The sequence below is a fragment of the Exiguobacterium sp. s168 genome (assembly GCF_018619035.1).
GTDB classification, from domain to species: Bacteria; Bacillota; Bacilli; order Exiguobacteriales; family Exiguobacteriaceae; genus Exiguobacterium_A; species Exiguobacterium_A acetylicum.
The window spans coordinates 1-57,671 of the sequence record NZ_JACSNE010000003.1 but is presented as its reverse complement, the minus strand read 5'-3'; the positions used below and the strand labels follow the sequence as shown (position 1 = coordinate 57,671).

Sequence of the window (57,671 nt, the reverse complement as noted above, 5' to 3'; positions counted from 1 at the left end):
TCAATCGTCTCATCGAGCTGAATCAGTCGGCGTTCGAGCTCATCGCGGCGCTTTCGGCAATTCATCTCATCTCGTTGATTGATGAACGATTCGAGTTGCAACGCGTTTGCTGTCTCGTAGGCCGACCGGACATCCTGTTCCGAGTAGCTGTCGAAGTTCTTACTGACGACGACGAGTCGCGCCTTTGCATCCTTGATATGGCGTTCGAGTCGTTCTGCTTCTTTTATATAGTCGTGCACCCGAATTTTCAGGTCGCGCAGTTCTTGCTGGATTTCGGCATATTGTTCGCGAGAACTTTCCGTGATCCGGACGATTTCTTCCCGACTCTCTTCTACGACGCCGATGATGTTCTGTACGATATCATTCAAGGATAGCCGCTCCCTCATCTCATTCGTCATGGTATTCCCTCCATTCCTTGCCAGTCGTCTACGGTTGTCTCTCTCTTGGAACGTCGTTATGCTAGAAAGAACTAGTTAACGAGGAGGACATTTTTGATTATGACATTATCTAATTATTATACAGTAAAAGAAAACGGTTTCCACGAAATCATTATCCAAAAGTCTCGATTCATCACTTATTTAGCTCGCGCAACGACGGAAGAACAAGCCCAGGCGTTCATTTCCGATCTGAAAAAAAAACATCACGATGCGAACCATAACTGCTCCGCCTACGTCATCGGTGAGCGTAATGAGATCCAAAAAGCGAATGATGACGGTGAACCGAGCGGAACGGCCGGTGTTCCGATGCTTGAAGTATTGAAGAAGCGTGACTTACGCGATACGGTCGTCGTCGTGACACGGTATTTCGGCGGCATCAAGTTAGGCGGTGGTGGACTGATTCGAGCATATGGTTCGAGTGTCTCTGAAGCATTGAACGCAGTCGGTGTCGTCGAACGAATCGAGCATACCGTCGTTTCTGTCAACGTCGACTACACATGGCTTGGAAAGCTCGAGAACGAATTACGGGCGAGTGTTCATCCGATTGATCAGATTCATTACCTCGATCAAGTCCAGATCGACGTCCTCGTCAAGACAGCCGATGTCCCTGATTTTCTCGATTGGATGACGAATATGACGAACGGTCAAGCTGATTTGTCAAGCGGCTCTACCCGCTACCTCGAACGTGACATTATTTCCTGACCTGCTATACTGATTGTAAAGAAATTTAAAGTTTTTTTAAAATTCAGTTAATGTTAGGAGTTAATAAAAGTGGAAGAGCGAACCCGAAGTAATAAAAAAAAGATAAAGAAAAAACGTTCGTGGTTTAAAGTGTTCGTGATCAGTTTTCTTGTCGTGCTTGTGGGTGGAGGTGCAACCTTCGCTTACGTTGCATATAAAACGTTCCAGACCGCAAACGACTCAAACGTTGATTTAGCGCGCGGTGACAAGTCCGAGAAACGAGAAGCAGCCATTGATTTGACGAAAGATCACTTTTCCGTTCTGCTCGTCGGAACGGATGAACGACCTGGTGACACCTCATCGCGTGCTGATACGATGATCGTCGCGACATTCAACAAGGACGATCAAACTGTGGATATGGTCAGCATTCCCCGCGATTCACTCGTCGAGATTCCTTCTGTCGGTTACGAGGATAAAATCAATCACTCTTATGCCTTTGGTGGCATCGATTCAACGATTGAAACGGTCGAGACATTGCTCGATATCCCAATCGATTATTATGCATCGATCAACTTCAATGGTGTCGTCGCGATCGTCGACGCATTAGGCGGCATCGATGTCGACGTCAAGTTACCGATCGATACACTCGACTCGTCCGATAAGCGCAATGGCGTTAAATTGGAACCGGGACAACAAACGTTGAACGGCGAAGAAGCACTCGCTTATGCTCGAATGCGTTATCAAGATCCTGAAGGAGATATCGGACGGACAAAACGTCAACAACAGATTGTCGAAGCCATCGTTGATCAGTCGACATCGTTCGGTTCAATCACCAAACTAAATACGCTGATGGATGCGACCGGGGACAACTTCCGGACGAACATGTCGTTGACGGAAGCGTTCCAACTGCAACCGTTCATCAAAAAAATCGGTTCCATCAACCGGATTGATTTAAAAGGTACCGATGCGAAAATCAATGGCGCTTATTATTACCAGCTCGATCCAACATCACTGGCTGACGCGAAGACGACATTGAAGGAACAACTTAATTTGCCAATCGATGAGACGACAGACAGCATCACGTCGGAGGCTGTAGATGATTCGTTCACTCCAAGCAACTGATCATGTGTCACTACTGGAAGTACAACGTCGCGCTTATCAGATAGAAGCCGCATTACTCAATGCGACTGATTTCCCGCCATTACGCGAAACGATCGATGAGATCGACGTTGAAGAGCCAATCGGTTTCGTTTACGTCATTGATGACGACATTGTTGGTGCTGTCACGATTGCTGATGGAACGATCACGCGACTCGTCGTGGATCCGTCATACTTCCGTCAAGGAATCGCACAATCTTTGCTACGACACGTGTTCGAACACAGTCTCGCCAAACACGTCATGACCGGTGCACGTAATCTGCCAGCGCTTTCGCTTTACAATCGTTTCGGCTTTTCAGAAGTCCGGCGCGAGTGGCGTAGTGGAATCGAACTTGTCTTTTTGATGCGAACCTGACGTTTAGGAACAACAAAGAAGCAGTAGACACCGGGTCTACTGCTTCTTTGTGTCGTTTAGAAGAAAAGGAATCCGAGAGCGGCTCCGATTAACACGATTCGTAACGGCGACTGTTTATAAAAACGAAGTAAACAGAACAAACCGAATGCAATCAAGAAATCAAGACCACTCTTGATGCTTGATGTAAAGATCGGATCGTAGAGAGCAGCAAGTAGGATACCGACGACAGCGGCATTGACACCAATCAATATTCGTCCGACCGATTGATTCTTTCGAATACGATCCCAGTACGGTAAAACACCGATGACGAGTAGGAATCCTGGTAGGAAGATGGCAAGCGTCGCAAGAATCCCTCCAGAAATACCAGAGACGACCGTACCGAGATACGTCGCAAACGTGAAGAGTGGACCCGGTACCGCTTGTGCTGCGGCATAACCGGCAAGGAACGTATCCGTGTTCATCAATCCAGGTACAAGTGTTTGCTCAAGGAATGGCAAGACGACATGTCCACCACCAAAGACGAGGGCACCTGCACTGTACATGATACTCGTCAGCTGGACGGTTCCCGTCGCAGATTGCGCGAGAAATGGTGTGACGGCGAGTAAGACGAAGAATAAGACGAGTGCCGTGATACTAAGTAGGCGTGGTACGCGAATTGACAGGGATCCACCCGTCTCCGTCTCTTCTTTGAACCAGAAGAACGCAAAAAGACCTGCGAACAACAAGACACCGACTTGCGCCAGTGGATGTGCGATCAACAGTACCCCTGCTAGCGCTAGTAGCATCAACGTCATCCGTTTGACGCCTGTCGCAAGTTTCATTCCCATGCCAAGGACGGCGTCAGCAACGATCGCGACAGCGACAAGTTTCAAGCCATGAATGAATCCGGCTTCCGCGACATCAAATTGTGTCGCAAGAATCGCGAATAGAATCAAAGCGATACTCGACGGTAACGTGAAGCCGACGAAGGAAATAATTGCCCCTGCTACTCCTCCACGGATCAAACCAATTCCCATTCCGACCTGACTCGAAGCGGGACCCGGGAGGAATTGACAGAGCGCAACTAAGTCAGCATACGCTTTCTCATCAATCCATTTTTTCCGTTTGACATATTCTTCATAAAAATACCCAAGATGGGCGACCGGACCTCCGAACGACGTTAGTCCGAGCTTGAACGATACAAGAAAGATTTCGATTAGACGATTCATGCTTCACCTCCATCCTTCATTCTAAACAAAAAATGTTAAGTTCCTGTGAACTTCAACGGTTTTTCTTACCATAAGTCCCTTTTCGCCACAATTTCTCCATGGGACCTTGTGGATGAGACTGGAGATATCTGTTTGATGTAACCCCTTGTGAGATCAAAAGCAGGAAAACGAGTAACAGTCCTTGCCATAACGGTATCGTTCCATGTTGTCCACTGAAGAAGACAAATACGGTAAAGACGAGTGTATGCATCAAATAATTCGTCAATGCCATCCGCCCCAGTCCAGCAAACCATTGCATACGTCCAGCACGAACGAGTAACGCTACGGCACAAGCATAGGTGATCGCAAGCGTGCGCCCTGAGAGCCAAACGTAAAATAGATTGATTGATCCGTCCGGTACGTCAGCATGCGCTTGTATGATTCCAGCGAATGATGGAAGTGTCAGTAATAAGCTAATGCCAAGCGTCCACCACAGGAAACGATTCGTCGGGGGCGTTGCACTGAAGCGTTCCATCAAATAGGCTCCGATCAAGAACAGTGATAGAATTTCTGGCCAAATGACACCGGAATTCATGAGGGCTTCCGGCAATTGAACTGTCGCATGATGCGCTAAAAATCCGAGGAGATCGCGCGATGCGACGAACGACTGAAGTGTCTTATCCAGCTCGACGACGGGAGCGTCGCCGAGTTGACGAGCCCCAAAGAAAATAAGTAGATAGAGCAAAATGGCATAGATTTGAAATGCTATCGCAAACAAGAGCTTCGTGATTGGCTTTGTTTTAGCGAACAATAACAAAATGAAGCCCGTCAACGCATACGTATGTAAGATATCGCCCTGCCAGACAAGCAGGTGCAAAAGACCAATGATGAGCAGAATTCCGAGCCGCCTTGCGAAGATCGTCATCGGTAGACCACGTTGTCGTAACCGGTTGATGAACAGGTAAAAACCGGCTCCAAATAGAACACTAAACAGGGTATAGAATTTCGTCTGGATGAAGAGATCGAAAATGAGACGAATCGATTGATCCATCTCCCCCATCATCGCATTCGGTCGATCACCGAGAAAACTCGGCATGTTGACGAATAAAATCCCGCATAGTGCAAAACCACGTAACACATCCAAATAGACGATGCGTTGATTCAATGATTGATTCATTCCAACACTCCCTTTCTGAAAAAAGACCGCTCACACGGATGAGCGGTCTTTTTTGATATACGTTATTTCGGTGTAAAACGTTCCAACAAATTCAACAATGGTCGATAGCGTTCACCAAGCAAACCGAGTGACTCGACAAGAATGTCAAGAACGAGCAACAGCATGACGAGTGAGACGAGAGCACCAATCGAATTCGTCTGCGAGAACAGAATCGCCGTCATCCCGAAGATGGCACAGAGTCCGTAGATGACGAGCACGGCTTGGCGCATCGTAAAGCCGAGATCAAGCAACCGGTGATGCAGATGGGCCTTATCCGGCGCAAATGGTGGTTTTCCTTGCAATACCCGTCGAACAATCGCAAACAACGTGTCGGAAATCGGGATCCCAAGCAAAATAACTGGAACGGCAAGCGAGAACAGTGTCACGTTCTTGAATCCAAGAAGTGATAACACACCAAGCATATAGCCGAGGAACAAGGCACCGGTATCACCCATGAAGATTTTCGCTGGGTAGAAGTTATGAAACAGAAAACCGAACGTACTCATCAATAAGAGAATCGCGACGATCGTCACGTAGACGTTTCCTTGAATGACGGCAAGACTGATCAATGTCAACAAGACGATGCTCGAGACACCCGCTGCTAACCCGTCTAATCCATCAATCAAATTGACGGCATTCGTGATTCCGATGACCCAAAGGAACGTCAGCGGAACACTCCACCATCCAAGATATAACTGCTGATCGAACGGTAGATTGATGAACTCGATCCGAATCCCACCGTTTAGGACGATGACGGCAGCAACGATTTGCCCCATCAGCTTCAAACGGGCATTGAGTTGGAATCGATCATCCAGTGCACCGGTCAAAATAATAACGAACCCACCGACTAAAATATGCGTCGCGTACGGACTCGAAGGTTGTAAGATAAAATAACCGATCATAAAAGCGATATAGATCGCTAATCCGCCAAGTCGCGGCATGATTCGGACGTGTACTTTTCGCGCGTCCGGACTGTCAACGGCACCGACTGCAATCGCAAAGCGTTTCACGACGGGTGTGATCAGTAAGGCGGCGATAAAACAGACGATGGACGCAGTCCATAACATAGTAACATCACGCTCCTGCGCGAATTATATCATAAAAAAAAAGAGCCGACGAGCGGCTCTTACATGAAGATCGGTACTTCAGCAGCTGGATCATATGTATAGATACCGCGCCCGACTTTTTTAATGGCAGGGTTTGCCTGTTCGACTTTCGCCATCAATTGGTAGATGTTACTAATTTGGTGACGGTAACGCAATTCAAGCTCCATTTGGATGTCACGTGCTGTCATCGATTCACGCTCGCGCATCAAATCGCTGATTTGGTGCACGTAGACTTCTAGTGGATACCGCTGGTTGACACGACGTTGTTTTAACGGACGTTCATGCGTGACGGCGACTTCTTGCGAATGTTCCCCCGTTCCACGGCTTAATTCCGAGATTAAATACTCGGCACGTCGCTGTAAGCGACGGTATTCCTCTTCGATTTCCATTAGTTCGCGGTAGATGTGTTCACTGTTACCCATTCCTTGCCCCTCTTTCCTTTTTTATACATTAATGTTTCAATTGTGTTTCAGTTGTATGTATTTTGAAATATTTTAAACTATAATTTGCCTTGATAATATATAATTTCTTTAATTATTTAATTATCCTGTAATATTTTCATATCCTTACCGATAAATTGGCTACACCTCATATTAACAGAAAGGAGTGAAAACGGAACATATAATTTCTACATTTAACTATTTTAATAATACTTAAGTTCTACTAATCCAATATATATCTTTATTATTTTACCGAAAAGGAGACTGGAAATTTAATGGGCAAATTACCTAAAACACTTCGGACCGCTCTAGTACTTTCGTTGGTATCTGGTTGCTTCGCTTCTACTTCTACTGTATCGGCTGCTTCTGGAACAACCTTTACGAAAACCTCGTATCAGACGACGGATGCCTTGAATCTACGCAGTTCGAACTCGACGTCTTCTAAAAAATTGCTGACGATCCCGAAAACGACGAAAGTCACGTCGAGCTATCGAAAAGGCTCTTGGTATAAGTTGTCATATAAAGGAAAGACGGGATATGTGACCGGATCTTATCTGAAAAAAATCGAGAGCGGTACTTCTTTCACGAAGACGTCCTATCAGACGACGGATGCCCTGTCCTTACGCAGTGCGGCAACAACATCTTCTACTCGATTACTGACGATTCCTAAAGGGGCAAGCGTCCAATCAAGTTTCAAAAGCGGGAATTGGTACAAAGTGACCTATGCCAATAAGACGGGTTATGTTTCTGGTTCTTATTTAAAGAAAATGACCACACCAGCCAAAACGACTGTCTATACGACGACGGATCGCTTGAATTTCCGTTCGTCTCCTTCGACATCCGGAAAAGTCCTGACGACGATTCCAAGCGGGACGGCTGTCGATTCCCTCGCCGTTAAAGCAAACTGGCACACAGTGCAATACCAAGGGAAAACGGGTTATGTCATGGGTACGTACCTGAAGAAAGGATCTTCTGTCCCTGCCTCGACGACTGGAAACGTTGATTATAGTGGTTCGAAGATGTATGTGTTGATCCCCTCAGGCAATAGTGTCGCGCTTCGTGCGAGTGCGTCGACGCTCAGTGGTCAAATCGCTCGTCTTGGACGCGGTACTCCTGTCATGGTCACGAATCCACGTCATCAAACGAAAGGATTCGTCGCCGTCCGGACGGCAAGTGGTCAAAGCGGTTATGTCGATGCGACGTATCTGACGTTGTTCCAACCAGCATCATCGAATCGTCCACTTCTCGTTCTTGACCCGGGTCACGGTGGACACGACGCAGGTGCAGTTCGGTACGGCGTTGCTGAACGTGACATCGTCCTTGCAGTCACAAAACAAGTCGCCGAGCGTCTTGCTGGAAAAGTCGATGTGACGATGTCGCGCTACACGAACGACTATAAACCGTCACTCGGAGAACGGAGTGCCCTTGCGAACAGTCATGCAACGACTGCTTTCGTCAGTGTCCATATCAATGCTTCTACGAGTACGCAAGCATATGGTGCAGAGACCTTCTACTATAAAGGAGCCTCTTCAATCAACCTCGCTCGTAACGTCCAGCAACGTCTCGTCTCCTACGCTGGCATGCGCGACCGAAGCGTTCACTACGCGAACTACGCTGTCATTCGCGGTACACAAGCGCCATCGATTCTAGCGGAACTCGGGTTCCTCTCGAATAGCGCTGATCGTGCGAAACTGACGAACGCAACATATCAATCACGCTACGCGCAAGCAATCGCGGACGGTATCCTCGCTTCACTTTAAGTCAACGCCATATCAAAAAGGATCGCTCAGGGAAGCGATCCTTTTTGCATACACATAACTTTCAAGGAATGTCCTTCACCATCAGGGAATGGTTCAGACAAGGGAGCGACTAGCGAGGATTTGCTCAAGGGATAGCAAATCTGTCGAATCGACACGATAGTCTGCCTCATGGAGCGCCGACTCCGGTCCAACTCCGACGGCATACATGCCGGCAGCGTGGATGGCAGTGATGCCAGCTGTCGCATCTTCTACACCGATGCAACGGCTCGGTTCGACGTCGAGTGCTTCTGCAGCACGGAGAAACACTTCAGGGTGTGGTTTCGATTGTGCAACGGTCGCAGCGTCTACGATGTCATCGAAATAGTGTCGGACCTTTAGTGCCTCGACGACCATCAGCGCATTTTTAGAGGCGGACGCCATTCCGATCTTCAGCCCAGCGTTTCGGATTTCATCGAGGAATGCAGTGATTCCAGGAAGAAGATCCTGTTCAGAAATATGTTGGATCAATGTGACGTAGTGTTCGTTTTTCTTCGCAGCGAGTGCTAGCTTCTCCTCTGCAGAAAAAGCGTTCTGTTTTCCACCAAGCGCAAGGATACGCTCGAGTGAATCCATCCGGCTGACACCTTTTAATGTCTCATTGAATTCCCGGTCGAACGGGATATCCAAATCCTCTCCTAATTGTTTCCACGCTAAGTAATGATACTCTGCTGTATCGGTAATTACGCCGTCTAAATCAAAAATGACCGCTTCGATCGTTGGTGCCATCCGACATCCATCCTTTCTTCCATCGTCCATGAAAGGCAAGAAATCGAATGACTTTGCGCAAACGATTGCACTTGCCTTATGAATAATTTTACTGGTTCTTCCGAATCTTTGCAAGCGTTATCAAATATTTCTGATTTTCTATTTTTAAGCACGAAACACGTTAATTTTGATAACGCTTTCAATTTTAAGGGAATGTTTTACTTATTTCGTTCTTTACTATTCGTTTTACATTTTTTAACTGCTATAATGAATCTCATAGCATATGAGGGAGTGACGAAGATGTTTCAACGTGTCAAACAGTTGTTGAATGATCAAAGTCGAAGAATTCATCGTTATGAAAAAATCGTAACGACGATCAATAGCCTAGAACGAGAAATGGAACAAACATCCGATCAAGCGTTACGTGAATTGACCGCCTCATTACGTGAGCGGCTACAAACTGGGGAACGAATCGATGCGATCACACCAATGGCATTCGCCCTTGTCCGAGAAGCGAGTAAACGAACGCTCGGCTTACGGCATTACGATGTGCAGCTCATGGGCGGTCTGGCGTTACTTGAAGGACAAATCGCCGAGATGGCGACCGGTGAAGGAAAGACGCTCGTTGCTTCACTCGCGAGCTTCACTCAGGCGCTTCACGGAAAAGGTGTCCACGTCATTACCGTCAATGAGTATCTGGCACAACGCGATGCGGAGCAAATCGGTCAGATTCACCGATTTTTAGGGTTGCAGGTCGGAATCAATTCCGCTGAAGCTACGTTTGAGGAAAAACGGATCGCCTACGCAGCAGACATTACATACGGTGTCGGGACTGAATTTGGATTCGATTACCTGCGCGATCATCTGATCATGGAGCCGACGGAACGCCTGCAACGTCCGCTTCATTTCGCCTTGATCGACGAAGTCGATAGCATTTTAATCGATGAAGCGAAAACGCCACTCATCATGGCGGAACGAGACAGTGTCCATGAAGGATTACAGCAACTCGTCCGTCATGTCGTCCAGACGTTCGAAGACGAGCGGGATTATACGTTCGACGAAGAGATTAAAGCGGTCGCCTTGACCGACCATGGAATTGAGACGATCGAGGAGGCGTTTGCGATTGATCATCTGTTTGCAGCTGAGCACTCCGTCCTCTTCCATTACGTCATTCAAGCTTTACGTGCTCATGTCGTCCTCAAACGAGATGTCGACTATATCGTTAAGGATCAAAAAATCGCACTCGTCGATCTCTTTACTGGTCGTCTGATGGAAGGACGCAGTCTATCTGACGGATTACATCAGGCACTTGAGGCAAAAGAAGGTGTCCCGGTCACGGAAGAGAACCGGACGACAGCACAAATCACGATTCAGCACTACTTCCGCCTCTATCATCAGGTAGCAGGAATGACGGGTACAGCGGCAACGTCACGGGAGGAGTTTCAAAAGACGTACGGCATGGATGTCGTGACGATTCCATCGAACCGTCCGAAAATCCGAATCGATGCGGAAGACGTCATCTTTGCGACACGTGACGAAAAATTAGAAGCGATCGCGCTTGCGACAAAGTCGGCACACGTTACGGGACGCCCCGTTCTGATCGGTACTTCGTCGATTGAACAGTCCTTGCGCGTCGCGAAGACACTCGATGCACACGAACTCACTTACGAGATCCTGAACGCAAAAACCGTCGATCAGGAAGTCCGGATCATCGCGTCCGCTGGACAAGCCGGTCGGATCACGATTGCAACGAACATGGCCGGACGCGGAACGGATATCTTACTCGACGAAACGGCGCAACAACAAGGCGGTTTGTTCGTCATCGGAACCGAACGTCATGAATCGATTCGGATCGATAATCAACTTCGTGGTCGGGCAGGTCGTCAAGGCGATCCCGGATTAACGCAATTTTATCTCTCACTCGAAGATGAACTGCCACGTCGTTTCGCACGTGACCGTCTCGCACGCATGCAACAAAAAGTACGGGATGCTTCCGGTCCACTTGCTTCACGTGACGTTAGGGATCTATTGCAGTTTGCTCAGTCGACGTGTGAATCCGTTAATCGGAGTGTTCGGGATGAACTCGTCCAGCTCGAAGAAGTCATCAGTGAACAACGGCAAGCAATCTATCATCTCCGCAACAAAATCGTTGATGCGATGTCACTTGAAGACATCGTCCAACCGTTTGCCGGACGTGTTCTGCCGTCGATCATCGACCAAACACTTTCTGACGATCTCGTCCCGGAAGAATGGCCACTGGCTCTCGTCACGACGGAACTCGAGCAACTGTTGCATCAACCGGTCACGTTAGAACGACTGGAAACAATCGACGAGATGAAACGCCAACTTGAACCGCTGATTGCTGACACCGAAGCCTTGCTCGTTGCCCATGTCGAAGCTGAAAAAGAGACCGTCAAACGCTTCATCCTCCTTGCACTCGATGAGCAATGGACGCGCCACTTAACAGCCATGAACACCTTAAAAGAAGGAATCCACCTCCGAGGTTACGGTCAAGAACAACCCGTTCGCATCTTCGAACGAGAAGGCATGGATTACTTCGAATATGCCATTGCGAGTTTTGAAAAGCAGGTCCTTTCTGGCATCTGCCGCGCCGAACAGACACAGGATAGTGAAGGAGAACTGCACCATGCACACGTCGAATGAAGCGTTCCGTCCCCCACTCTATTTCACGGAGGACATGCCGATCGTCAAGGAAGATGAATACGTCTTTCGTCACGTCGCAAAACAACTACCTGAGTTACAAGTCAATCAGATGGCAATCCATCTGTTTCAAGTCTTATCGCGTCGCCCGCTTCACGTCATTGCCTTATTCCAAAACACGTTGAACCGATCGTTTCATCTGAATGATCTTGTCGTCCTTGCGCTCTCCGGTGACGAACTCGTTGCTCGCAAAGTCCTCAGTATTGAAGAAGTCCCGGTCATCCTTCCGATGGCGACGCTCCCGCTTTGGTTGACGTTCGAAGAAGACGACTGTTTCGTTGATCTCAAACAGTTGACGGAGCCGTTGCAACTCGTCTTCTCAAACGAGACGCTGACGGAGCTTTTCCTCGAAGATGACTTCACGGAACCGGAACGACGCATCATCCGTCAAGTCGCTTATTCGCATCCGACACCTCCAGCAGATGGCTGGTCGTTATTACCGGTCTCGATCATGCGCGAGCCGGGTACTGTGACGGCGACTGTCCTCGTCCGTAATGCGAGCGATCAGACACTGACGCTCGAGGCACTCACGTTTGAATTGATGGATGACGAGACGCCACTCGCAGACGTCACCCATCCTGGACTGTCTTTACCTGCTCATAGCCAACATGCGATTCGTCTCCGTTTCGCCTGCTCCGCAACAGATGTCCCGGCATTCGGTCTCCGTTATCTTCCTCCCTCTTCCTAAAAAAACGTCTCGGCACACAAGATGCCGAGACGTTTTGCTTATCCTTTTAAGAGTCCGATGACGCGGACGTTGATGGCTTTTGGTTGGAACGCGAGCATGTTTTCCATGTCTTGTGCGATCCGTTCTTGGACCTTCCCAGCTGTCTTGATGATTGACATGCCGTATTTGATATGGACGGACAGACTGACCGTAATGTCGCCGCCGACATCTTCGACTTTTACGAGTTTGACCATCTGTTTTTCCTGCAGTTTCGAATCATCTGCTGTAAAGGCGATGCCTTCCGTTTCTTGAACGGCTACCCCTGCGATGACCTCGATGACTTGTTGCGAGACGTTCACGACACCGTCCGCATTATTTAAATTATATGACATACCTTCCACGCCCTTCGTCTAGTAATCCATCTATCTTAAAGTGTAATGCATTCCGCCTTATTTTGAAAGGTCTTCCCGTTTCTCGACAATCGGACGAATGTCGATCTCAATCAAAGGACGGAGGACACGGACGACGAGCGGGTGTATGATGATACCAACGATCAACAAGGCGACGCCAATCATGATCAGTAAGGCGAGCCACGGTTGCGGTACGAATGCATCCGTCACGTACTGACGCCACGCCATGACGAAAAAGACATGGAGTAGATAAACGTAGAGACTGAGTTCTCCAGCGCGTGTGATGAGCGGGAGGCGACGCATCGGAACCAACATCATGAAACCGAGCGAGGCCGCGATCGACAAGAAATAGATGACGCTATGCTTGAGTACACCAATCCATGTATCGCTGTCATACTGTTCAGCGTACGGGAAACGGTGCTTGAAGGCATTCGCGAAATCGACGATTTCTTGCGGTGTGTCACGCCATGCCTCGAACAATAAGAAGCCCATGACGGCAGCAAACGTCACACCACCGATCAGGCGGACGTTCATCCGGCGCTTGAAGTTCTTCGGCATCTCGAAGATGCGGATGAATTCGTGTTCCGATAGATAGTTCCCGAGTAAGAAATAGGGATAGAACATGATCAGCTTCCGAAGTGCCAAGAATCCCGTATTTTCGAGTTCGAATCCATACAGCAAGGCGAACGCAAGACCGAACCAGACATAGCCGCGTAAATGGACAACGTAAGGTGTCACGATGTACCAGACGACCATGACGAACAGATACCAAAGCGCCCAGTAGGGACGTAGTAGATGCGTACCGATGTTTTCACCAGAAAAGAGTGGCAATCCTTCCCCAATCGTCGCCCACGATCCAATTAAGATTTGCCAGACGCAGTAGACGGCAAATAGTTGGATGACACGTAAATACTTGTTTTCGCGGAAGAAATAACCGCTTAAAATAATGAATAATGGCATATGAAACGAGTAAATCAACAGATAAACCGTCTCAAGCAACTTTCCGTCATAATCAAACCGTAAATCCGTCAGCATGTGACCGATGACGACAAAAATGACAAGAAAACCTTTGATATTATCAAACCACGGATTCCGATTCATGTTACACTACCCCTTATACTCCCTCGAAAGGAACGAATGTTTATGAAAAAGACACTCTTGATTCTATCTGTCGTCTTGAACGTCGTTCTCCTTGCATTGTTACTGGGACGTAAACCGCTCGAACTATTCGAAAGCGTCTTACCTGCAACGAGTACGACTCCAGTCACGACCTTCCAATACGATAAGAATCCAAACTATGTCCGTCTGAATAGTCTATTCCATACTTATCGATACCCAAAATCTGCGAATGCTGTCATGTTAGGCGACTCGATGACGAATTTTGCCGATTGGCGTATCTTGATGAAGGATCCGACGATCGTGAATTTCGGGATTCCTGGTGATACGACAGAAGGCTTTTTGACTCGCCTCGACTTGATCATTGAGATGAAACCAAAACGCGTTTTTTTGATGGGCGGTATCAATGATATTCGTCACTATACACCGATTCCGCAAATCACTGAGAACATGACGACAATCGTGACGACACTTCGAAAAAATAACATCGACGTCGTCATTCAGTCAACCGTTCCTGTCGCACCGAAATATTCGGACTCCGTCCGAATCAACCGGGACGTCGAAGCATTGAATCGGAATTTACAAAACCTCGCTCAATCCGTGGAAGTACCATTCGTTGATCTGCGACCTGTCTTGACGAATAAACAGGGGTACCTACAAAATCGGATGACGTACGACGGACTCCACCTCGTCGGTGGCGGTTACCTGCGCTGGAGTGATGCGCTGAAACCCTATGCACTCAAAACCGATTTGACAGCAAATAACTAAATCAAAAAACGGCTCATCCCGATTTCCGAGATGAGCCGTTTTTTGATTATTAATCTTCTTGGTTTTTGACACCCATGTAGGCTGCGACGCTTGATGCTGAGAAAACAGCAACGGCAACGATTCCGACAGCAATCCAAATCACTTGATCCATCATTTCTTTATATCCCCCTTTATGTAAACGCTCGCTTCTTCATTTAGCGTACACGAATTTCGTCAAGAAAGAAACACATTTTCCATGTCTAATGACTAGACGATTCGGGAAAAAGTAACTATAGTAGAAGGACAACTACAAATTGTCAGAAAATTCGATTATTTAACAAGGAGGTGTTTCTGATGGCCACTTCATTGCTTACGCCGAAAGTGACGTTACGACATCGAAGTACTCTCAACTTTGGATATTGGCTTGTCATCGGATGCATAGGATGGGTGATGCTTGCCCTCGTCACGAATGTTGGTACCGTTCTTGGTCGTCTTCCTTTATATGAAAGCATTCCCCTCGCCATCCTTGTACTTGGTCTCACGGGTGTCGTACTAAAAATGGCGCGTGACGAGTGGTGGATTCGTTATCTCGAACATCAGACGCAGTATTATATCGGACACGAGACCGTGACCGGTTGGTGTACGACGATTGATAGCATGTGGCTGATCCGTAAGACGATGCGCCGTGAACTTCGCTTGCTCTACCGACATCTTGCGCAGACGAAAGCATCGGAAGAAGTGAAACAGATTCTTGCACTCCAGCTCGTCGAGCGTGGTGTTCTGATCGTCTACTCCCGACCAAAAAGTGATCATCCCGCTTGAAACGAAAAGAGGACTGCCCCATCATCTTCTATGAAAGAAGCAGATGGGACAGCCCTTTTTTAGTGTTTTAACCAATCCGTTGCCGCTTCAATCGTTGGCATGACGAGTTGGTGACCGTAATTCGACCACGTGACGTCGACTGATGCACCGGCTTGCTTCAAGAGTGCTGATAACTCTTCCGTTTCCTGAGCCGGACAAATCGGGTCATTGCTTCCGGCGCCGATGAAGACGCGCACGTCCGATAAGTCAGGTAGCGTCACACCACGACGTGGTACCATCGGATGCAACAGAATCGCTTGTTTGAACAAAGCTTCTTCGAACAACATATTCGCCGCGATGTTCGCACCGTTCGAGTACCCGACAGGAATCAGACGATCGAGATCAAAACCGCGCTCCGCTGCCTGGTCACGTAAAAACTGAATTAAACGTGCTGTCCGTAAAGCGAGGTCTTCTTCATCAAAGACACCTTCTGCGAGTCGTTTGAAGAAGCGTGGCATCCCGTTTTCCGAGACTTCCCCACGGACGGACAAGTAGCCTGCTTCCGAATCGAGCAACGAGACGAGTCCAACGAGATCTTGTTCCGTTCCGCCTGTGCCATGTAAGAATAAAAAGATCGGTGCGTCTGCTGTTTTTGGTGCTTGGTATAAATGAATCATACGAGTCTCCCCTTCGGTACAGTAATAGGTGTTACATGATTTGTGATCGCCGTACGATGTGCTTCGAATTGTTCCGGTAACTTCAAGTCTTCTCCGAGCATCTCGAACTCTTCATCGATTGCGAATCCTGGATTGTCGGTCGCAATTTCATGGAGGATCCGACCGCGGTCATGGAAATAGATCGATGTGAAGTAATTGCGGTCCTTCACTTCAGTGGTCAGCAAACCGAACGCGTTGATGGCGTTCATCCAGTCGAGTTGTTCCTTTTGATCCGTTGCCCGCCACGCGATATGGTGAACCGTTCCAGTTCCCGGACGACCGACTTGCATTTGACCATGAACGACGTCAACGACATTCCCGAACTCGCCTTCTGCGATATATCGGTCAACGGTTTCCGTCCGTTTGCTGAGTGTCAGTCCGAATGTGTCTGTCAATAATTTTGCTGTGTCTGATGGATCCCGTGATAGTAACGTCGCTCCCGCGAACCCTTTGATGGCGACCTCATGTGTGATGCCGTCGATTTCATAGCGACTGTTCGGTCCCTTGCGTTCGACGAGTTCAATCTGGAGACCATGTGGATCTTCGAAGGCGATCTGTTGCTCTCCGAAACGAACCGTCTCTTCATACGAGACGTTTTTTTCTGTCAGTCGCGCTTTCCAAAAATCTGCTGCACCGACCGGAATCGCGTAAGCTGTCGTTCCGACTTGTCCGGCACCGACCTGTCCTTTTGCCATGCCTTTAAACGGAAAGAACGTGATGATCGTTCCCGGTGCTCCGGATTCGTTCCCAAAATAGAAGTGGTACGTTCCTGGATCATCGAAGTTGACCGTTTTTTTGACGAATCGTAGTCCGAGAATGGTTCCGTAAAAATCGAGATTTTCTTGTGGATCGCCGACCATCGCTGAGATATGATGAATGCCTTGCGTTTTCATATGATGCGTTCCTCCTTCAGTCATATCTATTAACACAATAATAGTAACTAATGTACAAAAAGTAAACCGATAAGCCTTTTCATTACTGCTTTCTGGAACCTTTACCCATTTTTGACCGTAGGACACTAAGTAACAATGATACACTTGTCGTGCAACAGACGTCTTTAAAGGAGGTTCTTATGTTAGAAATCAAACACATCACGAAGCGTTTCGGCGATTTTACGGCCGTAGATGCTTTGACGATCGAGGTGCCACGAGGGCAAATTTTTGGTTTGCTTGGTGCGAACGGTGCCGGAAAAACAACGACGTTCCGGATGCTGCTCGGTCTACTGCAACCGACTGAAGGATCGATCACCTGGAATGGAGAGCGCATCCCGACTTCAAAAATCGGATACCTTCCGGAAGAACGAGGGCTGTATCCAAAAGTTCGCGTCGATGAACAGCTCTTGTTCCTTGCTGAACTTCGCGATATGAAACGGAAGGATGCGAAACGAGCCTTGACGGAATGGCTCGAGTATTTCCAAATTCCGCAGTATGAAAAAATGCGCGTCGAACAACTCTCAAAAGGAAATCAACAAAAAATCCAGTTGATCTCCGCCGTCCTACATAAACCCGAACTGCTGATTTTAGATGAGCCGTTCAGCGGACTCGATCCGGTCAACGCCGAACAGTTGAAACGTGCTGTCAAAAAGTTGACCGTCGACGGAACGACGATCGTCTTCTCGAGTCACCGGATGGACCACGTCGAAGAACTCTGCGAACATGTCGCGATCCTCGATCATGGGAAACCCGTCGTCGCCGGTTATCTTCCTGACATCAAGGCAGGATACGGAAAAACACGTGTCCTTTTGACGACAGATGCTCCGCCACTCCTATGGGATAGCTTACCAGGTGTGCTCCAGGTCGAGTCAGATAACAATGGGCATATCGTCCAAGTCTCTTCGAAAGAAACGGCTGATCAACTTCTCCAACGTATCGTCAGTCAAGGACACCATGTCGATCGTTTCGTTTGGGATCAGTTATCCCTGCAGGATATCTTCATCGAGGAGGTCGGCAAACGTTATGAACCGTAAATTCCTGACTTTATATCGCTTCAATCTACTTCAAAAATTGCGTGCGAAAAGCTTTTTGATCTCGACTGTCCTGATGGTCCTGTTCCTCGTCGGCTTTGGTAATATCGAACGGATTCTCGACTGGTTTTCGGGTGACGATCCGAAAGTTGCTCTTGTCAGTGAATTGTCGACCGATCTTCGTCCAGCCTTGAAGAAGGCTGGTGTCACTTCAGACATCACGACGAAGGACTATACGGTCGCACAAGCACGAAAGGCAATCGACCGCGGTACATTCGATGCCGTGGCAATCGTTCAGGATTCGTATGACGTGACACTCGTCAGCGCTAGTCCTGAGTCTGAATTACAGACACAGGTCGCAACAGTCGTCAAACAAGTCCGTGACCAAGCCGTCATCACGGATGCTGAAATCGATCCGAACGTTCTTGCTTCGCTCGCTGAACCCGTTCCCATCAAGCAAGAATTGACGTCGACTGGCGGAAAAAGCGAGGATGAATTATTCGCTGCCTCAGCGCTCGTCTACGTGTTGCTGTTCTTGATGTACTTCACGATTGCCATCTACGGTGGAATGATCGTCACAGAAATCGCGAACGAAAAATCATCCCGTGTCATGGAGCTGCTGATCTCAGCAGCGAGTCCGATCCAACACATGCTGGCGAAGATTCTTTCGATTGCTACGGTCAGTCTCGTACAATTGTCGATTCTCGTTGGTGTCGGCTACTACAGTGCTCAAAGCAGCAGTTTATTCGATCAGTTATCACTCGATTCCCTGAGTGCCCGAACAATCATTTATCTGTTCGTTTTCTTCCTGCTCGGATACTTCCTGTACGCGACGCTCCTCGCGGCACTCGGTTCACTCGTCAGTCGGGTCGAGGATGCGCAGCAAGTGACGTTACCGGTCATCTTGTTGATCGTCGCTGCTTTCATGATTTCGATGTTTAGTCTGAATGCACCGACGAACCAAGCCGTCGTCGTCCTGTCATTCGTTCCGTTCTTTACACCGATGGTCATGTTCCTTCGCGTCATGTTGACCGATGTACCGCTATGGCAAGTGTCGATTTCGCTCATTTTGATGCTGATCAGCATCTCGCTTGCTTTGTTCGTCGGAACGAAATTCTACCGGGGTGGCGTTCTGTTCTATGGATCGAATCCACTCAAACAGTTGCGCCGGATCTTAAGCGGTCGCCGGTAACAGTTTACAAGACGAATCGTTTCCGCTATCGTTAGGTGAGAAAAATCCTTTAGGAGGAACTACGTTATGCGGTCTCGTTTTTGGGCAGCGATCCTTTTCACAGCTGCTGCCATGGTCTCGTCACTTGTCATGTTCACGAAATTCCCGCAAGCGAGTGCGACATGGGAACTCGTCCTTGCCTATGGAGGCATGGCGTTCGTCTCTAGCCTCTTTTGCTGGTCCTTCGTTGCGGTGCGCCGCCACTCTTCCCGTTTATACGGAAGCTGGGTCGGTGTCTTCATCGCCGGACTGACTGTCTTACTCGTCTGTATCGCGCGATTCGTCTTGCGTGGTGATGTGATGATGATTTTCAAATGGCAAGCGATGCTTGGTAGCTTAACTCTCAATTTCGGCTATGTCGGTTGGGTACTCGTCATTGCAAATGCGATCATTGGTTTTATCATCGGTCGGATCCGTCAAAAGACGCGTCGTCCACGCCCGATGCCACAACGTTAATAAAAAGTCGCTGTCTTCTGAACGTCAATCAGAAGACAGCGACTTTTTTATTTTCGGTGATAACGGGAGCGACTTTTCCGGTCACTGTAATCCGCATAATAGTTCGAACTGGATAAAGAGACACCATCCGTCATGCGGTCGAGGTATTCATCCAGTTGCATCATCGATGGTAACTTATCCTCGAACAACTCATACGTCTCTTCCGCTTGATCGCGTTGCAACTCCCCTGCTTCCATCACGGCTTCGACGAGCTCATGGAAGATTCGTTGCTCGGTCGCACTCATTGTCTGCTCGATCCGTTTGACGTCCTCGTCATACATTAAATCAAACAGGCGCATCCGTTCTTCGAGCTGTTCTTCGACCCACGTCCCGTCTTGTCCGAGCGTCTGTTCATAAGCAAGCTTCATCTCTTCAAGCGGTGTATTCTGTTGCATGATGAATTTCAATGACTCTCCCGTCCAGATATGCCGCGCCAAATAACTGGCGTCGATGTTCAAGACGTCCGCCAATGCTTCGATGTAGGGCTTGGTTGGATAGACTTCGCTGAGCTCCGTCCGGCGGATGAAGTATGGTGCGACGCCGAGTCGTTCAGCCAACTGTTCGATCGTAATCCCGGCACGCTCCCGTAAAATACGAATCCGGTCACCGTAACCCCGGTATGGTGAATGGTCTAGCATACGATTCCCTCCCTTATTCCTATGGTATCATCATACCCTTGAATCCGGTGTCGGATACATCGAACTTTCGGATGAATTCCGGAACAGATGCCGTGGGTAACGCAACCAAATCGGTAGGACACTTAAGAAGTACCCGACCGTGACGATACTGATCCAAAATACAGCTAAGTTAAGAAATGATCCCGTCTGTAGTCCGGCTTGTGTGACGACGACTTGGAACAATAAAAAGGCATGAAAGACAGAAATCAGATATGGTATCAGCAAAACAGCGCCATACTTCATTAACAAGTAGCAGCGGATGTTCCCCGAACCGAACCCTAACGCAAACAACGTCTTCATCCGCTTTTGTTCCTGTTCCGCCGTCATTTGCATCCACACATGCAGAAAACTCGCATTGATGACGAACAACCAGATCGTCAGGAGAACGACGACGAACGTGACGAGTCGTACGATTCGGATCCCGTCGATCTCATCTTCCGTCTCGTTGATTAACTGATAGGGAACCGGTTGCTTATCATCTAGCTTTGCTGCCGACTGGATGTTGCGGACGATTTTCATCCACTGTTTCCAGTCCTTCGTTCCATAATCATGATAGGCTGGCGTATCGAAGACGACGATTTGGCGGACGGGTTGCTTGAGTGTTTGAAAGACGGCATCACTGACGACGAAGATCGTCTCGATTTGATAATTGTAACCAAATACTAAATCGTGAGAAGCAGCGGGAAGTAATTCAAAGTCGGCTTTCTCCATCGCCTGTTTCGCTTTTTTCATCGTCGGTGTGTTCTCTTCGAGTTGTACCGGACGTGCAGGTACAAAGAAACTTTGGCGTCCCGTCGCTGTCCGCTCCTTAAGATGCAGTTGCCGCATCATCTTGTTGTACGACGAGATCGGTAGGAGGACGCGCGTTCCTTCTGCCTTCACTTGGATATCCTGCTGATAGCGATCCGGGAATGCCTCCGTCATCGTCTGCTTGATATCCTTCAATCGTTTCGTCGGTTGAGCGGATTCTTCGTAATAGACGAGACCGAATTGATTTTGGGATGATAAGTCGAGTCCAATCAATTGAAACAAGAAGACCAGTCCGACTGCCGTTAGCGCACACGATGTCAGAATCGTTCCGAGGGCAATGAGCGTACTATTCGTTCGCAATTGATTGGCGATTTCCGAGACGATCAGCTTCCGCAGCGACAAGCGACATGGTCGATATAACTTGGTCAACCATGGTAAGACATATCGACAAATAAAAAACGATCCGATGAAGATGACAAGTGGGAAAAATATATAAAATCCTTCCGTCCGAACAAATGCTAAGGCATAACCATAGATCAACAGGAGTAACGCTCCGATTTGCGTCAGAATCCAGACTCGTTTTCGAAATAGCGAACGGGAACGAGTCGGTCGATCGGGACGAAAGCGGTAGATCGCAAGGACCGTTGCCGTCAGCAAAACAAGGAAAGCGCCACCGATCAAAGCAAGAATCGCATAAAAGGATAATTCGAATTCGATTGCTGGTAAGAACATGACCTTGACAACGGACAGCAACAGCATCTTCGTCAAGACATTACCTAGAGTCATCCCCGCAGTGATGGCTAGACCACCAACGATCAAGACTTCAATTAAGAAATACTTTAAGAAGTGTGACAATCCACTGCCAAGCGTCCGCATCGTCCGCAAATCATTCTTACGGTGCTCAAGCATCGTATAGGTCGTCGAATAGATGAACAGGACACTGAAGAATAGGATGATCAGCTCCGCGATGAAGACGAAGAAAATCGTCATCTCGATGACTTGATTCAATTGACTGAGGATTTTAGCGACGTTTTGGAACGATCCATTCGTCAACAAGTTCCAATAACTCGTCACGATCGTCATCGCGATGATGATCGTCAAGGCATAGCCATAATACAACCGCTGATAACGCCGGATGTTACGTAGGGCGTATTGCAGATAATTGATGCTCATCCCCTCCTAGCAGCGATAGTGATTCGATGACCCGTTGGAAAAAGATACGGCGCGGTTCATCGCGGAACAACTCCGTTTGAATACTACCGTCTTTTAGGAACAAAACATGATTACAATACGACGCGACTTGTGGATCGTGTGTCACGATGACCATCGTCATCCCCGTCGCGTTCAACTCGGCTAGGACATCCATGACGTGTTTCGTTGCTTGGAAATCGAGTGCTCCCGTCGGTTCGTCCGCAAGCATCAGACGTGGTGTATGAATCAAGGCACGACCGATCGCGGTCCGTTGTCGTTGTCCACCACTGACCTCATCGACCTGTTTATCTAGCAGATCATCAATTTGTAGACGACGTGCCAACTCCTCCATCTCTTCCCGCGCGAGCTTCGTCTTTTTCCCCGACAGCATCAACGGGACGAGCATGTTCTCACCGAGCGTCAAAGAGTCGAGTAAATTGAATTCCTGAAAGATGATCCCGAGCGTCTCACGCCGGAAACGTGTCATCTCTTTTCGCTTGAACGTCGCTGTATCGACGCCATCGATCAGGATTGACCCCCAACTCGGTTCGTCGAGTGTTGCAAGCAAGTTGATTAGTGTTGATTTGCCGCTACCGGATGGTCCCATGACTGCGACCATCTCACCTTCTTCGACTCGGAAATTGATATCCGTCAACGGTTGTTCCGTCACCTTTCCGGGATAGACCTTCCCTAATTGTTTAACCTCAATCATGTGCGCGACCTCCTACTAATCGAATCCGGCATGTCGTACCGACCCCTTCTTCACTCTCGAGTTCAATCTCGTGCCCGAGCTTCAAGCAGACCTGCTGGACGAAATACAACCCCATCCCGGTCGATTCTCCGTAACGTCGTCCGTTTTCGCCCGTGAAGAACGCATTAAAGACACGTGGGACGTCTCGTTTTGGAATCCCTACACCGTCGTCTTGAACCGAAAGGACGACTTGCCCGTTTGTCACTTCTGCCGTCAGAACGACTTCTCGACCATGTCCCGTCGTGTACTTGATGGCGTTCGTCACGAGCTGTAGGACGAGGAAACGAAACCACTTCGCATCCGTGTAGACGTACACGTCGTCAGCGATATCGAGTTTCGGAAAGACCTGATTTTTAACGAATAATCGTTTCTCTTGATTAATGATACTCGTGACGAGCGGCTTCAGTGCCAATCGTTCCGCCTTCAAATCTGTCTCGATCGCTTCTAAACGTGACGAATAGAGCATCTGGTCGAGTCCACTGCGCAATCGATCGACCTCTTGACGTAAATCCGCTTGATAGTGTTCTCCTGGGTGTTCAAGGATCAACTCGATGACGGATAACGGTGTCTTCATCTGGTGAATCCATTGATCGACATACCGATGCCGTTCCTTTTCTTTTCGTCGCTCAGCAAACAGACTGTTTCGAAACAATGTCTGTTGCCGCTCTAAAAATTGTTCGACGGCAACGGAAATCGGTTCTTCACTATCACTGCGAATCGGTTCTGCGACCGATTGAACCGGCTGTTGCATCCGTCGTAGCAACGGAAGCATGCTGAAGAAACGATAACTGAGATAGATCAGAAGACCGATACTGTTCAAAAGTACGATATAAAAGAAGGCTGCTGGGCGATACAAATCATAGAGCCATAAGACGGCATATAAAATCAGCATTTGTCCGGTAAAGAAGATGATGCCTGGTATCGCGTGCCGTAAAAAGAGCTTCATGGTTCAAGAACCAGTTTATAACCGACACCTCGCACCGTCTCAAGTCCGGCGACACCGATCTCGGCAAGTCGTTTGCGGACACGCGTGATATTGACGTTCAACGTATTCTCATCGACGAACGCTTCGTCATCCCAAATCCGTTCGAGCAGATCGCCCCGACTGACGATCCGTGGACTTGCCGTCAGCAGCATCTCAAGGATCAACCCCTCTTTTTTTGACAGTTCGATTGACTGTTCCCCGTACTCGACGATATAACGATCTAAGTACAACGTGACACCTTCTTTCGTCACCGTTCGCTCATCCGTCTCGTTCGACAGCGTGCCATAGGCCCGGCGAATCTGACTTTTAATCTTCGCGATGACGACCGCTCCTTGGAACGGTTTAACGATGTAATCATCCGCTCCGTATTCGAGCGCCATGACTTGATCCATCTCCCCGACCCGTGCCGAGATGAACAGGATCGGTGCCCGTGTCTTCATCCGTAACTGCCGGCACCAATAGAAACCGTCAAACTTCGGTAAATTGACATCTAATAGAATAACGTCCGGATTCGTCTCTTCATAGACCGCGACAACATCCCCTCGCCCATCTTCAACGACGACTCTAAAATCATAGCGTTCGAGTAGTTCTTTCAATAGTGTAGCAATCTTCATATCATCTTCGACTAATAAAATCGTATGCATCGTTTCTGTCAACTCCTTCTCCCTTTATCATAACGAACTCAAAAAGGACTGGAAACGATTATTCCGTTTCCAGTTCTGTGTCCTCCTATTTAGTTCATCACGTGACGATGCGGCGATAAGCACGGACCGTGACGATATAGTAGATCAGATAGACGATCGTATAACAAACAATCGCAAATAATGTCGGACGAACGATGTTGTAGTTCAACAGTTTCTGCAAGACCTGCATCGCCACTAAACTATGAACGAGTCCGAGCACGTACGGTAAAGAGAAGACGAATCCAACAAGGTGACGGATGATGCCTGTCTGTTTTTTCTCATCGACACCAATCTTCTGGATGATGGCAAACCGTTGTTTCGATTCTTCTGCTTCCGCGAGCATCTTGAAGTAGATGATCGAACCCGTAGCAAGTAAGAAAACGAGTCCAAGGAAGCCAGCAGCAAACGCGAGTAAGCCGGTCGTTGCCGTCGTCATCGCGTAGACAGGATAATAAGCCGCCATCTCCGTGTCCGCTTGTTTTCCATATAGTTGTGTCAACTGTTTCATCAATCCATCGTCATGACGTTCATCTGAGAACTGATAATTCGTCAGCGTGAAGCCTTTTTCCGGGATCTTCGCGAACGCATCATCGTTTACGACCAAGGCAAGTCGCTGTTTCTCATAAAGTTGAGCGATTGGTAGATTCGTCGCAGCGGTGATACGAAAGGAATCATGAACGTCCTTGATTTTAACACCGACCGGCGATTTGACTTTCATCTTCAACAAATCGTTTCCTTTGAACGTCTCAAGGACGATCGCTTCGCCTTGTTTCGGTTCTTTGATGACCGTTTTCCCGTTCGCTTTCGCGAGCTTGACGTAGTCCGAATAGTTGACGTAGCTGAATTGTCCCGGCTGGTCTTCATATGCGTACGTCGCATAGTAGCGTGTAAACGTCAAAGGGTTCGGCAGATCGGTCATCTCATGGTCGACGTTCTTGACGTTGACCATCGTCCGGCTGTCGATCTTTTGGTCGGACTTCGCAATCAGCTGTTCCGCTTCTGCTTGTTTACTCGCAATCGATAGACTGTACGGAACTTGCTCCTCGACGGTCTGATCGATGAAATAATAAATCGATGTCGCTGTACCGACCGTCGTCAATGTGACGGCAGTGATGACCGTGATCGTCGACAGCATGACGGCATTCGATTTGATGCGTGACAACAATTGCCCGTGCAAAATCAAATTCGTTCCTTTGAAGTGTCGCGCTTGATTACTTAAGACGCGCAATAAGAAGATCGTAAAGTAACTCATCGTTCCGAATGTCCCGAGAATGACGCAGAGCATCAAGAGCGGGGCAACGATCGTAAAGTGATCCATCAACGGTTGTCCCGTTAAATAATATCCGACACCGATCAAGATGACGGAAAGCACGGCTAAGATCGGATGGACTTTCGGAAGCGATTCCGCTTGTTGTTCTGCCTTGAACAGTTCAATTAATGTAAAACGATAGATCGTCCGAGCCGAACGTAAGGCGATGATCAGGAAAATCAACAGGAAGACACTGATCGTCTGCATGACCGAAGCTCCGCTGATCGTAAACGTCGCATCGACTTGCATCGCCATGACAGAAGCAAGCAACTGCACGAAGTATTTCGAAGCGACGGTACCAATCGCAATTCCGAGAATCAGACCAATCACCCCATACCCCATCGTCTCAAGGAAGATCAGTCGGGCGATCTGCCCTCGCTCTAGACCGAGCAACGCGTAGAGCCCGATTTCCTTCTTACGGCGGCGTAAAAAGAAGTCACTTGAATACCAGATGAAGATGGCAGAAAAAAGCGCTAGAATGACACTTGCTCCCGTAAAGACCGTTCCCAGTTTCCCGTACAATTCGTTCGCCTGAAGCATCGCTTCATTCGATCGAATCGCGAGGAACGTATAGTAAATCAGAATCGCAAACGTGACGGCACCGAGGTACATCACGTTTTGACGGATGTTCTTCAAATTTTGAAACGCCAGTTTAGACAAGCTCACGGACGGCACCTCCAAGTTCGCGTTGGACTTCCATGATCTGCTCGAAGAATTCCTTCTGCGAACCGAAGCGATGGACTTCCTTGAACAGCTCTCCATCCTTGACGAACAGAATCCGTTCCGCATAAGACGCTGTCATCGGATCATGCGTTACCATCAAGATCGTCGCGCCTTCGTTGTTGAGCGATTGCATCGCTTCGAGTAACCCGGTCGCTGACTTCGAGTCAAGTGCACCGGTTGGCTCGTCGGCTAAAATGAGCGACGGATCATGAATGATCGCACGCGCGGCAGCCGTCCGTTGTTTTTGTCCACCCGATAGTTCGACTGGGCGTTTATCGAGTAAGTCGTGGATACCAAGTTGACGTGCCACACGATCGACACGTTCTAAAATTATTTTTTTATCGACGTTCGCGAGTGAGAGCGGTAAGGCGATATTTTCCCGAACCGTCATCGTATCGAGGAGATTGAAGTCCTGGAAGATGAAGCCGAGTTGTTCCCGACGGAAACGTGCTAATTGTTTTTCCTTCATCGCCGTCACGTCTGCTCCATTGATTAAAATCGAGCCATCCGTCGGCTGATCGATCGTCGACAGTAAGTTAAGCAACGTCGATTTCCCGGCACCGGATGGTCCCATGATGCTGACGAACTCTCCTTCATGGACGCTGAGCGTCGTCGGACGCAGTGCTTCGTGGCGCGCTGTTTTCGTTCGATACGTTTTTGAAATCTGTTCTGCTTGTAAGATTGCTTTCATCTGTATTGCCTCCTGTGTTTGATTCGTTACACTTAGTCTAGCCCTTCCCTGCTTTTCTCAAAATGGGCTTTGCTTTCACTTCTCTTACAAAACGGTAAGACACGGGAGGAGACGACAAAAAAGCCCCCATCCGCAAGGAATGGAGGCGTGTCGTATCTTATTTATGTGTTGCTTTGAAGAGCTCTGTGTCGCCTGCGACAACAGAAGTTCCTTCAGCTGGTACAGCTGAAAGCGTGAATTGATCGTGGTTCGTCACGATGATCGGTGTGATCGTCGATGGTGCGTTCGCACGGATGTAGTCAAGGTCGAACTCGACGAGGACGTCTCCTGCTTTGACTTTGTCACCTGACTGGACGTGAGCCGTGAAGCCTTCACCTTTAAGGTTAACTGTATCAAGACCAACGTGGATCAACAGTTCAAGACCATCTTCACCTTTTAGACCGATTGCGTGTTTTGTTGGGAAGATCGTTTCAACCGTTGCGTTGATCGGCGAGACGACTTTACCTTCAGTTGGTTCGATCGCGACACCGTCGCCCATCATTTTTTGAGAGAAAACTTGATCGGGTACGTTCTCGATGTTGACGATTTTACCTGTAAGTGCAGAAGCGATTTTTGCGTTTCCTGCGTCGTTACCACCAAACAATTTTTTTAAGAATCCCATGATACTATCCCTCTACTTTCTCGATCGTTTTTCTTCCGAATGGAAGTTTCGATTTTTTATAGGAGTAAGCTGTCAGACAGCTCGCTCACGTTCTCACAAAAAGCATACGTTTGTCCCTCTGGTTTTGCAAGTATTTTTGTGTGATAATAGTTAGAAATCATAAGGAGGCGCTTACATGTTACCATTTTCAGAAATTACATATGTCCGTCCTGACCTTGCCTTGCTTGAAACATCCATGAATCAAGCGATCGCTCGACTGACGGAAGCCACACAGGTAGATGAAGCAAACGCAGCCATCACTGAGATTAATACCCTCAGAAATCAATTTGAAACGGCAAGCCAGCTCGTCGAGATCCGTCACACGATTGATACACGTGATACCTTTTACGAAACGGAGCAAGGATTCTTTGATGAAGCGAGCGCGATTTATCAAGGATATGTCTCGAGTTATTATCAAGCGTTGACGACACACCCCCTTCGTAGTGACCTCGAACAGACGCATGGCAAACAGTTATTCTTGATTGCTGAAGCGAGCTTGAAGACATTCTCGGAAGAGATCATTCCGAAGCTTCAAGAAGAAAACCGACTCTCAAGTGAATATACGAAACTGATGTCTTCCGCTCAAATCGAGTTCGACGGCAAGACGCTCAACTTATCGCAGTTCGGACCGTACCTTCAATCGCCAGACCGCGATGTCCGTAAAGCGGCTTCTGAAGCACGCTACGGTTACCTAAGTGAGCATGGTGAAGCCATCGATACGATTTACGACAAACTCGTCCGCATCCGGACAGACATCGCGAAGACACTCGGTTTCCCGTCGTTCGTCGAACTCGGATACGCTCGGATGCTTCGCGTCGATTACAATCAATCGATGGTCGAACAGTACCGCGAACAAATCCGTGAGACGATCGTTCCGCTCGCGACACAACTTAAAGAACGCCAGCAACGACGCATTGGTGTCGATCACTTGTACTACTACGATGAAGGATTTGCCTTCAAGTCTGGTAATGCGACACCTAAAGGCGAAGAGTCGTTCATCATCGAAGGCGGCAAAAAGATGTATGCGGAGATGTCACCGGAGACGAACGAGTTCTTCAACTACATGCTCGACCGGGAAGCGCTCGATTTGACGGCGAAGCCTGGGAAAGCCGGCGGTGGGTATTGTACCTACATCGCAGACGAAAAACTCCCATTCATCTTCTCGAACTTCAATGGAACGGCAGGCGACATCGATGTCCTGACGCACGAAGTCGGACACGCCTTCCAAGTCTATGAGAGCCGTCACCTGACAGCTCCAGAGAGTGCTTTCCCGACGTATGAAGCGTGTGAGATCCACTCGATGTCGATGGAATTCTTCGCTTATCCGTGGATGGAAGAGTTCTTCGGTGAAGAGACAGCAAAATACAAATTCAATCACCTCGCAGGAAGCGTCACATTCCTTCCGTACGGCGTTGCGATTGACGAGTTCCAACACGTCATCTACAACCAACCGGAATTGACACCAGCTGAGCGTCGCGACGCATGGCGGAAGATTGAGAAGAAATACCTGCCGCATCGTGATTACGAAGCGAACGATTATCTCGATTCAGGTGCATGGTGGCATCAACAAGGACACGTCTTCGGTAGTCCGTTCTACTATATCGATTACACGCTCGCTCAAGTCTGTGCCTTCCAGTTCTATGCTTGGATGGAACAGGACCGGGAAGCGGCTTGGAAGTCGTATCTCGATCTCTGTCGTGCCGGCGGATCGGAAAGCTTCCTCACGCTCGTCGAACGTGCTGGATTGAAGTCTCCGTTCGCACCAGGTACGGTCGAGGCAGCAGTCGCGCCGGTCAAAGCGTATCTCGAACAAGCAGACGACCTCGTACTCGATCGCGTTTAATTCTTTGCGTGCAAGGTCATGCTTACACCGAACGTTTCTGTCACCCTCGCTTTCCACAGGCGGGAGATCAGCCGCGGCACCCCGCATTTCATGCGGTCTGCCGGGTCTTATCTAACCCTGACGAAAGCGGAAATCGCGCTTTCTTTTCCTGTAGGAGTCGAGGATGAAGATTCACGTTCTCTATTGATCAAATAAAAGGAGCTGACTCAAAAGTCAGTCTCTACAAAGAAAAGGGTGGCAGAATGATGATCTGCCACCCTTTTTTCGTAAAAAAATGACGCGTCACACGTAACTCCTACAGGGGAACAAGCGCATTTATACGCTTCAGAGACAAACAAGACCCGCTTTCCTGCTTCATTCAAGCAGGAAAGCGGGTCTTGTGTCTCGCCTGAGGAAAGGGCGTGAAAAGACGCGTCATTCTTTTTTTGAGTCAGTCCCTTTTTCATTTTAAGACACATACATATCAAGCATAGTAGACTCATGTCATTCAGATAAAAGCTTTTCATGGTACTTCCCGTACCAGACCCGAAACTCGTCAGCTGGAATCGGTCTTGAATAATAGAATCCTTGCGCATACTCACAGTCAAGCACTCGTAAATGATCGGCTTGTTCAAGTTCTTCGATGCCTTCGGCGACGACATCATACTTCAACGTATGAGCAAGCTTGATGATCGTCTCGATAAGCGGTGCGTTTGAACACGCATCCGGACCACTGATGAACGAACGATCAATTTTCAGCCGCTGGATCGGTAATCGACTTAAGTACGACAAGGAAGAATACCCCGTACCAAAGTCGTCGATCGCAAGACGATATCCCATCTGGTGTAACGTCTGTAAAGCATCAAATACGCGTGTATCTGAAAAGACACCAAACGATTCCGTGATCTCAAGTTCCATCCGTTGTTCAATCCCTGGATGAATCTCCCGGACATCGGTCAGGTAATCGACGATCCGACCGGAGACGAGCTCTTTGACGGATAAGTTCGCCGAGACACGCAGTACCCCAAGTTCCGTGTCCTTCCACTCCTCGACTTGCCGAACCGTCTCGGCAACGACCCACATCCCGATCTCTTCAATCAACATCGATCGTTCGGCAATCGGAATGAAAATTGCTGGACTGATCATCCCACGTTCAGGATGGAACCAGCGCAGGAGAGCTTCACAGCCATCGACTTGACCTGTCGCAAGATTGATTTGTGGTTGATAGAACAGTTGTAACTCGTTCTTTTCAATCGCTTCTCGTAATTCACCTTCGAGGACGACCGATTCAAGATACTCGGCACTCATCCAGGACTCGAACCAGACTGGTCCACCCTCTGTCTGTTGTTTCGCATGCTGCATCGCGATATCGACCGAGGACAACAAGGAAGTAACGGCTACTGCATCATCGGGATAACGGACCATACTCATACTTATGCTGACATTGACGTATTCTCCGTTGATCTCATAGACATGTTCGATGACTTGCTTTAATTTTTGGTAATCGACGATATCCTGTTGTGCGACTAATACGGCGAATTCGTCTCCACCGATTCGCGCCGCTTGTCCTGTTCCGATGAAATGATGCTTGAGGCGATTCGCGAGATCTTTTAGAATCTGATCCCCTGCACCATGTCCATAGATGTCATTGATCCGCCGGAATTGCCGGACGCTGATGGTGACGAGCTCTCCCGGTTGAGGTGCTTTTAATGCGTCTGCCATCTTTTGCTCGAAACCATTCCGGTTCAGCAAACCCGTCAACATATCGAAGAGTGCGAGTTGTGTAATCCGTTCTTCCCGCCGGAACTGATCCGTTTCATCATGACAGGATAAGTAGAGCGCAACACCTGTATCGTCCTCTTTATTGGTAACGTGGATGATGTTGACGAACATATTCAAAATTTCTTCATTGAAGAGCATCTTACAGCGAATCGTTTGACTATGTCCTTCAAGCGATCGTCTCAATGCTCGCCGCATCCGATTCAAATCAGCCGGATGGATCAATTCTTCAATCGTCCATCCTGCCGTTGCCTCCGTCAATTGTCGAAAGCGTTCGTTTCCGTTTAATATCGTATAGTCGGATGATAAGGCAAGAATCGGGTCGGTATTCTGCGAAAAGAGTGACTCGATTTCTGCTTTCTTTTGTTTGATTTCTTTTGTCTTCGCATCGCTATGGTCTAATAAACCAGCAATGATAGCTGTCATCGTTCGAAACGCTTGAACGACGGGTTGAAAATCATTTCGCTCCGGTACGTCATAACCAGATTGCCGACGGTCTTCAGCAAAGGTATTCGCTTCTCCCTTCAATAAAGAAAGATCTTGGCGGAACGCACGTAATAACGATAAGGTCAACATCAGTAATCCAAGAATCAAGATGCTGGTTGCGCCAAAGAGGAGCCAGGCATTACGAATGATTTGATTTCCCCGATCCTGCATTTCTTGAGCGACTTGGTTGAGTTCTTGATCATACAGACGATACATGCTGGATTCATACTGTTCAGCTTGGTTTGCTAACGCAGCATACGTCAAGCTTTCTGGAGCGCGCAATAGGTCATCGAGCGTTTGTGTATAAGCATCCATCTGTTCCCGCATGATTGCGATATCCTGACGTCCTGAATCGTTTTGAAGCGGAATCACATCATACAGGGATTTAATGAGCGATTCCTGTCGCAGTGGCAAATCAATCCGCATCTGTTGGATGCGTAACCGATCAATTGAGCTAGGTTCTTCTTTTTGTCGAGCATCCTTCAAGATTTCAGCGGACTTTCCAAGCTGTTCTTCCATCAGAATCAGATTGGAAAACACATTATAATAAGACCCTGTCTCTTTACTCAATACGAGCTGATTAAAGATGATTTCACTTTTGAAGTTCATCATCGTCGTGAAAAAGCGATGATTCGATTCGTATCCTTGTCGTTGTAGTTTCTTAATCTCTGTTAGGACTTCTTCGCGTGTCGACTCGGTCGCTTTCATATTCGGAAGTCGATCCGTTAGTTGTTCTAGTGCTTGGTCGGCCCGCTTTGAAGCTTGCGTCAAATCGGCGTCGTCATTCAATGATGAAAAATAATAGCGCGTCACTTCTTGTTCGGCATGATTAAAAGGTGTCACTTCAGCAATTGTTTTGCCCGATGCCTTGAAGCGATACCCTTCATCCAATGTTTTCGTCAAATGCTGACACGCGACGATCAATGCTAACAGACCTATGATCGCAATCATCCATGAGAACGTTTTATAGTAGGAGCGTCTTCGAAAAGCTTCTACGATGAAGACTGGTGATAAACGTCGCAACACATCGTCCTCCCTAAATTGTCATTATGTTTCTATATCGTCGCCTCCTCCCATTTCCTGAAGTCGTTTTGGGTCAATAAAAAGCACTTCTTTCCACATTTCTGTGAAAATCAGTGCTTTTTTTACTAGTTTTATTTTTTTTAATAACTGACGTTCTCACGCGCTACTTTTTTAGCAAAATAATCGATAATATCACGTCGACGGATGATCCCGATAAAATGTCTACCATCATCAATGACGGGCACGAAATTTTGATCCGTGATGACTTCAATCATCTCTTCCATTTGTGCTGTAATCGAAACTGGTTTATAACGGACACGTTGTTTAATATCAGTTAATCGTGTCTGCAAGACGTGGTCGTAATCGGCATGCTCGAGATTTGCTTCGAGCGCCCACAAGATATCACCTTCTGTCAGCGTTCCTGCGTATTTCCCTTTATTGTCAACGAGTGGGACCGACGTAAAACGATGATGTTTCATCTTTTCTAGTGCTTGTCTGACCGTTGACTCAGGATCTAAATATTTCACCTCATCTTTAGGTAATAAGAAAAAAGCAATATTCATTTCTGTTCCTCCCTAGCCACTCTGTGACACCCTTTTCATTTTATCATGAACCTTGCGTTGATTCATTTCTCAAATGATGAAAATCTCCACATAATTCTTTCATATTTAGTTATACTATATCCCAATATTCCAAGTAGACAGGAAAAACTGACCAGTGACGTTTAGGCACTGATCCAACACATGAAAGAAACCTCTGACACCGTAAAAACGATTTTCGCTTTGACGAATGAACTCATTGCAGAAATCATCTGTCCAAAACAATCATTTTTGCCTAAAGAAGCAACTAACACGTTACTGGATGTTGAACGACACGATTCAGATTCAAAAGACTCCTCAGTTCCATCCGATCGACTTGATAGTGAAGCCTTTTTCGGAAGGCTTCGTTTTTTCTTGGTTCGTTCTCGACTATCCGCGAAAGAGGACATACACTAGAAGCAATCCACTTTATTTCGAAAGGAGTCGTGTCATGAATCGCTTGTCAACATCCGACTTGACGCAAATCGCAGAGCACCTTTACGGAATGACCGGTTTTTTCGTCACGTACCGAGATCGTAATGGTACTCCGCTTGCTCTACGTCCAGAAGCTCCACCTCATCCGGGAACCTTGCCGATTGAGAATGAATGGCCCGTCCTTAAAAAGACTCCTTTACTCTATACCCTGAAAGACGGTACAGCCTACCTCTTTTTGGACGTTCCGGAACAAGGTATGTATCGAATCGGTCCTGTTCTATTACAATCTGCTCTCTTTCGGGCGCATATCCAAGATGAAGCCTATCACCAGTTTTATAAGGTCTTGCCGCGTACGACGGAGAACCGATTGATTGACTGTGCTCACCTGATGTATCGCTTGTTGCACGGGGAACCATTGCCGAAGCGAGAAATCGAACAACTATCTGATATTCAGGAAGCTGAAATCCCACTCGTTGCGGATGCACCGTCCCATACAGGGGTGACCGCATACCGAAAAGCATGGCAACGGGAGCAGCAAATCATCGACTGGATCGCGACGGGTCAAAGTGAGCGACTCGCAACGACCTACTCTTTACCTGCATACGGTGAGTTCGGCACACTCGCACGGCATCAACCGTTACGCGCAGAAAAGAATCTGTTGCTCGGAACCGTCCTATTGAGCGCACGCGCCGCGATTCGCGGAGGATTAGAACCGGACGAAGCCTTCTCTCTAAGCGACCGGATGATCGAGACGATCGAAGCAGCGACGAGCATTGCCGAACTCCGTAATCGTCATGTCCGCATCACGGTCTCGTTCGCGGAGGCCGTCAAGGAACTCCAAGCGCTGCGGCACTCGCCTCATGTACTCGCTGCGATTCGCTATATTCAGCAACACCTGTATGAACCGTTGTCCGTCTCATCAATCAGCCAAGCCATTCATGTCTCGTCCAATTACTTGTCCGTTCTATTTAAAGATGAGACTGGTTTACCACTCGCCCGGTATGTCATCCGGGAACGCATCCGGGAAGCAAAGCGTCTCCTACGCTCGTCCGACGACTCGCTACTAGAAATCTCAAACAAGTTGCACTTCTCAAGCCAAAGCCATTTCAGTCAAGCCTTCAAACAGACGACTGGTGAGACGCCGACGCATTACCGGCAACGAAGTGAATTTTAAGAGAGTCGTGCCTTTTTTTCGTTTTGTGATATCCTATTCAACAGGAACTATTTTCGTGAATCCGTTTTTGGCGGATTCTTTCATCAAAAAGGAGAATCAACATGAACTCAATTAGTGTCATCATTCCTGTCTATCAAACTGAATCACAAACGAAGACAGCCATTCAATCCGTTCTCGACCAAAAGGTATCTATTCCGGTGGAAATCGTCGTCGTCTTTGACGGTCCGAGCACATACATCGATGAGCTCCGTTCCCTCTATCCAACATGTACGATCGTTGAACAGGCGCATCAAGGAACTTACGCTGCACGTCGACGTGGTCTTGAAGTCGCGACAGGTGACTACGTTACCTTCCTCGATAGTGATGATATCCTCGCTCCACGTGCACTCTATACGTATATCAAAGCCTATGAGAAATCACGTGGTGAAGTCATCATCGGTAAGGTCTCACCCGTCTACAACAAGAAAAAATGGCTCATGCCGATCGATGATGATCGTTACTTCTTCTATACCCGTACGAAGTTCAATTCACGTCATTTGACGACGATTCACGGCTGGATGATCAAAAAGGACTTGCTCAATGATCTACCTGTTCTTGAGACACGATGGTTCGCCGATACGATCATCGCCCATACAATCATCTCGAAACTGACGAACCTGACATCGGTCAGTTATGTCGTCTATGGTCGAAACTCACGTAGTACGCCACTTGAAGGACAATCGCTCTACCAAGCGCGTGATATCACGACATTGTCCGATATCTCACGGATCTACGGTATGTTATCCGCCCATACGAAGGATAACGACGTTCAAAAATTCTTAAATACGTGGTACAAACGTTTCATCTCAAAACGTGGTCGAGCATTGCTTGAGCGCAGTACATCAAAAAGTCAGCAGACCGACGTCTTCCGTCATGTCGCTTACGACTTGAGACGGGCGAAGACACAAAGCAAGTATCTGCAAGCATGGTCAACGGGTTCATATATCATGTTCCGTTCATATATCACTGCTGTTAAGACTAAACAGACATTACGGACGGCACGACGTAAAAAAATCAAGAACGGTCTCATGCTCTATCGTCTGTTCCAAAAGATGCCGGTCAAAGAGAACCTCGTCTTATTCGAGAGTTTCCTCGGACGAAGCTACTCCGATAATCCGAAGGCTCTTTATCTGAAATTAAAAGAACAACGTCCTGAACTTGAACTCGTCTGGATTTTCGCGAATGAGCCTTCAGATGACGTCAAGGAAGCTTGCCCGAACTGGGTGCTCAAAAACAGCTTCGCGTATTACCAAGCGATGGCACGTGCGAAGTACTGGATCTTCAATACACGTCAACCGCTCAGCTTAACGAAACGCGAAGAAACGATCTACCTTCAAACGTGGCACGGCACACCATTAAAACGACTAGGTCTCGACATGGAAGAAGTCCACATGGCAGGAACGAACGCGACGCGCTACAAACGGAACTTCTACAATCAAGCGCAGGAATGGAATTACTTGATTTCTCCGAATGCCTATTCGAGCGAAATCTTCAAGAGTGCGTTCGGGTTCCAAAACACGATGCTTGAGACGGGTTATCCGCGAAATGATCTCTTGTATGCGGACGATCAAGCTGGTCTCATCAGCGAAATCAAAGCACGTCTTGATATCCCAGCTGACAAGAAAGTCGTCTTGTACGCACCGACATGGCGAGATGATGAGTTCATCGCGCGCGGAAAATACCGCTTCGATCTCCAACTCGACTTGAACGAGATGCAGGCCCGACTCGGTGACGATTATGTCGTCTTGCTCCGGATGCATTACTTGATTGCGCAAAACATGGATATCAGTGGACACGAAGGCTTCGCCTACGACGTCTCTTCGTACGGCGATATCGCAGAGTTGTATTTGATCAGTGATGTCTTGATCACTGACTACTCGTCTGTCTTCTTCGATTACGCCCACTTACAACGTCCGATGATCTTCTTTACGTACGACTTGGAGAAATATGCGTCGACGTTACGTGGATTCTATTTCGATTTCGAAGAAGTCGTTCCAGGACCACTCTTGAAGGAAACGGATCAAGTCATCGATTATATCGAACAAATCGATACGAAATCCGTTGCTTACCAAGAAAAGTATGATCGCTTCCTCGAACGGTTCTGCAGTCTTGACGATGGTACGGCAAGTGAACGTGTTCTTGCTGAGTTGTTCCCGAACGCAAGCTCAGCAGATGCTGAAGATGCTGAATAAGGGGACACAATGAAAAAGGAGAAAGATGCGCTTTTGCGCTCTTTCTCCTTTTTCGTATCATCGTCTACGATACGGTGCAATCCGCTCTTCAAATTCAGGGTGAACGAAACTAGGACGTAACGATAAGACGACCTCACCGAGGAGATGTTCTACCACGTCGTCCCATCGTTCGACGATCTCAGAAGAGGTCTTCGCAGATACATCCGCCTCTTCGAGCAATGCTGTCTCATCCGTCGTTCTCATGAAGACCCACGTATCATCAGATCGTTTGCGCCCCATTAAGGTGATACGTCCACCTTCCATCCGGTACAGAAGGATTCGCTCCCATTGACGCTTCCGACTCGGCACCATGACTTCACGATGTCGCGCGATGATTTGCTCTTTGATCGTTTCCCGGCTAGCAACGAGATTCGGACACAGATGATAAAAATCATCTGTTCTTGGATGCTTGATACCAAAGTGCGGAATACCCGACGCTTCAAGACGCTTCAACCATTCTACTTTCGCTTGTCGCAGATGTGTCCAGCGAATAAGATGACTCCGGACGCCCCATCCTGTGATCACGAAAGGATGTCGACGCAATTCTTCGACTGACGCAAACAACGTCTGCTTTTCAAAAGAGGTTTCCTGACAGAGTTCTTCGAAACGATTGATCGATGTGACATCATTTCCATGTTGCATCGGGAATAAATTGTATAGATGAAAGCGTCCCGATAAGGCTTGTCCTTCGTAGATACCTTCTACGATCCGGATGATTTGTCGCATCGTCTCATCCAATCGACCAATTTGACCCGTCGCTTGCCCTGCCGTATCAAGTTGCTGACGTAATGTAGGATCCACTGTCGCAGAACCTGGATTCAACATCAGGCACGCACCAAGCGACGTTTCACTCTCTCCCCACTGGATATATGTATGATAGCGATACAATACGTCTTGCTCTAGCCGGAATGTTGCATACACTTGAACATCGTTAGTCGTCATCATGAACCCTCCTATACTTTTATATATAACTTGATTATTTTACCATATAGAGGTTCTTATTTACTTTCGTTTATGCATCAGGTCAATCAAAAAATGGAGCTGACTCAAAAGTCAGTCTCTACAAAGATAAGGGTGGCAGAATGATGATCTGCCACCCTTATCTCGTAATAAAAAGAATGACGCGTCACACGCAACTCCTACAGGAAAAGCGCATTTATGCGCTGTCAGAGACGAACAAGACCCGCTTTCCTGCTTGAATGAAGCAGGAAAACTGGCTTGTGTCTCGCCTGAGGAAAGGGCGTGAAAAGACACGTCATTCTTTTTTGAGTCAGTCATATGAACAATTTAGTTACGGACGAACAAAGCAACGCTCTCGACATGTGTCGTATGCGGGAACATATCGACCGGCGTCACTTCAACGAGTGTATAACCGAGTTCTGTCAACAACTTCGCGTCGCGCGCTTGTGTCGACGCGTTACATGAGACGTAAACAATCCGCTTCGGTGCGACATCTGCTGCTGCACGCAAGAATTCTTCGTCACAGCCTTTACGTGGTGGGTCGACGACGATGACGTCCGGTTGAATACCGGCTTTAACGAGATCCGGCATGACCTTCTCAGCTGCACCGTACTCGAACGTCACGTTCTCGATACCGTTCGCTTGTGCGTTCCGGCGTGCATCATCGATTGCTTGCGGTACGATTTCGATGCCGTAGACGTGCTTCGCTTGTTTTGCGAGTGACAATGAAATCGAACCGATTCCACAGTACGCATCAACGACTGTCTCATCGCCTGTCAACTGGGCATACTCGAGTGCTTTCGCGTAGAGTTTCTCTGTTTGCAACGGGTTGACTTGGAAGAACGAATGCGGTGAGATCTCATACGTCAATCCAGCGATTTGATCGCGGATGACAGACGGACCGTACAGGACGACGTTCTTTTTCCCGAGAATGACGTTCGTATCATCCGGGTTGATGTTGTGCTGGATCGAAGTGACGTTTGGTAACGCCTTTAAGATTCCTTCGACGATCTTATCGATCCCACGAAGTTGTTTGACCTTCGTGACGAGCACGACCATCAATTCGTTCGTATGATAACCATGACGCGCCATGATATGACGGATGACGCCTGCTTTTTTCTTCTCATCGTATGCTGGGACTTTTAAGTCGGCGAGGACTTTACGCACCGCTTGGACAGCTTCGTCGTTTTCTTTGTTTTGAATCAAGCAGTAATCCATGTCGATGATCCGGTGACTTCGTTTTTGATAGAAGCCAGCCATCAATTTGTTCGATTGAAATGCAACCGGTACTTGTGCCTTGTTGCGGTAACCCCATGGATCTTCCATACCAATCGTCTCGTGGACTGGAATTTCAAGACCTGCTAGGCGCGCGAAAGCGTCACGGACACGGTTGTGCTTGAACTTGAGTTCTGCGTCGTATGACAAGTGTTGCAATTGGCAACCGCCACACTGGTTGTAAACCGGACAAGGCGGCTCGACACGATCGACACTCTTCGTCTTTTGACGGATGATACGACCGAATCCGTAAGACTTCGTCGTTTTCGTAATCTTGATTTTGACCTGCTCCGTCGGCAATGCGCCCGGGATGAAGACCGTATATCCATCGATGCGCGCGACCCCTGATCCTTCATGCGTCAGATCGACGATCTCGACGACGTGTTCATCGTTCTTTTGTACTGGAATCATGAATATCCTCCTTAAAAACCTCGCTTCACGCGAGGTTCGTTTCTGCTTCTTGTAGTTGTGTATTGATTTGTTCCATCTCTTCGATCCGGAACTTTGGTGTCATGACTTCGAAATGAGAGCGAAGATTCGTCATCTCGCCTTCGCAAATGCCGCCAAATTCACCATCGATGTTCAAGCTCATCTCTGATGTATTCTTCATGCGGACGAATGAGGTCGTGACATGCTCGATGCAAGGGTCCGAGAAATGATCCCCTTTTAAGGCAAGACGCATGACACGAATCAGTTCGACGAGGTTACATTTCTTGAGAATGAAGAGATCGAACCGACCGTCATTGAGTGACGCGTTCGGTGACAATTTCTCGAATCCGCCGACGGAGTTCGTATTGGATGTCAAGAACAGCATGACTTCTCCTTTGAATATACCCTTTTCATGCTCCAGTTCGACATATGTCGGTCGGATTTGCGGAAGTTTCTCCATCCCTTTGACGTAGTACGCGAGCTGTCCGAGTGCCGTCTTCAGCTTCGAAGGCACTTCGTACGACAGTTCTGTCATGATGCCACCGCCAGCGATGTTGATGAAGTAATGGACGCCTGTCGATCCTTCGATCTTACCGATATCGACCGGCATCGTATGTCCTGTGCAAATGACATCCATCGCTCCTTCGATCGTCAATGGAATACGCATCGCCCGACCAAAGTCATTCGTCGTTCCAACAGGTAATACACCAAGCTTCGGACGTTTGTTGTAGGCAGCCATTCCGCTGATCACTTCGTTCAACGTACCATCGCCGCCTGCTGCGACGACGAGATCAAAGTCTGCTTCGCATGCTCGTGCTGCTTCATACGTCGCATCTCCGACCGCTTTCGTCGAGTAGACAGATGTCTCATAACCCGCTGCTTCGAGTCGGTCGAGGATATACGGTAAATTTCGTTTAACCATCTCTTTCCCGGAAGTCGGGTTATAAATCACGCGCGCTCTAGGTCTCATAAGATTTTCTCCTTTTTGACTCAACCGTTCATTTGATACATAACTGTTTTATTTTACATGAACTCTCGAGACATTACAAAGCCAAAAAAGACAGCGTCCGTTTCCTCGCAGAAGTAAAGGAGGAACGAACGCTGTTTGATCAGGTACTTATTTTAATTTTTCAAGCTCTTCATAGAAGAGTTGATCCAGGAGGGCAGGGTTCGCCATTCCTTTTGTTTTCTTCATGATTTGACCGATGACGAAGCCTTTCTTCCGGTCACGTCCACCGAGTAATTCCTCGACAACGGCTGGGTTCGCTTCGAACATCTCGACGATGAGACCACGTAGCAATCCTTCGTCTGAAATTTGTGCAAGACCGTTTGCTTCGACGTATGCACGTGGCTCGACACCTTCTTCGATGACGGCTGTGAAGACTTGTTTGGCGATTTTCGAAGAAATCGTACCGCTTGCGATCAAGTCGATCATCTCTGCCAGACGAGCTGGTGTCATCTTGACTGTTTCGAACGTTTCCGTCGATTTATTCAAGTGACCTTGGATCTCACCGATCGTCCAGTTGGCTGCTGCTTTTGGCTCTGCGCCTGCTGCCAGTGTCGCTTCGAAGTACTCTGCCATCTCACGTGTAACTGTCAATTGCTTCGCATCATACGCCGAAAGACCGAGTTCTTCTTGGTAACGAACGCGACGTGCATCTGGAAGTTCCGGGATACCGGCACGAATCGCTTCTTTCCAATCGTGATCAAGTACGAGCTTGACGAGGTCAGGCTCTGGGAAGTAACGGTAGTCTGACGCCCCTTCTTTGACACGCATGAGGACGGTTTGTTTTTTCGTCTCATCGAAACGAAGTGTTTCTTGGCGCATCACACCACCAGCAAGCAACAACTTGCGGTGACGATCTTCTTCGAACTCAAGTCCTTTTAAGACGTTTCCGAACGAGTTCAAGTTCTTAAGTTCCGTTTTCGTACCGAACTTCTCTTGTCCGTATGGACGGACCGAGATGTTACAGTCACAACGAAGTGATCCTTCTTCCATCTTGACGTCCGAGACGCCTGCATATTGCAAGACTTCCTTGAGACGTTCGAGATAAGCGACTGCATCTTTTGGTGAACGCATGTCCGCTTCACTGACGATCTCAATTAGTGGTGCGCCTGTCCGGTTGAAGTCGACGACCGAGTGGTTGGCACCCGTGTGGTTCATCTTACCAGCATCTTCTTCCAAATGGACACGTTCGATTCGGAAGCGTTTCGTTTCGCCATCGACTTCCGCATCAATGTAGCCATCGAAGCCGATCGGTTGATCGAACTGTGAGATTTGATACGCTTTTGGCGTATCTGGGTAGAAATAGTTCTTCCGGTCGAATTTCGTTTGATCGGCCACTTGGCAGTTGAGTGCCATTGCTGCACGCACAGCGAGCTCAACGGCTTTTTCGTTGATTTTCGGCAAAACGCCTGGGTGTCCAAGACAAATCGGACACGTTTTCGTATTCGTCTCCGCGCCGTATTCCCGCGCACAACCACAGAACATCTTCGTGTTCGTGCTCAGCTCGGCGTGGACCTCGATCCCGATGATCGTTTCAAAGTTCATGATACATTCGCTCCTTATAACTTCGGAAGCGCGAATCCACCTGTCGCAAGCTCAAACGCATGCGCAGCGCGATAGATCGTCGCCTCATCGAAATGTTTTCCAATGATTTGTAAGCCGACTGGAAGACCGTCGACGAATCCAGCTGGAACCGAAATCGCTGGAACACCTGCTAAGTTGATCGGAATCGTCAAGATGTCATTCGCATACATCGTGACCGGATCGTCGAGCTGTGCACCGAGTTCGAATGCTGGTGTCGGTGCTGTTGGTCCGATGATGACGTCATAGTTCGCGAGGACATCGTCGAAGTCTTTTTTGATCAACGTCCGAGCTTGTTGTGCTTTTTTATAGTAGGCATCGTAGTAACCTGAGCTGAGCGCGTACGTTCCGAGCATGATCCGGCGTTTGACTTCGTCTCCGAATCCTTGTGAACGGGAATACTTGAAGACATCTTCAAGTGCATCCGCTTCCGCACGGACTCCGTAACGAATGCCGTCAAAGCGCGCGAGGTTCGATGATGCTTCTGATGAAGCGAGTAAGTAGTACGTCGCAAGCGCATATTTCGAGTTCGGAAGTGACACCTCATCGACCGTCGCACCGAGTGCTTCTAGTTTTTGGATCGCTTCACGGATGTTGGCTTTGACGCCTTCACTGACACCCTCACCGAAATATTCTTTCGGAACAGCGATCTTCAACCCTTTGATATCACCTGTCAACGCTTGTGTGTAATCCGTTGTTGCGACGTTCGCAGACGTCGAATCCATCTCACAGTGTCCTGCGATCGCGCTCAAGAGATACGCGTTGTCTTCGACTGTTCGTGTCAACGGACCGATTTGGTCAAGAGACGACGCAAACGCAACGAGACCGAAGCGTGAGACGAGACCGTATGTCGGTTTCAACCCGACGACACCACAATAGGCAGCCGGTTGACGAATCGAACCACCTGTATCCGAACCAAGGCTGAACAAGACTTCACCTGCTGCGACAGCTGCTGCTGAACCACCCGAAGAACCACCTGGAACGTGTTTCGTATTCCATGGGTTACGGACTGGTTTGTACGCTGAGTTCTCGTTTGAAGAACCCATCGCGAACTCATCCATGTTCAATTTCCCGATCGTGATCGCCCCTGCTTCATGCAGACGCTCGACGACCGTCGCATCATGAGCTGGCACGAAGTTCTCGAGGAATTTCGAACCACATGTCGTCGTCATCCCTTTCGTGACGATGTTATCCTTGACGCCGATTGGAAGACCAAACAATGGATTTGCTTCATGTTTCGCGACATCATCCATTCGTTTTGCTTGCTCGAATGCTTCTTCGTTCAATGAAAGAAACGCACCGATTTTTCCATCGACGCGGTCGATTTGATCAAAGGATTCTTGGACGAGTTCAGAAACTTTGACTTCGCCATCCTGAATGAGTGTGTGTAGTGTTTTGACACCATGTTCAAAAAGTGACATCGGGTCATTTCCTCCTTATTCGAACACCGCTGGGACGCGGACTTGTCCGTCTTCCCAATCGGGTGCGAGTCGTTCTACTTCCGTACGCGGAAGTGATGGACGTACTTCGTCCTTACGTAGGACGTTCTTTAAATCGAGGACATGAGTCGTCGGTTCGACGCCTGTCGTATCGAGTTCATTTAATTGTTCAGCGAACCCAAGAATCTTCTCGAGTTGTCCTGTGAATTGTGCTACTTCTTCATCTGTCACGGCAAGGCGTGCCAAATGCGCCACGTGGCGGACTTGCTCCTCATTAATCTTTGCCATGTCATTCCACCTCCGGAACTTTTGCGATATATTTTACACTATTTCTAATCATAGCACTTTTCGTCCAGACAAAAAAGACGATGGTGCATCGGGGGGAGGTCCGCACCATCGTCCTTATAGGGGTAGCAAAGCTTCCGGGCGGAAAGCTTCTAGTTATGAAATACCCGCTTTAAATCAGACGAAACAAAAATACTGAATATTCATACTAATACATCGACGAGCAGATAGACATTGAAGACGATGACAATCGAGACGATCACCCAGGCCAACGCGTTCATGAACCGACTATTCCGGTGTTCTCCCATGTACCGCTCACTTGCTGTCGCCCGAATCAAGGGGATCAAGGCGAACGGAATCCCGAACGATAAGGCGACCTGGCTGAGAACGAGTGCCCGTGTCGGATCAAAACCGGAGAACAGCAACAAAATTGCCGGCAACATCGTCACGGTCCGTCGAACGAACAACGGTAATTGGAGATGAAGGAATCCACGCATGATCGCGTCACCTGACATCGTGCCGACGCTTGAAGAAGCGAGACCCGAGACGAGTAAAGCAATCGCAAACAGATACGGCGCAATGCCACCAAGCGTGACATGAAGTCCCTCGTAGATTGCTTCAAGCGAACCCGCTTGATACTTCGTGCCATAAAAGACACTTGCCGCAATGACGAGCATCGCCCCGTTGACCGCTCCGGCAATCAGCATCGCTCCCCAGATGTCGAAGCGTTGGATGTGTAACATCGAAGCTTTATTCGCAACGTGCCCCATCCGCCGTTTCGTTAAATCGGAATGGAGATAGATCGCGTGCGGCATGACAGTTGCCCCAAGCATCCCGGCAGCGAGGACGATGCTCGATGTGCCTTCGAATCCCGGTAACAAACCTGCCGATAGATCACGGAATACAGGATGAACTTCAAATACTTCAATCGCAAAAGCAGCCGCGATGATCAGGACAAGAACGGCGATGACGGCTTCAAAATGCCGGAGTCCCTTTTGCTCGAAGCCGAGGATGACGAAGGACAGTACAGCTGTTAAAAGGGCCGCCATCCGTAAATCAATCGCAAACAATAAATGAAATCCGAGTGCGGCTCCGACGAACTCAGCGAGATCGGTTGCCATCGCGACAAGTTCCGCTTGTACCCAGTAGAAGAAGCGTGTGACCGGCGATAACTCTTCCCGGATCACTTCCGCTAAACTGAGATTGCTGACGATTCCGAGCTTAGCTGACAGGAACTGAATGACGACGGCCATCAAGTTCGAGGCGACGATGACCCAGAGCAGTAAGTAGCCATATTGGGCACCTGCCGTCATGTTCGTCGCGAAGTTTCCCGGATCGAGATACGCGACGGCAGCGACGAACGCTGGTCCAAGATATGTCCGTTTTCTTGGTAAATCTTGTGTAAGTGGCTGTGTCGCCATCTCGTTCACCTCACTTTTGGTTTTTATTATACGCTCATATTGCCCAAGTGCAACAAATATGTTTATGGTAAATAACAACGTATGAAGTGAATTAAAAAGGGATGTTTCCTGTAATCAGGAAACATCCCTTCTGTTAGTTAGACGATTTTCCGCTCTGGTTCTGCACCTTTTAGCTGTGCTTGCACTTGATCGAATTCATCATAGATCGCTTGACTCGGTTCCTTCGTCACGAGACTACCGACGACGAGCGCAACAGTCGAAGCGAAGAAGGCTGGAATCATCTCGTACATCTCAGAAATGTAGAATGGCAACCCTTCGACATTTTGTTTGATGAGAATCCAGGCGATGACGACGACAGATCCCGTAATCATCGAAGCAAGTGCTCCTGTCTTGTTCATCCGGCGCCAAAGCAAGCTGAACAGAACGACTGGTCCGAACGCGGCACCGAAACCAGCCCACGCATAACCAACGAGAGTCAAGATCGACTTCTGTGCACCGAACGATAAGAGAATCGCTAGAGCAGCGACGACAAGGACCATCACGCGCCCCATGACCATCAATTCACGATCAGAAGCATCACGCTTGAAGAAACGTTGATAGAAATCATTCGTTGCCGCACTCGAAGAGACGAGTAGCTGTGTCGAGATCGTCGACATGATGGCAGCAAGTAAGGCTGCAAGCAACAGTCCCGTAATGAAACCAGGGAAGAGATCGCGTGATAATTGAATGAAGACATTCTCTGGTTCTCCTAAAGGACTATTTTGTTGCGTGAAGTAGGCATATCCGATCAAACCTGTCACCATCGCTCCAACGATCGAGAACGTCATCCAGATCATCCCGACGCGACGTGCTGACTTCATCTCGTGTAAGTTCCGAATCGCCATGAAACGAACGATGATATGCGGCTGACCAAAGTAGCCGAGTCCCCATGCGAGTAGCGAGACGATTCCAATGACCGTCGTACCTTTGAATAACTCGAGCTTTGAACCGTCCGTCGACCGAATCGTTTCGAGCGTCTCGTTGATCCCACCGCTTAAAGCGAGGGCAACGCCTGGTACGATCAGCAACGCGATGACCATGATCATCCCTTGGACGACGTCCGTCCAACTGACGGCAAGGAAACCACCGAGGAAGACATAAGCGATGACGACGCCCGCTAAAATCCAAAGACCTGTCGTATAATCCAGTCCGAAAACCGCTTCGAACAAACGACCACCAGCAACAAAACCACTGGATGCGTACATTATAAAGAATATTAAGATAACTCCAGCTGAAACAGTACGCAAGACACCACTTTTATCGTGGAATCGTTTTTCGAAGTAATCGGGAATCGTGATCGCATCCCCTGCATGTGCCGTATACGCACGCAGACGCGGCGCGACGAGTAACCAGTTGGCGTATGCGCCAAGTAACAATCCAACGACGATCCACCCACTGGACAGACCAGTTGCATACATCGCACCCGGTAATCCCATCAACAACCAGCCACTCATGTCACTTGCTCCAGCAGAGAGCGCCGTGACGACGGGACCAATCGTACGTCCCCCAAGCATGTAGTCATTCATGTTCTTCGTCCGATAATACGCAATGACGCCTAGTGCGACCATCAGTCCGAGATACAACAAAATCGCAAACCACATTCCGTTCACCCTTGCTCCCCCTTTTTCCATGATATAAGAAAAACGGGCATGCAGGTCGCACACCCGTTTCATCTATTAAACACCATTTCAGAACATTTCTGAAGTTGTTTTTGCTTGAAGATGTAAAGTCAAGTAATCTGGTCCGCCCGCTTTCGAATCCGTTCCAGACATGTTGAATCCACCGAATGGTTGGTAGCCAACGATTGCGCCTGTGCACCCACGGTTGAAGTAGAGGTTACCGACGTGGAAGTTCGCACGCGCGTACTCTTGGTTCGTCCGGTCTTGCGTGATGACAGCACCTGTCAATCCGTATTCCGTGTTGTTCGCGATGTCGATTGCTTCTTTGAAATCTTTCGCTTTCGTGAAGGCGACGACTGGTCCAAAGATCTCTTCTTGCATCAAACGATCCGTTGGTTGAACGTCCGCGACGACTGTCGGTGAGACGAAGAATCCTGTTGAATCATCCGCCGTACCACCTGCGACGATACGTCCTTCTTCTTTTGCGACGTCGAAGTACGACGTAATTTTCTTGAATGCTGCTGCGTCGATGACTGGTCCGACATTGTTTGAGACATCCGTCGGGTTACCGATGCTAAGTTTGTTCGTGTTCGCGACGACTTTTTCGAGCAACTCGTCATAGACAGAGTCGAGTGCGACAACACGTGAACAAGCTGAACATTTTTGACCCGAGAATCCGAATGCCGCTTTCGTGATCATGTCCGCTGCGTAATCGAGGTCGGCCGACTCATCGATGACCATCGTATCTTTTCCGCCCATTTCCGCGATGACGCGTTTGAGCCAGATTTGACCTTCGTTTAGTTTCGATGCCCGCTCGTTGATGCGAAGACCGACATCACGTGATCCCGTGAAGCTGATGAAACGTGTTTTCGGGTGATCGACGAGGTAGTCACCGACTTCTGCCCCTGAACCTGGTACGAAGTTCAAGACGCCTGCCGGAAGACCAGCCTGCTCCATCACTTCGACGAATTTCGCTGCGACGACCGGTGTCGTCGATGCGGGTTTCAAGAGGATCGGGTTCCCTGCCACGATTGCTGCAACAGCTGTTCCAGCCATGATCGCGAGTGGGAAGTTCCATGGTGAGATGATGACACCGACACCGAGTGGAATGTAATCGTAACGGTTGTATTCGCCTGGACGACTCTCGACTTTTTTGCCGTCTTTTAAGACGAGCATCTGACGTGCGTAGTACTCGAGGAAGTCGATCGCTTCTGCTGTATCGGCATCTGCTTCGTTCCAAGGCTTCCCTGCTTCTTTGACGAGGTAGGCAGAGAACTCATGCTTCCGCTTACGGATGATGTTCGCTGCTTTGAATAGGACGTCCGCACGTACAGACGGATTGACGAATTTCCATGTTTCGAAGGCTGTGACCGCTGCTTGCATCGCTTCTTCTGCATGTTCCTGTGTCGCTTTCGAGACACGTCCGACGATCTCTTCTTTGTTAGCCGGATTGACGGAGACGATTTTATCTTCCGTCGTCACATGTTTTCCACCGATGACGAGCGGATAATCTTTGCCGAGTTCTTGCGTGACGAGTGCAAGTGCCTCTTCGAACGCTTTCTTGTTTGCTTCTTGTGAGAAGTCCGTGAATGGTTCGTGTTTGTACGGAATCATCTCTATTCCCCCTTTAATCTCTACTTTAAATCGCTTACATTCTCCATTGTACAGAAGCATGAGTCCGCTTACAATTATTCTAGTCAAAAAAATAAAGGAGCGACGGATTTGGTCGCTCCTCAGTTCTCGATTATTCCTTCGCTTGTGAAAAGACGATTTCTTCGTGTTCAATTGAAACTTTGACGTCTTGCCCTTGGAATAACCAGTCATCTTGATCCGAAACGACGAAGTGGATGCCGTCGACGACCTCTTCGACCGCTGCGCGTTCGACTTCTTCCATATGAACGCCGACCGAGAAACCTTGTGTTAAATCCGTTGAGCCACCATATTTTGCGAAGAAGCGAATCGTATCGCCTGATTTTGCTTCCATCTCGTCTTTAAAGTATTGCAATGCCTCATCTGTAATATGAATTTTCATATCTATCACTCCCCTTTCGTTTAGTGTACCGATATCCTACTCAAAAAAGCGAATTTCCTGTATGGTAGAGACAAGATTAGCTATGGAAGCACCATGAAACATTCATCTTAGGAGGAATTCGAATGAAACGATCGCTCGTAGTGCTGCTTGCGACCAGTCTCGTACTCGTCGGTTGCGGAAACGATTCCCCGTCTTCTACAGATACCAAATCCCCGAAGACGACGGAAACAAAACAACAGAAGGCTGAACAAGCCGTTCTTGACGTCTATCAAACATACGAAAAAACGCTCGGTCAATCCGGGCGAGCATATGCAAAAGACCTTGCATCGATTGAATATACGGGTGACGAAAAACAACTTGAGCCGCTCGCCGTCGGTGCGAAAAACTTGAATGTCGTTCCCGGTAAGGTCGTCAAGTCGTTTCAAAAGGGCGACGTCGCCTATATCATCCACGAATTCAAAGATGCGAAAGGATCGATTCTCCCGAACCGGGGATCGAAACTGTTATTGAAGAAAGACGATGAGTGGAAAATCGTCCTGACACCGACGACATTCGATCCGTCCGTCTTCTCGACGCTTGGCGACATGTTCACTGGATTTAACGCTGATGAATATGGTGTCAATGCGAAGGCGGCTGACGAGATTGGAAAAACCGATGAAAAAGAGCAGGATGCCGTTTTTTCTCGTGTCAATGCGCAAACCGATTATATGGCGCTTGAGATGAACAGTAACATTCTGATGATTTACGGTGAGGCGCTGAAGAACGAAGGAAATCCTGAGACGCTCGTTGATTACTATCAAGACTACGCAGACTGGTATGAAGAAGAACAGCCACTCCTCATGAAGACGGCGAAAGCCGGTACGGATTATGAGAAGTACTTGATTGCCCTCGATCCTTTAAAAGAGAGTCTTCAAAAGAAGCTTGAGAAATATGCGGATCAATTAAACATGGAATTAGGATAAGGAGGAATTTTTCATGCAAGCACCTACATTCACCCTTCCGAATGCACAAGGCGAATCGATTTCCCTCGAGGATTATCGTGGAAAAAAAGTCGTTCTCTATTTCTATCCGAAGGATTCAACGCCTGGTTGTACGACCGAGGCATGTGATTTCCGTGATGCGACGCAAGCGTTCGAAGAGAACAACACCGTCATTCTCGGTGTTTCTGCCGATAGTCAGAAACGGCATCAAAACTTTATCGCAAAATATGAATTACCGTTCCAATTGTTATCAGATGTCGATCACGAAGTGTGTGAGCAATATGGTGTCTGGCAACTGAAAAAGAACTACGGTAAGGAATATTTTGGAATTGTTCGTTCGACGTTTTTAATTGATGAATCTGGCGAAATCGTCAAAGAATGGCGCAGTGTAAAAGTAAAAGATCACGTTGCAGAAGCACTTCAGTACGTCCAAGAGCAGAAATGAGTTCGAGAACCAGTTGTTTTATACAACTGGTTCTTTTTGTATTAAAACCTTGTAAAAACTCCTAATTTTATCCTTACACAAAAAAATTTTTCGTGAAAAAACGTTGGTATCACACATAAATTTAATGTTTTTGAAATAATCTGAAAATATTCTATTGATTTTTCTGAATATTTTATTTATTATTGATAACAAGTTGATCCGGTGCTTTCCACAGCTTAAGAATAAAAGGCGATGACCCCTCTTATTTTTAGTCGGACACCGGATCGCTATCCTATCGGTTCTTATCGTTTCACCAGATATATCTATTTCTTTTGGGAGGGATTTACTTTATGGAAAAGAAAAAGGCACTTGCACTCGTCGGAGCACTGACAATCGCTGGATCAAGTCTTGCTGCATGTTCGACGACAGATGAAGGTTCAAAAGAAGGCGGTTCGACATCTGGAGAAAAATCTTCAGACAAACAAGTCTTGAACATCATCAGCGGTTCGGATATTCCAGCGCTTAGCCCAACGGTCGCGACGGACTCTGTATCCTTCACAGTCTTGAACAACGTTCAAGAAGGACTATTCCGTCTTAACGAGAATCAAGAAGCAACACCGGGTGTTGCGGAGAGTGTTGATGTTTCTGAAGATGGACTTACATACACGTTCAAACTTCGTGATTCGAAATGGTCGGATGGCAGCGATGTCACAGCAAAAGACTTTGAATATGCATGGAAACGCGTCCTTGATCCGAAGAGTGGTTCGCAGTATGCGTACATCATGTATATCATCGATGGCGCTGAAGCATACAACACAAGCAAAGGAAAAGCAGACGATGTCGCAGTCAAGGCAGTCGATGACAAAACGCTTGAAGTCAAGCTGACTCAACCAGCTGAATACTTCAAATCACTAACTGGTTTCGGTTCATTCATGCCACTGAAACAAGAATTCGTCGAAGAACAAGGCAAAAACTTCGCATCGAAGCCGGATACATTCCTTTACAACGGTCCATTCGTTCTCTCAGAATGGAAGACGGATGTTGGCTGGACATACAAAAAGAATGATCAGTACTGGGATAAAGATAATGTCAAACTTGAAGAAATCAACACGAAAATCGTTAAAGAAGTCTCGACAGGCGTCAACTTGTACGAAAAAGGTGACATCGATCTAGCTGGCTTAACGAGTGAGTTCGTTGATCAATACAAAGACAAAGAAGACTTTGATACACGTCTTGATGCAGCAATGTACTATATCCAAATGAACTTCAAGAATGACCTCTTGAAAAACAAGGATATCCGTAAAGCGATTGACTCAGGATACGATAAGAAGCAGATGGCTGAAGTTCTCTTGAACAACGGTTCGATCCCTGCTTACTACTACGTACCAAAAGACTTCGCAAAAGGTCCAGACGGTAAAGATTTCCGTGATGGAAACGAAGGCTTTGGTTCGTACGACGCATCATCTGCAAAAGCATCATTCGAAAAAGGACTGAAAGCTGTCGGCAAGAAGTCTCTCAAACTCGAACTTCTTTCATACGATGATGACAACTCGAAAAAAATCTCGGAGTACCTCAAAGGCGAGTGGGAGAAAAACCTTCCAGGTCTTGAAGTCACGATCAAACAACAACCATTCAAGAACAAGTTGGATCTCGAGTCTAAAGGTGAGTTCGAGCTATCGTTCGCAGGATGGGGACCTGACTACCAGGATCCGATGACATTCCTCGATATGTGGGTAACTGGTGGACCATACAACCGTGGTAAGTACACGAGCGATAAGTATGATTCACTCATCAAGTCAGCTCAAAAAGAAGTAGATGCTGAGAAACGTTGGCAGGCCCTCAAAGATGCTGAGAAAACACTCCTTGAAGAGGATCAAGCGATCTCAGTCATGTACCAAAAAGGTGTTTCGCTTCTTCGTAAACCGTACGTCAAAGGAATCGTCAACCACAAAGTCGGTGCCGATACTTCGTACAAATGGGCTTACATCGAAGGAAAATAAGTCATACCTCAAGACCAGATTCGCTGACGAGCGTGTCTGGTCTTTTTTTCCATCTAAGCCATTTGTCCTATTTTTCTGAATAGCATTAAAATTTCGTGTCATTCTGTTTTCATTTCCATGACTTCCATTTATACTAATCAAAGAATCCGATTCACTTTATTTACAATATTTTGCGGGAATTATTCATAATTAATGGAAATGCACCGATATATCTAATACAGAGGACTTTTGCCTCAATACTACATCGAACTGGGAAGGAGGACTCACTCATGAAGCAACGTGTACTTACGAGTCAACAGAGTTATACAGAAGAGCAGCTTGAGATGATTGAAGCCATCCGTGCGGTCGGTGAACTCATCCAGGACCGTCCACGCCGTACTGTCTATCGCCGGTATGCTTTAGTGAATGACTGGCCACAACCGGAAAACATCATTCGTCAATTTGGATCATGGCCGGAAGCCTTGTCTGCTGCTGGATACGAGTGGAATGTCGATCAACAGCCGGAGGAGCTCGAGCGGGCACCGAAATATACGAAAGACGAAATCTTAAAGTCATTCGAACGGTACGCACAAGACGTCGGTTCTACGATCACACTCAAGAAGTACCAGATGTGGCGTAAATCAGTCCATCATGCACCGAGTCATTATCACATCGTCAAGATGTTCGGTTCGTGGCACGATGCGTGTACCGCTGCAGGACTTGAAGCAAGCGTCACTTATTCGAAAGCTGAACTTGCTGCTTCTCTGCGTCAAGCTATCGAGGAAGTCGGCTTTGCCCTCTCTTTTGAAGCGTACCGGGAATGGGCGAAACGAAACAACAAACCATCGACGAAAGCCTTGCTTCATCGCTATGGTTCTTGGTCAGCCGCGATCCATGCGATTGAAAACGAGATTCGTCTCAGCAAACAACAAGCTCAATGAACTTATTCTTTTTTGATCCTTCTCGTTCATCCGAACTGGGAGGATTTTTTACATCAAAAAAGAAGATAGCATCTCTGCTACCTTCTTCTACTTGATTTAAATGACCTTCTCTTTCCACTCTTGATACGATGCGACACGGTCGCGTCCTTGGAACTTCGCTCCGACGTACATCGCACGGTCGGCATTTCGAATCAAACTCGCGAGGTCGCCAAGTTCTTTTAATGTATCGATGCCGATGCTGGCTGTGATTCGGAGCGTATGCCCTTCGACTAAGATCGGATTTGCATGCAACGTCTCGCGGATTCGCTCTGCGACGATTTGGGCTGAATCAAGATCCGTATTCGGTAGTAAGATGACGAACTCCTCTCCCCCGTAACGCGCGACAAGATCTGTGATACGTGTTGCTTGCATCAGTAACTTCGCAACTTCAAACAAGACGACGTCTCCGACTTCATGACCATACGTATCATTGATTTGTTTGAAGTGATCTAAGTCGATCATTAAGGCTGAGAACGGGTAAAGGTCGCGTTGTTTAATACGACGATCGCCCCACTCTTGCAAGGCACGATAGTTCGGTAATTTCGTCATCGCATCTGTCCGGCTGTCGGTCAACAAGCGTTCTCGCTCGTGTGCCCGTTCCACTGCCCACGACAGAACACGTAGGGCACGGTATAGCTCATAACCGAAATCCTGCGTGAACTCACCACTTGCGTTCGAGGCAAGGAATAAGGAACAGTTGATCGTCTCCGTTGCTTCCGGTTGGATGAAGAGGACCGACTGTGTCTCTTCCGGCAAGCTATCGTAAAGACGAATATCCCACTCCTGCTGCATCCCGTAAAGAAGGACTTCTTCTTTTTCGATGATATCTTCAATGATTCGCCCTTCGACGTGATCAGCCTTCAACTTTCGTCCGTCCTTCAACGAATAGTACACGCTTTGCTTTCCTTCTTTGAAATCAAACTTAATCCAAGCGATATCCGGTTTGACGAATTGATTGAGCTGTCGTAAATACCGCTCAATGATGAACTGGGCATCACCGTCTTTCCAAGCCGCCTCTTTCAATCGCTCGATCTGCTCCCAATGTTCGATCCGGTCTGTTGCTTCAACGGAACTTCCCAGTGCGCGCTTGATGATGAATAAGGCAAACGCCGCCATGACGAGTCCGCTATTTCCGTTCCCTTGAACGACGAGTGTACTGAAGATTCCATATAACAATTCCGCTGTGATGACGACCGCTTCGAAACGTAGCAGCTGGAACATAACATCACTTGGAATGTTTTCTCCAAGAAGAAATCGAGATAACTGATATTGCAATAAGAGGACGATCCAGAGAATCGCGACCATCGCCAGTAACGGCACGATGTTTTCTGTCAGTACGAATGCTTTCCCATGTGTTCCGCCGAGCGCATTATAGGCAAGACCTGCTGGAACAATTAAAAACAATTCGAGTGCGACGTTGAAGGGATAGTTATGTAACATCCGCCGACGTCCGATTGGTGTATGAATCGTTCGCAACTGATAGATAAGCATCGTCAATTGCCCAACACAAATCGCTGATAGTAATCCATACGTCAAAAATGTAAAAAGGACGAATCCAAAATGGAAAGTAAAACTCATATGACGACGGCGGACAGGATCGACGACGAAAATCGTCGATAAGGCGGCAATCAATAAGAACGTAAACAAATCGACGCTGAGACTATAATCTCTCGACTTCGCAAAAAGATCGATGCCTATGACGATTATGAAAAAAACGACCCAGCTTCGAAGGAGATATTGTTGAAAACGACGCACAAAACATTCCCCTTCCTTTAAGTTATTTATTTGTATATTACTGGAAATCGATATGGCCATTATTCTACTTTTCGAGCAAAAAGTCGAACTTCGATCGTCTCCTTTGATACAATTGACGCGAGGTGATTTTTTTATGACAAATACATTCACGCAACACGCATTTGATACATTTCAGATTGATGGACTAGAACCACGGATGGAAGCGATTCGCGAACGCATCCAGCCGGTCTTTCGAGACATCGGTCAGGAAGTCGCACCTGACTTAACGGTCGCAACAGCAGAAGATGTCCACGTTCACATCGCGCAGCACGCCCGCAGGAAGGTCAACCCTCCGAAGGATACATGGATGGCATTCTCCCCCGATAAACGTGGATACAAAAAACATCCGCATTTCCAAGTCGGTCTGTTTGATGATCATCTGTTCATTTGGCTCGCCTACATCTATGAGTTGCCGAATAAACAACAATACGCATCGAAACTGTTACAGCATACAGAACTGCTGACATCCCTTCCGGATGATTTCGTCGTCTCATACGATCATATGAAAAAAGACGCCGTCTCCGTTCATGAGACGGATATCGAAAAAGGATTACAACGTTTCCACGACGTCAAAAAGGCAGAATTCCTTGTTGGTCGCCACATTCCGGCAGAACAAGTGCATCACCTGTCACGCGAAGAATTACTCGACATGATTCGAAATACCTATTCGCATCTCGTACCACTCTATAAAACGATTAAATAAAAAGGATGGCCGAATCGGTCATCCTTTTTCATTAGTTATATTTTACTAGAATTGACATGACTTGTGTACGGTCAGAATTCAAATTTAGATAAATGTTGACCTGTTTTGAGGAAACGGTCATGACGTTGAATGTTTTATCGAGTTTCGCTGTCGGATACGCTTTTTTGACTTCCTTGACCGTCACAGTCCGCTTGACCTGCTTCGAATCATAGACGATGGCACTAACTTTTGCTTTTGCGTCCTTCACCCCATACGTGGAGCAATAATGAAGGGCACGATCTGCTGAAGCAAGACCATTTCCACTTTGACACCAATTCGAGTTCTTTTCCCCCTTATAGGATTTATGTACTTGGGCAAGTGTCGTTTTTTCAAGAATGACTTTTCCATCGAGTGAACGTGCTTGTTTCGCTTGTGTTTGAATTTCTTGTAGCCATTTGATGTCTGTCTGTTTTGTTGCTTCGACCGGTTGGTTATATGAAGTGCCTGACACGATGCTGACAGTGAGTGCGGCAGTTAAAATGATTCCTAAGACTTGTTTCATGATGATGTCCTCCTCGGCGCCTGTAAAAGGCGTTAATAATAAACTGATTCCCCTATTTCAAAAAATTATTCAGTTTTTATAGTTTTTTCTGGGAACTTATATTTATTTTTTTGATGAGACGAATTGTAATATTAAGTGCAACACCTAGCTGAAAACACAAAAAAACCCATAACGACCTCGTGTAGAATAGAGTTACCACACAAAAT

General features: G+C 47.8%; 51 protein-coding genes (1 of these 51 running past the window's edge). 19 read left to right on the top strand and 32 right to left on the bottom strand.

The genetic code is table 11. The features are described from left to right. A protein-coding gene (locus KNQ15_RS02975) for a sensor histidine kinase (RefSeq protein WP_069940941.1) crosses the window boundary here: on the bottom strand, positions 1-398 show its 5' end (the start). Its footprint begins 775 nt before the window's first position; the window shows 398 of its 1,173 coding nt (coding positions 1-398); the start codon lies at positions 396-398; its stop codon lies beyond the left edge, outside the window. A 99-nt stretch (positions 399-497) separates the two neighbouring features. On the opposite strand from KNQ15_RS02975, the gene KNQ15_RS02970 reads away from it, so the two are divergent. The 3 genes from KNQ15_RS02970 to KNQ15_RS02960 all read left to right on the top strand — a co-directional run bounded on the left by KNQ15_RS02970 (position 498) and on the right by KNQ15_RS02960 (position 2,631). Next, positions 498-1,139, top strand: coding sequence for a YigZ family protein (locus KNQ15_RS02970; protein WP_214727701.1), 642 nt, complete (start codon positions 498-500; stop codon positions 1,137-1,139). A gap of 69 nt (positions 1,140-1,208) precedes the next feature. Next, positions 1,209-2,240 carry an LCP family protein gene (locus tag KNQ15_RS02965; protein WP_029342539.1) on the top strand — a complete coding sequence of 344 codons (1,032 nt, stop codon included), beginning with the start codon at positions 1,209-1,211 and terminating at the stop codon, positions 2,238-2,240. After that, a complete protein-coding gene (locus KNQ15_RS02960; protein ID WP_069940943.1) occupies positions 2,215-2,631 on the top strand; it encodes a GNAT family N-acetyltransferase in 417 nt (138 codons plus the stop codon). The genes KNQ15_RS02965 and KNQ15_RS02960 overlap by 26 nt, the downstream gene beginning before the upstream one ends. 56 nt (positions 2,632-2,687) lie before the next feature. Here KNQ15_RS02960 and chrA read toward each other — a convergent pair whose 3' ends face one another. From chrA to KNQ15_RS02940, 4 genes are all read right to left on the bottom strand, one after another. Next, a complete protein-coding gene (gene chrA, locus KNQ15_RS02955) occupies positions 2,688-3,839 on the bottom strand; it encodes a chromate efflux transporter (RefSeq protein WP_029342541.1) in 1,152 nt (383 codons plus the stop codon). Positions 3,840-3,891: 52 nt separating this feature from the next. After that, entirely contained in the window at positions 3,892-4,995 is a 1,104-nt protein-coding gene (locus KNQ15_RS02950; RefSeq protein ID WP_069940944.1) for a DUF418 domain-containing protein, read from the bottom strand. A gap of 62 nt (positions 4,996-5,057) precedes the next feature. Beyond that, on the bottom strand, positions 5,058-6,101 hold the full coding sequence (locus tag KNQ15_RS02945) for a glycosyltransferase family 4 protein (protein ID WP_214727700.1): 1,044 nt from the start codon (positions 6,099-6,101) through the stop codon (positions 5,058-5,060). Positions 6,102-6,160: 59 nt separating this feature from the next. Further along, positions 6,161-6,562 (bottom strand): Rok-like winged helix domain-containing protein, encoded by a 402-nt coding sequence (locus KNQ15_RS02940; RefSeq protein WP_029342544.1) that lies wholly within the window; start codon positions 6,560-6,562, stop codon positions 6,161-6,163. Positions 6,563-6,855: 293 nt separating this feature from the next. Here KNQ15_RS02940 and KNQ15_RS02935 point away from each other — a divergent pair, with 293 nt between their 5' ends. Next, positions 6,856-8,340 (top strand): N-acetylmuramoyl-L-alanine amidase family protein, encoded by a 1,485-nt coding sequence (locus KNQ15_RS02935; protein WP_214727698.1) that lies wholly within the window; start codon positions 6,856-6,858, stop codon positions 8,338-8,340. Positions 8,341-8,433: 93 nt separating this feature from the next. On the opposite strand, the gene pgmB is transcribed toward KNQ15_RS02935, so the two are convergent. Next, positions 8,434-9,105: a beta-phosphoglucomutase gene (gene pgmB, locus KNQ15_RS02930; RefSeq protein ID WP_214727696.1), complete on the bottom strand. Its 672-nt coding sequence runs from the start codon at positions 9,103-9,105 to the stop codon at positions 8,434-8,436. A 279-nt stretch (positions 9,106-9,384) separates the two neighbouring features. Between pgmB and secA2 the strand changes: the two genes are divergently transcribed. Together secA2 and KNQ15_RS02920 are read left to right on the top strand one after the other, a co-directional pair. After that, positions 9,385-11,748, top strand: a complete 2,364-nt coding sequence (gene secA2 / locus KNQ15_RS02925; protein WP_214727694.1) for an accessory Sec system translocase SecA2 — start codon at positions 9,385-9,387, stop codon at positions 11,746-11,748. Then, positions 11,732-12,493 (top strand): SLAP domain-containing protein, encoded by a 762-nt coding sequence (locus tag KNQ15_RS02920; protein WP_214727692.1) that lies wholly within the window; start codon positions 11,732-11,734, stop codon positions 12,491-12,493. The genes secA2 and KNQ15_RS02920 overlap by 17 nt, the downstream gene beginning before the upstream one ends. A gap of 38 nt (positions 12,494-12,531) precedes the next feature. Here KNQ15_RS02920 and KNQ15_RS02915 read toward each other — a convergent pair whose 3' ends face one another. Next, a complete protein-coding gene (locus tag KNQ15_RS02915) occupies positions 12,532-12,864 on the bottom strand; it encodes an Asp23/Gls24 family envelope stress response protein (RefSeq protein ID WP_029342549.1) in 333 nt (110 codons plus the stop codon). Positions 12,865-12,921: 57 nt separating this feature from the next. Beyond that, the gene (locus KNQ15_RS02910) at positions 12,922-13,983 is read right to left on the bottom strand and encodes an acyltransferase family protein (protein ID WP_214727690.1); all 1,062 of its coding nucleotides are present in this window, start codon (positions 13,981-13,983) and stop codon (positions 12,922-12,924) included. Positions 13,984-14,025: 42 nt separating this feature from the next. On the opposite strand from KNQ15_RS02910, the gene KNQ15_RS02905 reads away from it, so the two are divergent. Beyond that, positions 14,026-14,766 carry an SGNH/GDSL hydrolase family protein gene (locus tag KNQ15_RS02905; protein WP_214727688.1) on the top strand — a complete coding sequence of 247 codons (741 nt, stop codon included), beginning with the start codon at positions 14,026-14,028 and terminating at the stop codon, positions 14,764-14,766. 333 nt (positions 14,767-15,099) lie between these two features. Next, entirely contained in the window at positions 15,100-15,567 is a 468-nt protein-coding gene (locus KNQ15_RS02900) for a hypothetical protein (RefSeq protein WP_214727686.1), read from the top strand. 59 nt (positions 15,568-15,626) lie between these two features. Here the strand turns inward: KNQ15_RS02900 and KNQ15_RS02895 are convergent, their stop codons facing one another. Both KNQ15_RS02895 and KNQ15_RS02890 read right to left on the bottom strand, forming a co-directional pair. Further along, positions 15,627-16,223 carry an alpha/beta hydrolase gene (locus KNQ15_RS02895; protein WP_047393135.1) on the bottom strand — a complete coding sequence of 199 codons (597 nt, stop codon included), beginning with the start codon at positions 16,221-16,223 and terminating at the stop codon, positions 15,627-15,629. Next, positions 16,220-17,155 (bottom strand): VOC family protein, encoded by a 936-nt coding sequence (locus KNQ15_RS02890; RefSeq protein ID WP_214727684.1) that lies wholly within the window; start codon positions 17,153-17,155, stop codon positions 16,220-16,222. The genes KNQ15_RS02895 and KNQ15_RS02890 overlap by 4 nt, the downstream gene beginning before the upstream one ends. A 179-nt stretch (positions 17,156-17,334) precedes the next feature. On the opposite strand from KNQ15_RS02890, the gene KNQ15_RS02885 reads away from it, so the two are divergent. The 3 genes from KNQ15_RS02885 (at position 17,335) to KNQ15_RS02875 (ending at position 19,912) form a co-directional block, all read left to right on the top strand. Continuing rightward, complete coding sequence (locus KNQ15_RS02885) at positions 17,335-18,228, top strand: ABC transporter ATP-binding protein (protein WP_214727682.1); 894 nt, start codon at positions 17,335-17,337, stop codon at positions 18,226-18,228. After that, positions 18,218-19,417: an ABC transporter permease gene (locus KNQ15_RS02880; RefSeq protein ID WP_047393124.1), complete on the top strand. Its 1,200-nt coding sequence runs from the start codon at positions 18,218-18,220 to the stop codon at positions 19,415-19,417. Before KNQ15_RS02885 ends, KNQ15_RS02880 begins: the two co-directional genes overlap by 11 nt. 66 nt (positions 19,418-19,483) lie before the next feature. After that, positions 19,484-19,912, top strand: coding sequence for a hypothetical protein (locus KNQ15_RS02875; protein WP_029342557.1), 429 nt, complete (start codon positions 19,484-19,486; stop codon positions 19,910-19,912). A 47-nt stretch (positions 19,913-19,959) separates the two neighbouring features. Here the strand turns inward: KNQ15_RS02875 and KNQ15_RS02870 are convergent, their stop codons facing one another. The 8 genes from KNQ15_RS02870 to KNQ15_RS02835 form a co-directional block, all read right to left on the bottom strand. Further along, entirely contained in the window at positions 19,960-20,589 is a 630-nt protein-coding gene (locus KNQ15_RS02870) for a helix-turn-helix domain-containing protein (protein WP_214727674.1), read from the bottom strand. A gap of 30 nt (positions 20,590-20,619) precedes the next feature. Continuing rightward, complete coding sequence (locus tag KNQ15_RS02865) at positions 20,620-22,551, bottom strand: FtsX-like permease family protein (RefSeq protein ID WP_214727672.1); 1,932 nt, start codon at positions 22,549-22,551, stop codon at positions 20,620-20,622. Beyond that, positions 22,517-23,281, bottom strand: a complete 765-nt coding sequence (locus tag KNQ15_RS02860; RefSeq protein WP_029342560.1) for an ABC transporter ATP-binding protein — start codon at positions 23,279-23,281, stop codon at positions 22,517-22,519. The genes KNQ15_RS02865 and KNQ15_RS02860 overlap by 35 nt, the downstream gene beginning before the upstream one ends. Further along, positions 23,274-24,266 carry a sensor histidine kinase gene (locus tag KNQ15_RS02855; protein ID WP_214727670.1) on the bottom strand — a complete coding sequence of 331 codons (993 nt, stop codon included), beginning with the start codon at positions 24,264-24,266 and terminating at the stop codon, positions 23,274-23,276. Before KNQ15_RS02855 ends, KNQ15_RS02860 begins: the two co-directional genes overlap by 8 nt. Continuing rightward, entirely contained in the window at positions 24,263-24,949 is a 687-nt protein-coding gene (locus KNQ15_RS02850; RefSeq protein ID WP_047393119.1) for a response regulator transcription factor, read from the bottom strand. The genes KNQ15_RS02855 and KNQ15_RS02850 overlap by 4 nt, the downstream gene beginning before the upstream one ends. A gap of 97 nt (positions 24,950-25,046) precedes the next feature. Next, positions 25,047-26,963: an ABC transporter permease gene (locus KNQ15_RS02845; RefSeq protein WP_214727668.1), complete on the bottom strand. Its 1,917-nt coding sequence runs from the start codon at positions 26,961-26,963 to the stop codon at positions 25,047-25,049. Next, positions 26,950-27,711 (bottom strand): ABC transporter ATP-binding protein, encoded by a 762-nt coding sequence (locus KNQ15_RS02840; protein ID WP_214727666.1) that lies wholly within the window; start codon positions 27,709-27,711, stop codon positions 26,950-26,952. Before KNQ15_RS02840 ends, KNQ15_RS02845 begins: the two co-directional genes overlap by 14 nt. 157 nt (positions 27,712-27,868) lie before the next feature. Next, entirely contained in the window at positions 27,869-28,372 is a 504-nt protein-coding gene (locus tag KNQ15_RS02835) for a PTS sugar transporter subunit IIA (RefSeq protein ID WP_035396161.1), read from the bottom strand. Positions 28,373-28,547: 175 nt separating this feature from the next. Here KNQ15_RS02835 and KNQ15_RS02830 point away from each other — a divergent pair, with 175 nt between their 5' ends. Further along, on the top strand, positions 28,548-30,254 hold the full coding sequence (locus tag KNQ15_RS02830) for a M3 family oligoendopeptidase (protein WP_214727664.1): 1,707 nt from the start codon (positions 28,548-28,550) through the stop codon (positions 30,252-30,254). A 483-nt stretch (positions 30,255-30,737) separates the two neighbouring features. On the opposite strand, the gene KNQ15_RS02825 is transcribed toward KNQ15_RS02830, so the two are convergent. Together KNQ15_RS02825 and KNQ15_RS02820 are read right to left on the bottom strand one after the other, a co-directional pair. Then, complete coding sequence (locus KNQ15_RS02825; protein WP_214727662.1) at positions 30,738-33,524, bottom strand: putative bifunctional diguanylate cyclase/phosphodiesterase; 2,787 nt, start codon at positions 33,522-33,524, stop codon at positions 30,738-30,740. A gap of 137 nt (positions 33,525-33,661) precedes the next feature. Then, positions 33,662-34,084, bottom strand: coding sequence for a CBS domain-containing protein (locus KNQ15_RS02820; RefSeq protein ID WP_029342568.1), 423 nt, complete (start codon positions 34,082-34,084; stop codon positions 33,662-33,664). Positions 34,085-34,550: 466 nt separating this feature from the next. Between KNQ15_RS02820 and KNQ15_RS02815 the strand changes: the two genes are divergently transcribed. Both KNQ15_RS02815 and KNQ15_RS02810 read left to right on the top strand, forming a co-directional pair. Beyond that, positions 34,551-35,708: a helix-turn-helix domain-containing protein gene (locus tag KNQ15_RS02815; protein WP_214723978.1), complete on the top strand. Its 1,158-nt coding sequence runs from the start codon at positions 34,551-34,553 to the stop codon at positions 35,706-35,708. Between the two features lie 101 nt (positions 35,709-35,809). Continuing rightward, on the top strand, positions 35,810-37,939 hold the full coding sequence (locus KNQ15_RS02810; protein ID WP_214727660.1) for a bifunctional glycosyltransferase/CDP-glycerol:glycerophosphate glycerophosphotransferase: 2,130 nt from the start codon (positions 35,810-35,812) through the stop codon (positions 37,937-37,939). Positions 37,940-37,996: 57 nt separating this feature from the next. Here KNQ15_RS02810 and KNQ15_RS02805 read toward each other — a convergent pair whose 3' ends face one another. The 10 genes from KNQ15_RS02805 to KNQ15_RS02760 all read right to left on the bottom strand — a co-directional run bounded on the left by KNQ15_RS02805 (position 37,997) and on the right by KNQ15_RS02760 (position 50,064). Further along, the gene (locus KNQ15_RS02805; RefSeq protein WP_214727658.1) at positions 37,997-38,920 is read right to left on the bottom strand and encodes a hypothetical protein; all 924 of its coding nucleotides are present in this window, start codon (positions 38,918-38,920) and stop codon (positions 37,997-37,999) included. Between the two features lie 345 nt (positions 38,921-39,265). After that, on the bottom strand, positions 39,266-40,624 hold the full coding sequence (gene rlmD, locus KNQ15_RS02800) for a 23S rRNA (uracil(1939)-C(5))-methyltransferase RlmD (RefSeq protein WP_035396153.1): 1,359 nt from the start codon (positions 40,622-40,624) through the stop codon (positions 39,266-39,268). A gap of 25 nt (positions 40,625-40,649) precedes the next feature. Continuing rightward, the gene (locus KNQ15_RS02795; RefSeq protein WP_214727656.1) at positions 40,650-41,612 is read right to left on the bottom strand and encodes a diacylglycerol kinase; all 963 of its coding nucleotides are present in this window, start codon (positions 41,610-41,612) and stop codon (positions 40,650-40,652) included. Between the two features lie 147 nt (positions 41,613-41,759). Next, positions 41,760-43,193 (bottom strand): Asp-tRNA(Asn)/Glu-tRNA(Gln) amidotransferase subunit GatB, encoded by a 1,434-nt coding sequence (gatB, locus tag KNQ15_RS02790; RefSeq protein ID WP_035396151.1) that lies wholly within the window; start codon positions 43,191-43,193, stop codon positions 41,760-41,762. Between the two features lie 14 nt (positions 43,194-43,207). Continuing rightward, positions 43,208-44,650 carry an Asp-tRNA(Asn)/Glu-tRNA(Gln) amidotransferase subunit GatA gene (gatA, locus tag KNQ15_RS02785; RefSeq protein ID WP_149427816.1) on the bottom strand — a complete coding sequence of 481 codons (1,443 nt, stop codon included), beginning with the start codon at positions 44,648-44,650 and terminating at the stop codon, positions 43,208-43,210. 15 nt (positions 44,651-44,665) lie between these two features. Beyond that, a complete protein-coding gene (gene gatC, locus KNQ15_RS02780; RefSeq protein WP_023469336.1) occupies positions 44,666-44,956 on the bottom strand; it encodes an Asp-tRNA(Asn)/Glu-tRNA(Gln) amidotransferase subunit GatC in 291 nt (96 codons plus the stop codon). Positions 44,957-45,156: 200 nt separating this feature from the next. Further along, the gene (locus tag KNQ15_RS02775; protein ID WP_023469337.1) at positions 45,157-46,374 is read right to left on the bottom strand and encodes an Nramp family divalent metal transporter; all 1,218 of its coding nucleotides are present in this window, start codon (positions 46,372-46,374) and stop codon (positions 45,157-45,159) included. Between the two features lie 137 nt (positions 46,375-46,511). Then, the gene (putP, locus tag KNQ15_RS02770; RefSeq protein ID WP_214727853.1) at positions 46,512-48,014 is read right to left on the bottom strand and encodes a sodium/proline symporter PutP; all 1,503 of its coding nucleotides are present in this window, start codon (positions 48,012-48,014) and stop codon (positions 46,512-46,514) included. Between the two features lie 87 nt (positions 48,015-48,101). Then, the gene (gene pruA / locus KNQ15_RS02765; RefSeq protein ID WP_029342578.1) at positions 48,102-49,646 is read right to left on the bottom strand and encodes an L-glutamate gamma-semialdehyde dehydrogenase; all 1,545 of its coding nucleotides are present in this window, start codon (positions 49,644-49,646) and stop codon (positions 48,102-48,104) included. A gap of 130 nt (positions 49,647-49,776) precedes the next feature. Then, positions 49,777-50,064, bottom strand: coding sequence for a HesB/YadR/YfhF family protein (locus KNQ15_RS02760; RefSeq protein WP_023469340.1), 288 nt, complete (start codon positions 50,062-50,064; stop codon positions 49,777-49,779). Positions 50,065-50,186: 122 nt separating this feature from the next. Here KNQ15_RS02760 and KNQ15_RS02755 point away from each other — a divergent pair, with 122 nt between their 5' ends. The 4 genes from KNQ15_RS02755 (at position 50,187) to KNQ15_RS02740 (ending at position 54,388) form a co-directional block, all read left to right on the top strand. Next, positions 50,187-51,026 (top strand): hypothetical protein, encoded by an 840-nt coding sequence (locus KNQ15_RS02755; RefSeq protein WP_214727654.1) that lies wholly within the window; start codon positions 50,187-50,189, stop codon positions 51,024-51,026. 13 nt (positions 51,027-51,039) lie between these two features. Then, entirely contained in the window at positions 51,040-51,489 is a 450-nt protein-coding gene (bcp, locus tag KNQ15_RS02750; protein ID WP_133207739.1) for a thioredoxin-dependent thiol peroxidase, read from the top strand. Between the two features lie 329 nt (positions 51,490-51,818). Next, on the top strand, positions 51,819-53,468 hold the full coding sequence (locus KNQ15_RS02745) for a peptide ABC transporter substrate-binding protein (RefSeq protein WP_214727652.1): 1,650 nt from the start codon (positions 51,819-51,821) through the stop codon (positions 53,466-53,468). A gap of 269 nt (positions 53,469-53,737) precedes the next feature. Then, on the top strand, positions 53,738-54,388 hold the full coding sequence (locus KNQ15_RS02740) for a homing endonuclease associated repeat-containing protein (protein ID WP_047393045.1): 651 nt from the start codon (positions 53,738-53,740) through the stop codon (positions 54,386-54,388). A 96-nt stretch (positions 54,389-54,484) separates the two neighbouring features. On the opposite strand, the gene KNQ15_RS02735 is transcribed toward KNQ15_RS02740, so the two are convergent. Then, positions 54,485-56,182: a GGDEF domain-containing protein gene (locus tag KNQ15_RS02735; protein ID WP_214727650.1), complete on the bottom strand. Its 1,698-nt coding sequence runs from the start codon at positions 56,180-56,182 to the stop codon at positions 54,485-54,487. Positions 56,183-56,315: 133 nt separating this feature from the next. Here KNQ15_RS02735 and KNQ15_RS02730 point away from each other — a divergent pair, with 133 nt between their 5' ends. Beyond that, positions 56,316-56,924 (top strand): YktB family protein, encoded by a 609-nt coding sequence (locus KNQ15_RS02730; RefSeq protein ID WP_064299359.1) that lies wholly within the window; start codon positions 56,316-56,318, stop codon positions 56,922-56,924. A gap of 31 nt (positions 56,925-56,955) precedes the next feature. On the opposite strand, the gene KNQ15_RS02725 is transcribed toward KNQ15_RS02730, so the two are convergent. Then, a complete protein-coding gene (locus KNQ15_RS02725; protein ID WP_214727648.1) occupies positions 56,956-57,465 on the bottom strand; it encodes a hypothetical protein in 510 nt (169 codons plus the stop codon). Positions 57,466-57,671: the final 206 nt, after the last annotated feature.

What these genes read in the sequence shown, in the direction of transcription:
- KNQ15_RS02970 (WP_214727701.1), top strand. Translation starts at nt 498, where the DNA reads ATGACATTATCTAATTATTATACAGTAAAAGAAAACGGTTTCCACGAA.
- KNQ15_RS02960 (WP_069940943.1), top strand. Translation starts at nt 2,215, where the DNA reads ATGATTCGTTCACTCCAAGCAACTGATCATGTGTCACTACTGGAAGTA.
- chrA (WP_029342541.1), bottom strand. Translation starts at nt 3,839, where the DNA reads ATGAATCGTCTAATCGAAATCTTTCTTGTATCGTTCAAGCTCGGACTA.
- KNQ15_RS02950 (WP_069940944.1), bottom strand. Translation starts at nt 4,995, where the DNA reads ATGAATCAATCATTGAATCAACGCATCGTCTATTTGGATGTGTTACGT.
- KNQ15_RS02945 (WP_214727700.1), bottom strand. Translation starts at nt 6,101, where the DNA reads ATGTTATGGACTGCGTCCATCGTCTGTTTTATCGCCGCCTTACTGATC.
- KNQ15_RS02940 (WP_029342544.1), bottom strand. Translation starts at nt 6,562, where the DNA reads ATGGGTAACAGTGAACACATCTACCGCGAACTAATGGAAATCGAAGAG.
- KNQ15_RS02935 (WP_214727698.1), top strand. Translation starts at nt 6,856, where the DNA reads ATGGGCAAATTACCTAAAACACTTCGGACCGCTCTAGTACTTTCGTTG.
- pgmB (WP_214727696.1), bottom strand. Translation starts at nt 9,105, where the DNA reads ATGGCACCAACGATCGAAGCGGTCATTTTTGATTTAGACGGCGTAATT.
- secA2 (WP_214727694.1), top strand. Translation starts at nt 9,385, where the DNA reads ATGTTTCAACGTGTCAAACAGTTGTTGAATGATCAAAGTCGAAGAATT.
- KNQ15_RS02920 (WP_214727692.1), top strand. Translation starts at nt 11,732, where the DNA reads ATGCACACGTCGAATGAAGCGTTCCGTCCCCCACTCTATTTCACGGAG.
- KNQ15_RS02915 (WP_029342549.1), bottom strand. Translation starts at nt 12,864, where the DNA reads ATGTCATATAATTTAAATAATGCGGACGGTGTCGTGAACGTCTCGCAA.
- KNQ15_RS02910 (WP_214727690.1), bottom strand. Translation starts at nt 13,983, where the DNA reads ATGAATCGGAATCCGTGGTTTGATAATATCAAAGGTTTTCTTGTCATT.
- KNQ15_RS02905 (WP_214727688.1), top strand. Translation starts at nt 14,026, where the DNA reads ATGAAAAAGACACTCTTGATTCTATCTGTCGTCTTGAACGTCGTTCTC.
- KNQ15_RS02900 (WP_214727686.1), top strand. Translation starts at nt 15,100, where the DNA reads ATGGCCACTTCATTGCTTACGCCGAAAGTGACGTTACGACATCGAAGT.
- KNQ15_RS02895 (WP_047393135.1), bottom strand. Translation starts at nt 16,223, where the DNA reads ATGATTCATTTATACCAAGCACCAAAAACAGCAGACGCACCGATCTTT.
- KNQ15_RS02890 (WP_214727684.1), bottom strand. Translation starts at nt 17,155, where the DNA reads ATGAAAACGCAAGGCATTCATCATATCTCAGCGATGGTCGGCGATCCA.
- KNQ15_RS02885 (WP_214727682.1), top strand. Translation starts at nt 17,335, where the DNA reads ATGTTAGAAATCAAACACATCACGAAGCGTTTCGGCGATTTTACGGCC.
- KNQ15_RS02880 (WP_047393124.1), top strand. Translation starts at nt 18,218, where the DNA reads ATGAACCGTAAATTCCTGACTTTATATCGCTTCAATCTACTTCAAAAA.
- KNQ15_RS02875 (WP_029342557.1), top strand. Translation starts at nt 19,484, where the DNA reads ATGCGGTCTCGTTTTTGGGCAGCGATCCTTTTCACAGCTGCTGCCATG.
- KNQ15_RS02870 (WP_214727674.1), bottom strand. Translation starts at nt 20,589, where the DNA reads ATGCTAGACCATTCACCATACCGGGGTTACGGTGACCGGATTCGTATT.
- KNQ15_RS02865 (WP_214727672.1), bottom strand. Translation starts at nt 22,551, where the DNA reads ATGAGCATCAATTATCTGCAATACGCCCTACGTAACATCCGGCGTTAT.
- KNQ15_RS02860 (WP_029342560.1), bottom strand. Translation starts at nt 23,281, where the DNA reads ATGATTGAGGTTAAACAATTAGGGAAGGTCTATCCCGGAAAGGTGACG.
- KNQ15_RS02855 (WP_214727670.1), bottom strand. Translation starts at nt 24,266, where the DNA reads ATGAAGCTCTTTTTACGGCACGCGATACCAGGCATCATCTTCTTTACC.
- KNQ15_RS02850 (WP_047393119.1), bottom strand. Translation starts at nt 24,949, where the DNA reads ATGCATACGATTTTATTAGTCGAAGATGATATGAAGATTGCTACACTA.
- KNQ15_RS02840 (WP_214727666.1), bottom strand. Translation starts at nt 27,711, where the DNA reads ATGAAAGCAATCTTACAAGCAGAACAGATTTCAAAAACGTATCGAACG.
- KNQ15_RS02835 (WP_035396161.1), bottom strand. Translation starts at nt 28,372, where the DNA reads ATGGGATTCTTAAAAAAATTGTTTGGTGGTAACGACGCAGGAAACGCA.
- KNQ15_RS02830 (WP_214727664.1), top strand. Translation starts at nt 28,548, where the DNA reads ATGTTACCATTTTCAGAAATTACATATGTCCGTCCTGACCTTGCCTTG.
- KNQ15_RS02820 (WP_029342568.1), bottom strand. Translation starts at nt 34,084, where the DNA reads ATGAATATTGCTTTTTTCTTATTACCTAAAGATGAGGTGAAATATTTA.
- KNQ15_RS02815 (WP_214723978.1), top strand. Translation starts at nt 34,551, where the DNA reads ATGAATCGCTTGTCAACATCCGACTTGACGCAAATCGCAGAGCACCTT.
- KNQ15_RS02810 (WP_214727660.1), top strand. Translation starts at nt 35,810, where the DNA reads ATGAACTCAATTAGTGTCATCATTCCTGTCTATCAAACTGAATCACAA.
- KNQ15_RS02805 (WP_214727658.1), bottom strand. Translation starts at nt 38,920, where the DNA reads ATGACGACTAACGATGTTCAAGTGTATGCAACATTCCGGCTAGAGCAA.
- rlmD (WP_035396153.1), bottom strand. Translation starts at nt 40,624, where the DNA reads ATGATTCCAGTACAAAAGAACGATGAACACGTCGTCGAGATCGTCGAT.
- KNQ15_RS02795 (WP_214727656.1), bottom strand. Translation starts at nt 41,612, where the DNA reads ATGAGACCTAGAGCGCGCGTGATTTATAACCCGACTTCCGGGAAAGAG.
- gatB (WP_035396151.1), bottom strand. Translation starts at nt 43,193, where the DNA reads ATGAACTTTGAAACGATCATCGGGATCGAGGTCCACGCCGAGCTGAGC.
- gatA (WP_149427816.1), bottom strand. Translation starts at nt 44,650, where the DNA reads ATGTCACTTTTTGAACATGGTGTCAAAACACTACACACACTCATTCAG.
- gatC (WP_023469336.1), bottom strand. Translation starts at nt 44,956, where the DNA reads ATGGCAAAGATTAATGAGGAGCAAGTCCGCCACGTGGCGCATTTGGCA.
- KNQ15_RS02775 (WP_023469337.1), bottom strand. Translation starts at nt 46,374, where the DNA reads ATGGCGACACAGCCACTTACACAAGATTTACCAAGAAAACGGACATAT.
- putP (WP_214727853.1), bottom strand. Translation starts at nt 48,014, where the DNA reads ATGTGGTTTGCGATTTTGTTGTATCTCGGACTGATGGTCGCACTAGGC.
- pruA (WP_029342578.1), bottom strand. Translation starts at nt 49,646, where the DNA reads ATGATTCCGTACAAACACGAACCATTCACGGACTTCTCACAAGAAGCA.
- KNQ15_RS02760 (WP_023469340.1), bottom strand. Translation starts at nt 50,064, where the DNA reads ATGAAAATTCATATTACAGATGAGGCATTGCAATACTTTAAAGACGAG.
- KNQ15_RS02755 (WP_214727654.1), top strand. Translation starts at nt 50,187, where the DNA reads ATGAAACGATCGCTCGTAGTGCTGCTTGCGACCAGTCTCGTACTCGTC.
- bcp (WP_133207739.1), top strand. Translation starts at nt 51,040, where the DNA reads ATGCAAGCACCTACATTCACCCTTCCGAATGCACAAGGCGAATCGATT.
- KNQ15_RS02745 (WP_214727652.1), top strand. Translation starts at nt 51,819, where the DNA reads ATGGAAAAGAAAAAGGCACTTGCACTCGTCGGAGCACTGACAATCGCT.
- KNQ15_RS02740 (WP_047393045.1), top strand. Translation starts at nt 53,738, where the DNA reads ATGAAGCAACGTGTACTTACGAGTCAACAGAGTTATACAGAAGAGCAG.
- KNQ15_RS02730 (WP_064299359.1), top strand. Translation starts at nt 56,316, where the DNA reads ATGACAAATACATTCACGCAACACGCATTTGATACATTTCAGATTGAT.
- KNQ15_RS02725 (WP_214727648.1), bottom strand. Translation starts at nt 57,465, where the DNA reads ATGAAACAAGTCTTAGGAATCATTTTAACTGCCGCACTCACTGTCAGC.